The sequence below is a fragment of the Lachnospira sp. CLA-JM-H23 genome (assembly GCF_040096425.1).
In the GTDB taxonomy this organism is placed as follows: Bacteria; Bacillota; Clostridia; order Lachnospirales; family Lachnospiraceae; genus Lachnospira; species Lachnospira rogosae.
The window spans coordinates 115,344-163,146 of the sequence record NZ_JBBMET010000010.1 but is presented as its reverse complement, the minus strand read 5'-3'; the positions used below and the strand labels follow the sequence as shown (position 1 = coordinate 163,146).

Below are 47,803 nucleotides of genomic sequence, written 5' to 3'. Positions count from 1 at the left end.
TTGCAATCTGAATTCTTTGTTCGCTATTAGGATATATCCTGTATTTATATGCTTTTAACACCTACTGTCGCCACCTTCCTACCCTTGATTTTCTATATATTTTCGTGGCATCTCTCCTGAAACATTTCCTACACTGCATACAAAATATCCGTCCGTCCAAAAAGTATGTTCTTTATCTGTCTCCATATATCTGATAATGACTTTATGCTTTTGACATATCTCATAAGAAAACTGCTTTATATCATCTGATATTTGTTTTGACATCAGCAATTTCTTTCTATACTTGCATACGAAAATAATATGATACTGTAACAAATATTTGTGTCTGTTTTTTGATTTCCACGTTCCCATAACGCAAGTATAGCACACCCCTCCGCTTCCGGCTACCTTAACCCACCGTCTAAAGCCAGTGGGATTGCGGTAGCCCTATTTCAACTTCTTTAATCTTACAAACAACCTTATACCCTTCGGACACATCTCTTCAAGTTTCTCAAGGCTGTATCTTCTCAAATAAACAACCTAACAGCTTCAGTATTCCTGCAACCACAATACACTAAAAAAGAGGCTTAACGCCTCTTAAATTAAATATTCACTTAATTACAACCGCCAGCCTTGGTAATACATTTTTCACAGCAAGTTTAATACTATGACAACTCAAATGCTCCTGTATACAAGCTGTAATATGTTCCCTTACTTGCAATAAGTTCATCGTGTGAACCTCTCTCAATTATATTGCCGTGGTCTAATACCATTATAGCATCTGAATTGCGGACAGTTGAAAGTCTGTGTGCTATTACGAATACTGTTCTGCCCTTCATTAAGTTATCCATACCTCTCTGGACAAGTGCTTCTGTTCTTGTATCAATTGAAGATGTCGCCTCATCAAGAATCATTACTGGTGGGTTGGCAACTGCTGCCCTTGCAATTGATATAAGCTGTCTTTGTCCCTGTGAAAGACTTGCACCGTTCTGTGTAAGTACTGTCTGATAGCCGTCTGGAAGTCTTGTTATAAAGTCATCTGCATTGGCAAGCTTAGCGGCTTTAATACATTCCTCATCGGTCGCCAAAAGGTTACCATATCTTATATTATCCATAATAGTTCCTGTGAACAGGTTAACGTCCTGTAATACAATGCCAAGTGAATGCCTTAAATCGTCTTTCTTAATTCTATCAATGCTTATTCCGTCATAGAATATATTTCCTGAATTAATATCATAAAATCTGTTAATCAGGTTAGTTATAGTCGTCTTTCCTGCACCTGTTGCACCAACAAATGCTATCTTCTGTCCTGATTTAGCCCATAGATTAATATTATTAAGTATAATCTTATTCTCATTATATCCAAATATTACATCATCAAATACGACCTTTCCCCTAAGAAGTATATAACCTGTTGTATTATCAGCTTTCCTACACTTCCAGGCCCATCTGCCGTCTTTGTCAGTTGTTTCTGTAACTTCACCTGCTATAAATACCATTCTGGCATCTTTATTGTCGGCTTCTTTGTTATTAAGTTCTTTATCATCACACTTTACGCGTACTAAAGTAACATTGCCTTCATCTTCTTCCGGCTTTTCATCAATAAGTCCGAATATTCTTTCTGCTCCTGCCAACGCCATAGCTATCATACTAATCTGCTGTGCTATCTGCGATACTGGCATACAGAATGTCTTAGAAAGGTTAAGAAATGCTACTATCATTCCGACAGTAATCCCACCAATTCCTCTTAATGCAAGAAATCCTCCGATAAGAGCAATGAGAACATACTGTAAGTTACCTAACTGTGAGATTGCCGGCATAAGTATGTTACCGTATTTATTGGCATTAGTTGCATCACTGCAAAGCATTTCGTTATTCTTATCAAAATCGTACTTTGCCTCATCCTCGTGACAGAATACTTTAATAACCTTCTGTCCATTAATCATCTCTTCTATGAAACCTGTAACCTTACCTATTGTTATCTGCTGTCTTATAAAATACCTTGCACTTGCCCCACCTATCTTTTTGGATACAATCTGCATAATACAGGTTACTGCTAATACAAGTATTGTAAGCGGTATACTGTTGACAATCATAGACACAATAACAACTACTATTGTCACAACTGCTGAGATGAACTGTGGAAGAGCCTGCGATATGAACTGTCTTAATGTATCAGTATCATTAGTATAATGACTCATTACATCACCATGTGTATGAGTATCGAAATATCTTATTGGAAGTGTCTGCATATGTGTAAACATATCATCACGGATTGCTTTTAAAGTTCCCTGTGATATTTTAATCATCATTTTGTTGTATGCAAATGTTGATAATACACCAACAAGATACAGACATCCAAGCATAATTATTGTCTTTAATAATGGTGCAAATGATGGATTAACTTCTGATAACATAGGTGTTATATAGTTATCTATAAGTATCTGTAAGAATAATGAACTTACTACTACTGTACAGGAACTAATAAGTATACATACAACAACCATAAAAAATGTCAGTTTATGTCTGCCTACAATATATGACATAAGTCTTTTTAATGTCTTTCCATCTATTGATGGCTTCCCTGATTTATTACCAGTCATACTGATATCAGCCTTTTTCTCATTACCTGCCATTACTGCTCATCTCCTTTCGTCTGTGATTCATATATTTCTTTATATATAGCATTTTCTTTTAATAACTGCTCGTGTGTTCCACAGCCATCAATCTTTCCGCCCTCCATTACAATAATGCAGTCTGCATCCTGAACTGATGATATTCTCTGTGCTATTATTATCTTAGTTGTATCTGGTATTTCATCTTTAAATGCTTTTCTTATTAAAGCATCTGTCTTAGTATCAACGGCACTTGTAGAATCGTCAAGAATAAGGATTTTAGGCTTTTTAAGAAGTGCTCTTGCTATACATAATCTCTGCTTCTGTCCGCCTGATACGTTAGTACCACCCTGTTCGATATATGTATTATATTTCTTAGGGAATGTCTGGACAAATGGATCTGCCTGTGCAAGTTCACAGGCGTGTATTATCTCTTCATCTGTTGCCTCTTTATTACCCCAGCGTAAATTTTCTTTAATAGTTCCGGAGAATAATACATTTTTCTGAAGCACCATTGCAACTTCATTTCTTAATGTATAGATATCTATATCCCTTACATCAACACCGCCAATCTTAACGCTTCCCTCTGTTACATCGTAAAGTCTTGGTATAAGCTGCACTAATGAGCTCTTACCGCTTCCTGTTCCACCTATAATTCCTAGTGTTGAACCGCTTGGAATATTGAGGTTAATATTTTTAAGACATTCTTTTTCTTTATCATCTATATAACTAAAGCTTACATTATCAAACTGGATTGAGCCGTCATTTACCTTATCCTCTGGATTGTCACAGTTGTGAAGTGTACTTTCCTCGTCAAGAATTTCAACAATACGCTCAGCCGAAGCTCTCGCCATATTAATCATAACCATAACCATTGATAACATCATAAGGCAGTTAAGAATTGTCATAGCATAAGCTATAAGACTTGTAAGCTCACCAGTTGTAAGTGCTGTAGCTCCTGATGTAATTATCATTCTTGCACCGAACCAGCATAAGAAAAGCATACACGAATATATGCAGAACTGCATAAGCGGCATATTGTATGCAACAATACCTTCAGCCTTTAAGAACATTTTATATATTGCTTCTGATACCCTAGTGAACTTCTTTTCTTCAAAATCTTCACGGACAAAGGACTTAACTACTCTCATACCTGTAAGATTTTCTTCTACTACTTCATTAAGATTATCGTATATCTTAAATACTCTCTCAAAATATATATGCGATCTGCTTACTATTATATAAAGTCCAATACCAAGCACTGGAATTGCAATAAGAAATATTAATGAAAGCTTAGTACTTGTCATAAATGCCGCAATAAGTGCGAATATAAGCATAAATGGTGCTCTTACCGCAATTCTGATAATCATCATATAAGCATTCTGCACATTAGTTACATCTGTTGTAAGACGTGTCACAATACTTGATGATGAGAACTTGTCAATATTTGCAAATGAATACTCCTGAATTTTGTAATACATATCCTTTCTTAAATTCTTTGCAAAGCCTGCCGAAGCTGTGGCACATAGACCTCCTGAAAGGATACCAAATACAAGACCTGCCATTACGCAGAGTATAAGCAAAGTCCCATATTTAACAAGTGCACTTTCATTACCTGAACTTATTCCTGAATCAATCATCTTTGCCATCATAAATGGGATAAGTATTTCAAATATTACCTCAAATACGATACACACTGGTGTCATAATTGATACCATTTTATATTCCCTTATTGAACGGGAAAGCTTTTTAATAATGTCCATATCATTCCTCTTTTCTGTACACAATTGCTACTATACATATGTTACTGGCTGAATATCTTCCCCAATTAACATTGCTATTCTTAATTATTATCATCTGGTGTACACAGACAAATTAATCCTATCAGCGTGAACGATTTTAACACTATTATTAAAAAAATGGAATTTGTAAAAATACAACACCATTAGATTTTTTCTAATGCACTCTTGAAATATTAATATATTATGAACTATAATCAATTATGCAGATTATTTAATATAATTAAGGAGGTTTTTATGACTACACAGCAGTTAGAATGTTTTATAAGAGTTGCCGACAAGCTTAATTTTACAAAAGCTGCACAGGAAATGTTTCTTACAACCCCAACTGTCACACACCATATTAAAAGCCTTGAGGAAGAACTGGGTGCGGCACTTTTTATAAGGACACCAAAAATGGTACAGCTTACCGATGCCGGTGCTGAATTCTATGGAGATGCAAAGGATATCCTTAATAGAATTAATCTTTCAAGCAAGAAGATTGCCAATGTGGTATCCCAGTCATTGTCCTATATAAGAATTGGCTGTACAAGCAATGCCGAATTAAAAGCACTTAAACCAGCATTAAAAGAACTAGGAAAATGTATGCCCGATATATATCCTATGCTGTTTCTGCGTGACTACTCACGTCTTAAGACAATGTTTGAAAGCGGACATATAGATATAATGCTCGTTACTAAAGATATGATTGAAAATACCGATTGCATTTTCAAGCCTATAAAGAATATGAAAAGCTATGCCTTGATATCTGATGACTATAATAAGACTACTGAGGATAATAAAGACTTACATTCAATGTCAGCTATTTCCTTTGATGACTTAAAAGGACACTGCCTTTTACTGCTTAACCAGCGTTTAATTCCTTTCACACAAGGAAATCTTTTACAGGAAAAACTTGTGCTTCATTCACAGGATAATTATCACTTTATATGTGAGAACAGCCAGACAAGTGAGCTTCTTGCACAATGTGGATATGGCATTGCAATACTGCCTGAATTCTGCATTGATACCCCGCTTGATAGCTGCCGCATACTGCCCATTACAGACCAGCGTGAAATACAATACGGAATAGCCTATAACAAGACCCGCTCTACCAAAGACACCAAGAAAATCTGCAACATATTAATAAGTAATCTCAAACCGCAATAAAAAGATTTTACTATTACACAAAATATAATACCGCATATATTCTACAACTTTTATGTCCCATAACCGGATACGCATTAATCTGTAGAATATATGCGGTATTTATTAATTATATTCTTTAATATTATTATACACTATGCTTATGCAAAACTAAATATTGCTGTAAATACTCCTGCTGAAGCAATACCCATTATTATACCGGCAAGCAATACTCCTCCAAGAACAGCAATTACACTCTTCTTAAAGCCCATATCAAGGAAACTTGCTGCAAGTGTTCCTGTCCACGCACCTGTACCAGGTATTGGAATACCAACGAATAATAAAAGTGCTATAAAAAGACCATTCCCAGCCTTCTGCTTTAACTTTTCTCCACCTTTGTGACCCTTTTCAATACAAAATGTAAAGAACCTTCCGATATATTTCTTGTCTGCACCCCATTCAAGAACACGTCTTGCAAAAAGATATATAACCGGAACCGGAAGCATATTACCTATTACACATATTATATATGACTGTAATAATGGAAGCTGCATTCCCTGTGATATAGGAATTGCTCCTCTAAGTTCAACAATAGGTACCATAGATACAAGAAAACATATAAGATATTTTTTTAACATTTTTCACCTCATCAAATTAATTAAACATATATACTGCATCTTTATAATCGTATTCTAACCGCATATATTATATGATGATAACACACTTATATATGTATATGCAATACTATATAACATCAAATAATGATAACTGGTTACTCTCTGCCATCCCGTCAAGAAGTCCAAGCTCACCAAGCTTCTCTATAACCGTCTGTCCAATCCTGGCTCTCTGGCGCAAGTCGTCCTTTGATAAGAACTCACCATCCCTTGCGGCTATCTCTATTGATTCTCCAGCAGACTCACCAACCTTGGATATTACCTTAAATGATGGCATAATCTTTCCATCTATTATCTGAAATGACCTTGCCTTTGCCTTGTATATGTCAATAGGTACGAACTCAAAGCCCCTTGCATACATTTCCTGAACAATACGCATATCCTTAAGCTCATCATCTTCAACATTGGATATCGTGCCGTCTGCTTTCTTAGCTTTGTAGTCATTAATATAATACTCCAATCGTTCCCTTCCCATTGCCATTTTTTCATAATCAAAGGCATTGGCTCTTATACTGTAATATGCACAGTAGTAAGCCAGCGGATAAAACACCTTGCAGTAAGCTACTCGCCATGCCATCATAACGTAAGCTGCGGCATGTGCCTTCGGGAACATATACTGGATTTTATTACAAGACCATATATACCAGTCTGGAACACCGTGTTCCCTCATAATCTGCTCCCATTCAGGTGTAAGTCCCTTACCTTTTCTTACCTTCTCCATTATTGTAAATGCAAGCTCACTTTCAAGTCCTTTCTGGATAAGGTATATCATAATGTCATCTCGTGTACATATCGCCGTAGATATGGTTGCCTTGCCCTCTTTAAGAAGTGTCTGTGCGTTACCAAGCCATACATCAGTTCCGTGTGAAAGCCCTGCAATTCTTACAAGGTCAGAAAAATACTGTGGCTTAGTATCAATAAGCATCTGCATAGCAAAATCTGTACCAAACTCTGGTATTCCAAGTGCACCAAGCTTACAACCGCCAATATCCTCAGGTGTAATTCCAAGTGCCGAAGTATCCTTGAATAAAGACATTACTTCTCTTGAATCCAGTGGTATTTCCAAAGGGTCAATACCTGTTAAATCCTGCAGCATTCTAATCATAGTAGGGTCAAGATGTCCAAGAATATCAAGCTTTAATAAGTTGTGGTCGATACTATGGTAATCGAAATGTGTTGTTACAATTCCACTCTTTACATCATTAGCAGGGTGCTGTACCGGTGTAAATGAATGTATCTCATCACCAATAGGAAGAACTACAATTCCTCCTGGATGCTGTCCTGTTGTTCTTCTTATATCTATACAACCCTCAGCAATACGTTCTATTTCACAACGGCGTTTAACCTTGCCTCTTTCCTCAAGATATTTAAGAACATATCCATACGCTGTCTTTTCGGCAACAGTACCGATTGTACCAGCCTTGAATGTCTGTCCCTTTCCAAATATAACCTCTGTATAAGCGTGTGCCTTACTCTGGTATTCATTAGAAAAGTTAAGATCGATATCAGGCTCTTTGTTACCCTTAAATCCTAAAAAGGTTTCAAATGGTATATCAAAACCTAATTTATTTAACTTATGACCACAATTAGGACACACCTTATCTGGCATATCACAGCCTGCACCACCAGCGAACTTCTTAACTTCCTCTGAATCAAAGTCAACATAAAAGCACTCTGGACAAAGATAATGCGGACTAAGCGGATTAACCTCTGTAATACCAGCCATAGTTGCCGCTAAAGATGAACCAACAGAACCTCTTGAACCTACAAGGTATCCATCATCATTTGACTTCCATACAAGCTTCTGTGCAATAATATACATAACGGAGTAACCATTAGATATAATTGAATTAAGCTCACGCTCAAGTCTTTCTGTAACAATCTGTGGAAGTTCTGGTCCATATATTTCGTGTGCCCTGTTATGGCATATATTCCTTAACATCTGATCTGAATTCTCAATTACAGGAGGACGTTTATCAGGACGTACCGGACTAATCTTCTCGCACATATCCATTATCTTATTCGTGTTAGTTACAACTATCTCATATGCCTTATCATTTCCAAGATAATCGAACTCCTGAAGCATTTCCTCTGTAGTATGCAGATACAGTGGTGGCTGGTTATCCGCATCGTCAAAGCCTTTTCCTGCCATAATTATTCTACGGTATATTTCATCTTCTGGATTAAGAAAATGCACATCACACGTTGCAACTACAGGCTTGTCGAACTTTTCACCTAAAGATATGACTCTTCTGTTAAGATCTCTTAAGTCCTCCTCGTCTTTAACGTAATAATCTTCCTTCTCAATCATAAAACTGTTATTACCGATTGGCTGCACCTCAAGATAATCATAGAAATTAACTATTCTTGCAATCTCCGCATCTGATCGTCCATTTACCATAGCACGGAACAACTCTCCTGCCTCACACGCACTTCCTATTATAAGACCTTCCCTGTACTTATTAACAAGGCTCTTTGGTATCTTGGGAAATCTGTTAAAATACTGCAGATGTGAAGCCGACACAAGCCTGTACAGATTAATTCTTCCCATCTCATTAGAGGCAAGTATTATACAGTGGTACTGGTGAAGCTTCTTAATTGACTCATCATCAAGCGTTCCCTCTTCATTAAGCTTATCAAGTGTATATATATCCCTCTCATAAAGCATCTGCACAAGCTTTAAGAATATATGTGCTGTTGCCTCTGCATCATCAACCGCCCTGTGGTGGTTATCAAGCACAACATTAAGATGCTTGGTTAATGTATCAAGCTTATAATTATGTAATGCCGGTATAAGGAACTGTGACAAAAGCACTGTATCTATATAAGTAGGTGCAAATTCTATCCCCATTTTCTCAGCATTATTAATTATAAAACTCATATCAAATTCCGCATTGTGGGCTACCATAACACAACCCTTACAGAATTCTATAAAATCAGGCAGTATCTGCTCGATAGTTCCTGAATTCATAACCATCTGGTCATTAATACCTGTTAAATTCTCAATTCTAAAAGATATAGGTATCTGTGGATTAACAAATGTTGAAAATCTGTCTACAATCTCATTATTCTTAATCTTTACCGCACCTATCTCTATTACCCTGTCTACCAAGGCCGAAAATCCCGTTGTTTCCAGATCAAATACAACGAATTCCCCTTTAAAGTCCTGTCCAGCCGGATTAATTACTATCTTCCTGGTATCATCGACAAGATATGCCTCAACACCATATATAACCTTAAAATCTAACTTCTCACCTTTTTTCTTATACTTAAACTCCAGATCCTGCATAGTGTGATAAGCTTCCGTGAACGCCTGCACAACTCCGTGGTCAGTAATCGCAATTGCCTTGTGTCCCCAGCTTATCGCCTGCTTTATTATATCCTTGGCATAAGATACACCATCCATATCACTCATCTTGGTATGGCAGTGAAGCTCTACCCTCTTATGAAGTGATAAGTCATTTCTTACTGACCTGTTATCACTTCCTTTTCGTATTCCTGACACATTGGCTATAGTAATCTCCTGATCATACTTATCCATTGAAGCTATGCCTTTTATCTTAAGAAAATTACCCTTTTTAATGAATTCATAAAGATCTGGAAGCTGTTCATTTCTTGCAAACATTTTCACTACAATGCTGTCTGTAAAATCTGTAACAACGATAGATAATATAGTTCTTTCGTTTCTTATCTCTCTTGTTTCTATGCTTCTTATCATACCATTTATGACAACTTCACCTATTGGCGATTCTATCTGTTCTATGGCAGTAACTTCATCGTCAAAGTCCCTTCCATATAATATATCTGTATTAGCTGGCTTTCTATAACGTGTAAGATCTTTTCCAGAAGCTCCTCTTTCATTAAAAAATGCAGCGGCTTTAGCTTTCTGTTCGGCATACTTTTTGTTCTTCTCTGCCCCATTATCGCTCTTGGCTTCTTCGCCTGCTGCCATAAAGTTATCTTCAATCTGCTTAATTCTAAGATTAAGCTTATGTTCATTTTCTTTCTCATAACGCTTCTCAAGCTTGGCAACATACTTATATTCAACATCTATCTCAAAGCCAAAACGGTTAAGAAATATAAGCTGAAAATATTCCTTAAGGTCATCTGCATAGGTTCTTGCAAGAAATCCGTCCTCTAATGTAAGCACAAGCAGGTCATCCTTTTCAAACTCCCACGTTGAATTCTTTAAAAGATTATACTCAAGTGTCCAGTATTTCTCCAATTCAAATAATATGCTGTCATAATACACATCCATTATTGTCTGTGGCGTATACTGCTTTGACAGATTATATCTGTCTATAATTCTTACATCCATATTCTGTATACGGAATATCTGCTTTTTAAGGGCATCTTCTACCCTGTATATTATCTTCTTGCTTATAACCCTGTCATTCTTTATGTATACTCTCGCCAATGAGTTCGTTGATGTCTTGGATACTCTCGTAACCTCAACATTTTCCATATACATACCAATATCCTCTGGCAGTTTTAATGTCTTAAATACTTCAAAAAATCTACGCATCTTTAACCAACACCTTCTGCCAAAGGATAATAATAATCAGTCTTTCCAATTATCTAATTCGTCCTTCAGCACTGCTAACAGTTTATCTTCTTCAAACTTCTTAATTATTTCGCCATGCTTTATAAGAACACCACAGCCGTCACCACCTGCTATTCCTATATCAGCCTCCTTAGCTTCTCCAGGGCCATTTACAACACAGCCCATAACAGCTATCTTAATATCAAGGTCATAGTTTCTAACAAGCTCCTCAACCTTTGAGGCAAGACCGATAAGGTCAATTTTAGTTCTTCCACAGGTAGGACAAGATACAACCTCAATACCACCTTTTCTTAAACCAAGTGTCCTAAGAATAAGCTTAGCTGCCTCTATCTCCTTTACAGGGTCATCTGTAAGTGAAACTCTTATTGTATCACCTATGCCCTGTCCTAATATAAGCCCAAGACCTATTGATGACTTAATGCTTCCGCTGAATAACGTACCCGACTCGGTAATTCCAACGTGAAGCGGATAATTAGTCTTCCTTGCTATAAGTTCGTGTGCCTTAACACACATCATTACATCTGACGATTTAATGCTTATAACAAGATTATCATAACCAAGATCTTCTATAATCTTTACTTTATCAAGTGCACTCTCAACAAGTCCTTCGGCTGTAACACCGCCATATTTCTCTATAAGGTCTTTCTCAAGTGAACCACTGTTGACCCCTACTCTTATAGGGATATTCTTAGCCCTGGCAGCATCTACAACAGCCTTAATCTTATCTGTTCCACCGATATTGCCTGGATTAATTCTTATCTTGTCAGCACCATTATTAATTGCCTCTATTGCCATTCTGTAATCAAAATGTATATCTGCAACCAATGGAATATGAATATGCTTCTTAATCTCCTTGATTGCTTTAGCGGCATTAATATCTGGAACTGTACATCTTATAATATCACAGCCTGCTTTCTCTAAAGCCAGTATCTGGCTGACAGTTGCCTCAACATCATCAGTTCTTGTGTTAGTCATAGACTGAATCATTATAGGATTGCCGCCACCGATTAACTTATTGCCTATTTTTACAACCTTTGTATTATCTCTATACATATTAAGCCTCATTTCTTAATTAAAAAAGTCCTCTTATATCTTTAAACATAACATATATCATAAGAACAAATAAGAATATCATACCAACAAAATGCACCATACCCTCGTGTTCTTTCTTGACCGGCTTGCCTCTTAATACTTCAAGTATAAGAAATACAAGTCTTCCGCCATCAAGTGCCGGTATTGGAAGAAGGTTCATAACGCCAAGGTTGGCACTTATAAGTCCTGCAAGATTTAAAAGATTAAGGATTACATAAAATGTTCCATCTGCCTTGCTTTCTTCTACAATATTACTCATAGCACTTACTGTTCCGACAGGACCAGAAAGATCATTAATCCCCACCTGTCCTGTAAACATCATTCCAAGGCTCTTAACTACAGTATTAACACTATATCCAACTTCCTTAAATGCATAGCCGATTACTGATATAGGCGAAACCTTCTGTCTTGCCCCATAACTTGCAAAGCCTGTATAGTAATATTCATTCTCTACAGAATCCGGTGTCACATTTAACTGCATTGTACTACCATCTCTGTTTATTGTAATATCAACACTCTCGCCATTACACTGTCCTACAAGCTCAATAATCTTGGTACTTCCGTCAACTGCAACGCCATTAACCGCTGTTATTATATCACCCTTCTTAATCCCAGCCTTCTGTGCTGGTGTTCCGTCAGATACGCCTGCTATTGTCCCATTCTGCTCTAAAGTAACACCCATCTGGTACTTCTGCTGTTTAACATATTCAGGAGTAAGAGTTGTTGTATATTTCTGTCCATCTCTTTCATATGTTATATTCATAGTATCATCAGCGTGGTACACCCTATAGAAAGAATAATCCCTGTAAAATGTTATCTTCTGGTTATTAACCTTTATAATCTTGTCACCTTCCTGAAGCCCTGCACTTACCGCTGGTGAATTATCATATACAACATCAACCATACAAGGGTCATAGCCTATACTTCCAATAATTACAACCGAGCAGACAAATGCCAGTATAAAGTTAAATATTGGTCCAGCTGCTATAACTGCAATCCTTGCCCACACTGATTTATTAGCAAATGATTTGGACATATCATAGCCAGCTTCCAGTGCTTCCTGCTTTTTCTTCTCAGACATATAGCTTCCAGCCGATGTATTATCAGATGAATACCTTGAAGTATTGCCAAAGCCATTATCTTCTGCTGTTTTACCATTGCAAAAGTCATTATCCAACTCGCTTCCAGCTTTGCCAGTATTATTGCCTTCTGTTGCATCTTCCTGCTCATCATCATCTGCCTCTAAGAAATCCTCACCAAGCATTATACAGGCTCCACCAAAAGGAAGCAGCTTAAGACTATATTCTGTTTCACCTTTCTTAAAATGTATAAGCTTAGGTCCAAATCCAAGTGAGAATTCCACAACTGTAATTCCATTTGCCTTAGCTACAATAAAATGTCCAAACTCGTGTATAATTATGATTATGCTTAATACAAGTATCGCTAATATTATATTTATAACCACTCTGCTCCTCCATTCTTCAAACGGTTTTCTATCATTTCATAGACTGTCTGTTCTGTTTCTAATATTTCGTCTACAGACGGATTATCAATATAACGTACTTCATTCATTGCATACTCTATAATATCAGGTATATCAAGATACTTTATCTTTCTGTCAAGGAACTTTGCAACTGCAAGCTCATTTGCCGCATTAAATGCTGTTGGAATGTTACCGCCCTTATCAGAAGCTGTATAAGCAAGCTTAAGTCCTTTAAATGTATCCATATCAGGCTTTTCAAATGTAATATTGCCAAGTTCAAAGAAATCCACTCTCTTAGTATTAAGCTCTCTTCTATGAGGATAATAGAGGGCATACTGTATAGGAAGGCGCATATCAGGACTTCCAAGCTGTGCCATTATTCCTCCGTCAATGAATTCAACCATAGAATGTATTATGCTCTGTGGCTGTACAACCACAGTGACCTTAGATGATGGAACATTGAATAACCACTGTGCTTCCATTACCTCAAGGCCTTTATTAACCATAGTTGATGAGTCTATTGTTATCTTTCTTCCCATAGCCCAGTTAGGGTGGGTAAGTGCATCCTCAACTGTCACATTTACAAGGTCAGCTCTTTTCTTTCCTCTGAATGGACCGCCTGATGCTGTAAGAAGTATTCTTTCAACCTCCTTAGGATATTCTCCGTTAAGTGACTGAAATATCGCTGAATGTTCGCTGTCTACAGGATATATATTAACATTATTGTCCTTAGCAAGCTTCATTATAATATGTCCTGCTGTTACAAGTGTCTCCTTATTGGCAAGTGCAATATCCTTATGTGCTTCAATTGCTTTAATCGTTGGAACAATGCCCATCATTCCAACAACGGCCGTAAGAACAATATCAGCTTCTTTATGTGTTGCCGCTTCTATAAGTCCCTCATCACCATACACTATCTTTACATCAATATCTGAAAGCAGAAGCTTTAACTCGCCCGCAAGCTTTTCAGTTCCAATACATACCAAAGATGGTCTGAATTCCCTTACCTGTTCTGCTAATTCTTTCACTCTTGTTCCTGCTGCAAGTGCAACAACCTTTATATCTTTATTTCTTCTAATAACATCTAAAGTCTGAGTTCCTATTGAACCAGTCGAACCTAGAACTGATATTCCTCTCATTATCTACACCCTTTCCTAATCTATACTATAGTAACTTTAAAGTCCTATACTGTTAAGCAGTATTATCGCCCAGTATACAACCGGTGCTGTGAATATTACGCTGTCAAATCTATCCATAATTCCACCATGTCCCGGAATTAATGTACCATAATCTTTAACATTATAATTTCTCTTAATTGCAGATGCCGCCAAGTCACCAACTATTGACAATAACGCCCCTGCAAGGCTTGCTACTGCAAATGCCACAGACGAATTATCAATAACACCTGCCATTTTAGAACTTACTAAAGCTCCGTATACCGCACCGAGTATTGTTGCACCAATCACTCCGCCTATTGCACCTTCAACCGACTTCTTAGGTGATAACACAGGTGCCATTTTGTGCTTTCCTATGCACACTCCTGTGAAATAAGCAAATGTATCATTTCCCCACGAAGCAATAAATATAAGCCACACAATAAATATTCCATTATCTGACATTCTTGTTTCATATATATAAGCTATCATCACGGTTACATATATGATTCCAAAGAATGCCCACATAACATTTTCCGCCTTATACTTTGGAAACGTGAATACATACACGCTCATCATAACAAGAAATGTTACTACAAGAATTAGCGTAGTATATCTATGCTCTGCTATGTTAAGGCTTATAAAATATGCTATTGTTGCCGCATATGCACATATTCCCAATGGTGTCTTTTGAAGATTGGTGACCCTTAACAATTCAAAATTACCTATAAGTGCTACCATAAGACATACCGCATATAACAGCCAGCCACCAAAATACAATGATGGAACGGCAATTGCCACAAGGCATATTCCGCTTATTATCCTCTTTAACAAATTCTATTCCTCCTTAACTCCGCCATATCTTCTGTCTCTTTTATTATATTTCTCACAAGCCTTAATAAGTTCTTCCCTATTAAAATCCGGCCAGAATACATCTGTAAAGTAGAATTCTGTATATGCAAGCTGCCATGGAAGATAATTAGAAAGTCTTTGCTCGCCACTAGTTCTTATCAAAAGATCCGGGTCAGGAATATCCTTTGTGTCAAGATTAGCATTTATCATAGCCTCATCTATAGCCTCTGGTGCAATCTTTCCCTCTTTAACATCCTGTGCAATCTTCTGGACGGCTCTTACAATCTCATCTCTGCCACCATAATTGATTGCTATTGTGAAATTGAGTCCTGTATTATTCTTAGTCTTTTCTTCAAGATTATTAATACTCTCAACTATATCATCACTTAATTCTTCCCTGCGTCCTATAACACGGCACCTTACATTGTTCTTCATAGACTTCTTGACACAATCTTTAAGATACTTTCTTAAAATGCTCATAAGAGTGCCTACTTCTTCTTCTGAACGCTTCCAGTTCTCTGTTGAAAAAGCATATACTGTAAAATATTGTATGCCAAGGTCATCTGCAACATACAACATATCTTCTACAACTTTACTTCCCTGCATATGTCCATATGTTCTTGGCATATGCTTCTTTTTAGCCCAGCGTCCATTACCATCAAGTATGACAGCAACATGAGCAGGTATCTTAAGCCCTAATTCCTCATTATATTTATCCATACATTACCCCACAGTCAATATTTTATAGTTTCATATATCGGTATCCTTATTACTTTATATTTAGATACATTTATCATTTCATATATTATTATATTTTTATATGCCAGATAGCATCATTATATTAATGTATATATAATATTATCCATATAACTTATTAGGAGGCTGTTGCTATAAACCAACAGCCTCCCCATATATTATTCATTATACTGTAAGTATCTCAGAAGTCTTTTCTTCTATTGCCTTATCTATTAAAGCTATATATTTATCTGTAAGCTTCTGAACATCATCTTCAAGATTCTTAGCTTCATCATCTGAAAGCTCTCCTGCCTTGTTCTCTTTCTTAACAGTATCATTAGCATCTCTTCTTACATTTCTTATGGCAACCTTAGCATTGTCACCCTTCTTCTTAACGTCCTTAGCAAGTTCTTTACGTCTTTCCTCTGTAAGTTCAGGGAATATAAGTCTTATTACCTTACCATCATTATTAGGTGTAAGTCCAAGGTCTGATACAAGAATAGCCTTTTCAATATCTTTAATAAGGCTTGCTTCCCAAGGCTGAATCTGAATCATTCTTGCTTCTGGAACAGAGATATTAGCCACCTGCTGAAGTGAAGTAGGTGTTCCATAATAATCAACCTTAATTTTATCTAATATATGTGGGTTAGCTCTTCCTGCTCTTATTGTTGTGTAGTCCTCTTTTAATGAGTCTACTGATTTCTTCATTTTATCTTCGTATTCTTTAATGTCACTCATTATATTTCTCTCTTTCTTAATATCTTTTATTATATAACTGAATATTACAATAAATCGGCAAATTAATCAACAGTTACAATTGTTCCATTAAATTTACCTGAAAGTGCATTAACAATGCTGTCTTTCTCATTAAGTCCAAATACCATAAGCGGCATCTTATTCTCCATACACATAACAGAAGCCGTCATATCAATTACGCCAAGATGCTTATCAACAACATCTGTAATGGATATTTTATCATACTTCTTAGCTTTTGGATTGATCTTAGGGTCGCTGTCATATACGCCATCAATTGCCTTAGCTAAAAGTATAGCATCTGCATCTAATTCAATGGCTCTAAGCACTATACCTGTATCTGTTGAGAAATATGGATGTCCTGTTCCACCTGCAAAGAATACAACCATCCCCTTTTCAAAATACTTATTAGCTCTATCCTTAGAGAAAAGCTTTGTCATACTTCCACACTCAAATGGTGTAAGTATATTAGTCTTAAGTCCCTGTGATCTGAATATTTCTGATACATATATGCAGTTCATAATGGTTGCAAGCATACCAATCTGGTCAGCCTTTGTTCTGTCGATATTATCATTAGAACGTCCTCTCCAGTAGTTACCACCACCAATTACAACACCTACATTAATGCCTTTGTCTATAATCTGCTTTACCTGTCCTGCTATATCCATAATTAATTCATCATCATAGCCTGACTTCTTATCACCTGATAAAGCTTCTCCACTTAACTTAAGAATTACTCTTTTAATGTCGTTCATATTATTTCTCCATTCTTTATATATATTGTATTTTATCAGAGTACTAACTATTATCTTTACCGATTATTAACTGTTATTTCTTTATTATCTATAATATCTGTTAATTCGCTGGCCTGCTGCCGGCTGTACTGTTATCAGCTGACATATTATCTGCTGCTTTGCCATCGACCGCTCTGTCGTTAGCTGACTTACTATCTGCTTCTTTGCCATCGACTGCTCTGTCGTTAACTGACTTGCTATCTGCTGACTTGCTGTCTAACCCTGCTGTCTCTTTATTGACACTACTCTTAATCTCGTCTTTGTTATGCTTTCCAACTGCCTTTATATCAAATATTGAAGATGTATCAACATCGGCATAGCACTGCGAACATCTTCCATCTATTGTAGCTCCATTATTAATCTGAACTGACTTAGACTTAATATCACCAACTATTACAGCGGATGAGTCTATGACAACCGGGCCATTAATGTCCACATTACCTTTAACAGCACCAGCTATAACGGCAGATGTTGCTGTTATATTACCTATAACAACTGTACCCTGCCCTATCTTAGCTGAACCCTTAGACTGTATATCTCCTGAAATCTTTGCATTATTAGCAAACACTTCATTAGCCATAATCGCTCCTTCTATTGTACCGCTTACTGTAAGCTTTCCACAGCAGGCAACATTACCTTCAACAGTTCCAAATACATCTATAGAACCTACTGAGTCCAAATCACCGCTGACAACAAGACCTGCTGTTATAACCGCTGTCTCCTCTGCCATCTGCTCTAACTCCGATCTTGGTTCATCTTGTGCAACACTGTCACTGAACGTCTCTATAGCTTCGCTCTCATTATTAAGCTCTGCCTCAAGCTTATCTGTAATAGACTCTCTGCTCTCTGAGCCTGTAAGCTCACTTTTCATTCCAGCTGCTAACTTAGCCAGATCATTATCTTCTAATGTATTGACCATCATATCTTCTTTAACTTCTTTTCCAAGTCTGCTGAATACATCTTTAGAATTATCATCAGATTTACTGCCAAATAAGCCCATCTTAATCCTCCATTAGTCTGATATATATAAAATATTGTCCATTATAACCAGCACTGATTATAACCATAATTCAAGCCTGTCTTATAATGCAAACCAGCCAAAAAAATGTATTGCATTATAACAATCATTATCCGATTAATTATAACACAATACATTATATTCTTCAATATTAATTAATCTCTAAGTGTGAACTGTGAAATTAATTCATTCATAGCTTCTGCCTGTGCAGAAAGCTCTTCACTTGTAGCAGAACACTCTTCTGATGCTGCTGAGTTAGACTGTACAACTTCTGAAATCTGGTCGATTCCCTTTTCAGCCTCTCTCATAGCTGCAATCTGAACATTAGAGTTCTCGCTAAGCTGCTTAGATACATCAGCAATATCATTGATTCCCTGAACAACTGAATCCATTGATTCAGCAACCTTCATAGCTACTGTATTACCTTCTTCTATTTCATTTAAAGCGCCTTCAATAAGAGTTCTTGTATCAACGGCTGACTGGGCACTCTGGTCAGCAAGCATTCTAATCTGCTCAGCAACAACTGCAAAGCCCTTACCAGCCTCACCTGCTCTTGCTGCCTCAATAGCTGCATTAAGAGAAAGAAGATTAGTCTGGCTTGCAATACTTTCAATATCAGAAATGATATTCTCAATCTTCTTAGATGTATCACTAATACGCTGCATAGCTTCCATAAGTGAGTGCATCTCTACCTTGCTGGCATCAGCATTCTTCGCATGGTCTACAGCCTTGTCACTTGTCTTTTGTAAATTATCTGCTGTATCTGCAATCTGCTCAGTAAGAGTTGCTATTGTAGCCTGAAGCTCTTCAACAGCTCCAGCCTGTTCTGTAGCGCCTTCTGCTAATTCCTGTGCAGACTGTGCAAGGTTCTCTGAACCTACTGTTACCTGCTGTGATGATTCATCAACACTCTTAAGTGTAGCATCCATCTTTCTATTCATATTACGAATTGCATCTTTAAGATTAACAAATTTACCAACATATTTATCTTCGATATCTGTCTTAATCTTAAAGTTACCGGCTGCCATCTCATCCATAAGTCTGCTTAAGTCGCTGATGATAAGATTAAGGTCAGCAGCCATCTCCTTAGCTACATTATTCATATAAGCTATCTCATCATCAATCTCACTTTCTGGGAATTCGCTGTCAAGATCACCTGCTGCGAACTTCTTAAGTCTTTCAGCCAATGCTTGTACTGGCTTCTCAATATTATCAGCAATTCTTCTTCCAAGGTGTGTTGACATATATACACTAAATGCAATAATTGCAACAACTAAAACAATTAATATATACATAAGAACATTCAATGTATTCTGTACTTCATCACCCTTAGTAACATTGATATCCATTATATTCTTTAATGCAGCATATACATTATCGTACATAGGTGAAAGCTCTTCAATCTCTTTCTTCTGAGCTGCACCAGAAGCTCCATTATCTGTTGTAGCACCCTGCTTTAAAATGCTGTCAGCCTTGGTCCAGTAACCATTAAGTGCTGATTCAACCTGTGCATAAGCATCTTTACCGGCCTTAGTTACTATTGTCTTCTCAACATCTGCCATATAACCTTCAAATGCTGACTTCTTAGTCTCATACTTCTTCTGTTCATCAGCAATCTCATTCATATCTGTATAACCAATTACAGCTCTTAACGAACTTCTTGCCTCAGAGAATGTTACCATAGCCTTACCAATATCTCCCTGGGCAAATCCATAATTAGTAAGTGCATTATGATACTGGCTGCTTATTACAAATAATGAAATACCACATATAACAAGACCAATACTGCATACAAGAGAAATCATAGCAAAGCTCTTGTTCAACCTTTTTCTAATCGAATCTTTTACATTCATATTTTTCTCCTTTTTATGTAACTTTTTGTTTCATACAAGGCGTGCATAAAATACACATAATATTATACCCCACATATATTAATTGTCATATGCTGTTATATTATATTCTAAATATATAACACACTAATATATACTTCGCAGCATTACATATTTACTTTTTAATATGACATAATATGACTACTTCGTAGTCACTTAGAAGTTTCTTCGAAACTTCGGATGCGTGGAAAAGCAACGCAGTGCATATGATATAATAAATCCAATTTTCCAACAATTATTATCCAAAATTAACACGTCTCATATATAACTTAGATTTATTATATCAATCACTCTTTTATATTTCAATAGAAATTATTAATTTTTATTAAATACTATTCATTAAAAAAACCATATCCTGTATTAACAAGATATGGTTTAGTAAGTATAATTATTAATTACTTAAGCTGAGCTGCAACTTCCGCTGCGAAATCTTCATTCTTCTTCTCAAGACCTTCACCAACTTCAAAACGAACAAACTTCTTAATAGTAAATGGTGAACCAGCTGCCTTGCCTACTTCTGCAATATACTTAGATACTGACTGCTTTCCATCCTCAGCCTTAACATATACCTGATCCATAAGGCAGATTTCCTTAAGCTGCTTAGACACACGGCCTTCTACTAATCCATTAAAAATCTTATCAGCAGCAATATTAGCTCTGTCAGCTAATGCAAGCTCAGCTAACTGAGAAGCAGCTTCCTTTGAAAGGAAGTTGAATAAATACTGCATATTGCTCTTATGTTCTTCATATGTTGCAATATCTTCATCGCTCCATACTTTATCATTAACAGCCTTATCAATTAACTTATTTAAGATTGGCTTTGGAAGAGTAGCTGGGTCATTTAACGCACTCTCTTCGATGATTTCTCTTAACTTAGTAAGTTCTTCCGCTGACATATCATTTCTACTGATATACTGTGGGTTCATAGCTGCTATCTGCATAGCAATGTTAGTAAGTGCTTCTTTAACTGCATCTCCTGTAGCACCTTCTGCTGCAACAAGAACGCCAATTCTTCCACCACCGTGAACATATGAAGCAACACAGTCACCTGTAAGCTTTTCAAATCTTCTTAAAGAAAGCTTTTCACCGATTACGATAGTCTTTTCTTCAAGCTCAGACTTCATATCAAGAATTGCACATACATCTTCGCCATCTCCAGCCTTATCAACTGAAGCCTTAAGAGCCTTATCAGCTACGTTCTGAACAAATTCCTGGAATACAGCGTTCTTTGCAACGAAATCTGTCTCTGAGTTAACTTCTACTACTACTGCTGTGTTGCCTTCTGATGCAACTCTTGTGATACCTTCTGCTGCGATTCTGCCGGCTTTCTTTTCTACCTTAGCTGCTCCGCTCTTTCTAAGAACATCAACAGCTGCTTCCATATCTCCATCTGTCTCTGTAAGAGCCTTCTTACATTCCATCATACCTGCACCAGTAGACTCTCTAAGTTCTTTAACCATTGCTGCTGTAATTGCTGCCATTTTACTTTCCTCCAAATTATAATATTTTAAAATAATCTTAAAAAATGCTTCAACCTGAAACTACAGGCTGAAGCATACATAAACTTAAGTCAAACCTTAAATATTAAGCTTCCTCAGCTACTTCTTCTGCATCAGCGGCTACAGCTTCTTCACCCTGATTAGCTTCGATAACAGCGTCAGCCATCTTTGAAACGATTAAGTTAACAGCTCTGATAGCGTCATCGTTACCAGGAATAACATAATCTAATTCATCTGGATCACAGTTAGTATCAGCGATACCGATTAATGTGATACCAAGTGCGTGTGCTTCCTGAACGCAGATTCTTTCCTTCTTAGGATCTACGATAAAGATAGCATCTGGAATTCTCTTCATTTCCTTGATACCACCAAGGTTCTTCTGAAGCTTTTCTAATTCCTTCTTTAAGTTAATAACTTCCTTCTTAGGAAGAACATCAAATGTTCCATCTTCCTGCATTGTTTCGATTTCTTTAAGTCTTGCAATTCTTGACTGGATTGTCTTGAAGTTAGTGAGCATACCACCTAACCATCTTTCGTTAACGAAATACATACCACATCTTGTAGCTTCATTAGCGATTGCATCCTGTGCCTGCTTCTTTGTACCTACGAAAAGGATTGTACCACCATCAGCAACGATATCAGAAACTGCCTTATAAGCTTCATCAACCTTTCCTACTGACTTCTGTAAATCGATGATATGGATACCATTTCTTTCTGTGTAGATGTACTCAGCCATCTTAGGATTCCATCTTCTTGTCTGATGTCCGAAATGAACACCTGCTTCAAGTAACTGCTTCATTGAAATTACGCTCATTTTAATACCTCCATTGGTTAAATTATCTTTTGCAGGCTTCCTGGATTATGCAACACATCCCGTATAGCCACCGTCTGCGTACAACGGCACCCGCTATGCCATCCACCTGCATGCTTTTTCACACGAAATGTATTATATCAATACCATTAAATAATTGCAAGCATTTTTTATACAAAAACAAACAGCAAAGATAAATACAGGCTGACCAAATAATCTTAGTCAGCCTGTGTGTTATTATTATTATCTACATCGCTTCTTGTTATTATTCTTGCGATATTCTCATATGAATCACCCTTAATCAATTCAAAGTTGCCCTGCTGGACTATTCTTGAATATCCATAAGTTGCCATATACTGTGTAAAAGCATCTGCATCTTCTATAACACCCTTATTCTTAAGTATCTTTGATATATCAGCCGCAACCTTTATATTCTTAGGATTGATATTAACTATAACCTTATCTTCCTCCGATACATACCTTGTTGTAGCTGTAGTAGAACTATCCGTCGCTTTTACTACCGAATTCTTTGCTGTGTCAGCTGATGTTGTATCTTCGTTACCCTTATTCTCTGAATGTTCTGTGCTTTCAGCCTGTATTGTTTCATTATCTTTATCCAATTGTGTTGTATAGGCTATAACAGAACCAGTCGTCTCCTGTGGGACATTTGAACCATTAACATTATTATTAACCGCTGTAACTTTGTCAGCAATAAGCATAATAAGAACTGCGATAATAATTCCGCTTCCAAGACCGCTTAAATAATATCTTAACTTCATTGTATAATGCACCTGTTCCTTAATTCTAACATAATTTCACCTGATAACAATCAGTATTAATCACTTTATACACTAACCTCATTAACCAGTAATTACTTTTATTCGCCTGCTGCATTAACATATAACTTGATAACAAGACGAACCTCTCCAACTCCAAACTTTAAACGTTTAGCTATATCAATATCGTTATAGCCATTATTATATAAGGTCATAATCTTCTGATTCTTATCTAACTTATCATCAAGTGGAAATTCATCAACACTTATTCTCTGTGGTGCTTTCTGTGTTTCATCAAGCTTTATAAGTCTTTCCCTTACTGTTCCCATTCCTCTTGCCTGTGTGTTAGTTGCATTGACACTCTTAACTGTAGTCTTAATCTCTTTATCCTTCTCGTTAAGCATATCATACATAAACATTACTTCATTATGATTACGATTGATTTCTTTTAGAACATTGTCTGCATACTCATTCATTTCAAGAATCTTGGTATTGGATATTTTATCAAGGCTTGCCTCAGTCTTTTCTTCTATATCCTGCATTTTCTTCTCAATTATATCATCTATAGCCTTTGATACCTGTGACACTTGCTTTGCCGAATCATAATCTGATACATATGAAGCAGTATCAGCCTGTTCTTTATTATCAGTTATTCCTAGTATAATGCTTATTATAACGCATATTATACCTATAACTATTAAAACTATCGCTACAGTTCCCATTATCTCTCCATTAATCATACTTTGACGTCAAAGTCTATATCTTCCAAGTCTTTAATAAACACTTTACCGTCTTCTGATGTCTGATTTTTCCTTTCTTTATGTCCAGACTGATACTCGTTATCACTTTTATCCTTAGCATCAAACTTTTTCTGTCTGTTATTAGGGTCTTCTTTATGATTCACCTGTTCAGCTCTTGTGTGGATATCTTTCTGTAACTGAACCGCCGTCGTCTGCTGTTCTACCATAGGTCTGACATCTTCATTATGTCTGACTTGTGATACCGTATTCTGCTGTTGAATCATACCAAATTCCATCGGTCTTACTATCATATCAACACCTCTTTATCACAATTAACCACTTAATAATTAAAGTGGCAGACTCTTTATTTCAGCTCCTTCTTTTCTGAACTGGCAATAATCATATTTTTCTTTCAGGAACATACATATATCACCAAACATAAGCTTAGTACCAACATAAGCCCTGTTGCTTACCTTTATACAAGCATTCTTTTCTTCACCTATGCAGGATCTTATGTCTTCGTATTCTTTCTTTTCTTTAGCCAGCTGCTGATCCATAACCAAAAGGTTACGCATAGTCTTTGAGAGCATCTCCTGCTTCTCAGGACTAAGTGTTCCTTCTGCATCCTGTTTCTTTCTAAGTGCTGTCATAAGCTGTGAAAGCTGGATTTTCTCATCCCCCATCTTACTCAGACCCTTCTTAAGCTCATCCATCCGCTTCTTCATTGTAGGGTCAACACCAACTCCTACAACTGTAGCTGTACCCATTTCATTACCTATGGTCTTTGCCTGTATCATAACTGTTGATTTAACATCACCACCTATTATAAGACCATTCTTTCCATTGGCATTGATAACACCTTTAGCTACTACCTTGCTATGAAGAATAGAGTCTGCTTCAATATTACCGCCTGCCTCAACAAGCTGTACGCTTTCTATGAACTTGGATACAATTTTACCGCCTGCCTTTATAACAGCCTTGTTCATTCCCTGAACTCCTCTGTTTAAAGTGATATCTCCACCAGCTATTACTGTTGCACCTTCAACCACACCTGTAACTACTACATTGCCCGATGCCTTAACAGTAAAGCCTGCAAGTACATTTCCTTTAATATTGACATCACCATTGTAATCTATATCACCAGTTGAGTTATCTACATCAACAAGCTCAAGCACATTAGATACAAACACTTTATCAGACTCAAGTACTACATGTCCGCTTACCAGTGTAATTAATTCTTTGCCATCTTCCGATATTACAAGATTACGCCCAAATCTGAACACAACGTGCTTTACCTTATCTGGATTAACACTTCTGTTAAGTACATCTGTTCCAGCTTCACCAACATACTCTGGATGAAGAACTGCAACTGTATCTCCCTTGGTTACATGATTAACATTCTCTAATGTATGGAAATCTACTGTGCCATCCTCGTTCATCTTTGGTCTTGGCTTTAATTCTGTATTGAACTTATATTCAACATAACCTTCCCTGCCGCTTACCGGCTCAGTTCCTTTAGCCACTGTATAGGCTTTGCCGTAATGCCTGTCTTTTAAAAACGAGTCTATAACTTCTTCATCCACACCATAAGTAACACCGATATGCTGTAAATCCCTTATAATCTCATCTTTATCTAACATTCCACCATTCTCAAAAGGAGGATAGAAACAAGCTTCCACCCTCATACAATCACTGCTTATTCTGTAATCAGCAAATTCACTACATTCCAGCTGACTTTCTTCTGACACCTTAACAGTTGTCTCTGCCGCCGAACCTGCCTTAACAGCTTCCATAAGCTTTACACTATCACAGCTTATATTCTTATTATCAACATAAAACATTACATCATCAATGCTGGCTGCTCCATAACCAGACTTAGGTGGATATACTGTAATATATAATCCATCTTCCTTTGATGAAAATTGAAAATACCCTGACATACATTCTTTAATCATATATGACTCACTTTCTGCTTTTTGCCACTATATTTCTGCACTACAGCTTTTGTCTACGCTGGAAACATATAATCACCCATTATTTTCTTCATTTTACTGAGAGCCTTGGTATGAAGCTGCGATACCCTTGATTCTGAAACATCAAGCGTCATACTTATCTCTTTAAGAGTCATATCCTCATAATAGTATAACACAATAACACTTCTCTCCTTCTCTGTAAGAAGGTCTATTGCCTGTACAAGCTTCTTCTTAAGTTCTTCTTTCTCCACTACATCTTCTGGTTCTTCAAAATGTGAGTTACCCACGCTCTCCATCTTGACTTCACTTCCAGCTTCTGTATATTCATCCAATGATATAAGATTAGAAGACTTCATCTGACCTTGCCAATCGCTTAATTCATCCATTGAAATCCCTAATTCCAACGCAAGTTCATCATCTGTTGCTACTTTGCCGCTATCTGCCTCAATTTTAGCCATAGCAGCATCTATTTTCTTCTGTTTCTGCCTTAAGGACCTTGGAATCCAATCCATTTTACGAATCTGATCGAGAATCGCACCTCTTATCCTTAAACTGGCATATGTCTCAAACTTGACATTCTTACCACTATCGAACTTGTCTATCGCATCAATCAGACCAAATACACCATATCCTACAAGGTCGTCATATTCAACATTATAGCCAAGATACATATTCATTCTTCCTGCAACAAGCTTAACCAGCTGTGCATATTCAACTATGAGCTGTTCACGGATTTCGCTGTCGTGACTTGCAATATACTTTTCCCATAGCCTGTTTCTTCCCGCTTCATCCATACAAAGAATGCCCCCGTACTTAATAATAATGTATATTATCTGTTAGCTCTCTGATTACCATTCATAGCGTCAGATTCATCATTTTTGCCTTCCGTGGCCTCTTTTTCTTCGGCCTCAAGCCTCTCTTTTTCCTTCTCTAGTCTTTCAGCTTCTTCCTGTTCTTCTGCTTTGGTAATCTTTCTGTCTACTATAAAACATATAATTCTGCTCACAGCATAAAAACACACCATTACCCCTATAAGAATCCACAGGAATGAAACAAGACTATACCTGTTGATTATCATAACAACAGCAGTAATAAATCCAGCAAGCAATGTTACTATAGCAGAAACATTTCTAAATCTTTTCATAAGCTTATATAACCTTTCTTGGCTTACCAACTGATTTTATTACATATTCTCCCGTCTCTGAATAAAATTCAACTGTACGTCCATAATTCAATCCGCAATCTTCTGATAATAAACGTATATTTAATTCAGATAACTTCATCTTAACAGCCGCCACATTACGTTCACCCACTCTTAATGTGTCGTTGTTAGTATTCATCGCAAACATCTGAGCACCTCCAGCTATCTTGGCAACAAGCCTTACTTTGCTTGCTCCTAACTTTAGCATCTGGGCTACAAGCTCATCTATTCCACTGTCTGCATATTTTGCTTTATTAGAATTATTTCTAAACTGTGTACTGTCTGGCAGCATACAGTGCAGAAGTCCACTAATCTTAGTAACTGGATCATATATAGCAACTCCTACACAAGAGCCAAGTCCCAGAGTTGTTAAAACATCTGGTGACTTACCTACTTTTAAATCTGCCATACCCACTTTTATCATCTCATCTAAATTCATAATGTTACTCTCATCCCAAGAATATTATCAGCTAATAACTCCTAATGAACGAAGAATCTTATCGTATGATTCAAGCTCTGGAATAAGAAGAAAATATCCTTTAACAAAATCTAATTCGCCAAACTGTGTCTGAATTAATAATAACTTATCACCATACTTACCAAATTCTGATGCCGGAACACTTAAAAGTGCTCCAATCATATCTATAGTCATCTGCGGAACAGTCGCTATAATATTAAGCTTTGTAAGTGATGATATAGCAGTAAGATATGAACCTGATGCTATATTACCAATTTCATTCAATGCCGACATTTCCATATCAGTAAAATCTGCACTCTCATCAACAACATCATCATTCTGTAACATAAGGCTGTTAACAAGGTGATGTGCCGACTTAGTATCAAATATGAATAACATCATACCATCGATATCGCCCTCTAATCCCAAAAGAATTCCAACAACAGTCTGATCTTCACTTCCTATAATTGTTGATATATCCTTGAACTGTATTAAAGCAACATTAGGTACAGACATATCCATCTTTACGTTAAGCATTGTAGACAATGCTGTTGTAGCATTGCCTGCACCTATGTTACCGATTTCCTTTAATACATCTAACTGCATATCATTGAGCTGTTCTAAATCTACGTCTGACATATTAAACCTCAATTCCTAACATTTATATTTTATTTATTCTCTACAATAAGGCTGACTATGTCTAACAATGAAATAAGCTCTCCGCCATGCTTTCCGATTGCACTTATATAATTATTAGTAACTTCATCACCTGCTGAACGGTTAACACTTTCTGTGTCATCACTATTAAGTGTAACAACTTCTCTAACCTCGTCAACAATAATACCAATTGTAGCACCTTCAACCTTGACAATTATATATCTTGTCTTATCTGTGTATACATCATCCTCTAAGCCAAGCTTTAATCTTACACTCATTACCGGGATAATCTCACCTCTTAAATTGATTACTCCCTTATAATAATGCTGAGTCTTAGGTACTCTTGTAATATCCTGCTTTCTTACAATGTTATCAATATATTTGATATTGATACCATACTGCTCATTACCAATCTTAACTACTATATACTGTACAGTTGTTGAAACTTCTTCTTTCTTTTCTTCTATTGCATTAACATTCTCCATAACTAATGCCACCTCCTATACTAATGTGTTCGCATCGATAATTAAAGCTACTGAACCATCACCAAGAATAGTTGCTCCACTTATCATTCTATTAATATTAATATACTTGCCAAGTGACTTAATTACGATTTCCATCTGACCAATAAGACTATCAACAACAAGACCTGCGAGCTTGTCACCCTTTCTTACAATTACAACTGTAATTGTATCTGACTCTTCCTGTTCACCCGGAACATCAAGAATATCTCTTAATCTTATAAGAGGTATTACGCTTCCTCTTAAGTTGATTACCTCTTTAGCATGTATATACTTGATATCAGTTACTGGAACATCTTCAATTGTTTCAATAGCACCAAGTGATATAGCATATTTCTCATCTCCAAGCTTAACCATAAGAGCTTGAATAATAGCAAGTGTAAGTGGAAGTCTGATACTGAATGTACTTCCTTCGCCATACTTTGTCTTAACTTCTACATCTCCACCAAGTGCTTCAATCTTAGACTTAACAACATCAAGACCAACACCTCGACCTGATACATCTGTAATCTTCTCTGATGTTGAAAAGCTTGGTCTGAATAAGAGGTCAATTGCTTCTTTCTCTGTCATAGCATCAGCCTGTTCCTGAGTAACTGTACCCTTCTCGACAGCCTTTGCCTTAACTCTCTCTATATCTATACCATTACCATCATCAGATACTTCGATAACAACATTATTACCTTCCTGGAATGCATTAAGGTAAATAGAACCAACTTCCGGCTTACCTCTTTCTGCTCTTACCTCAGCACTTTCAAGTCCATGGTCAGCAGAATTTCTTAAAAGGTGCATAATAGGATCACCAATTTCATCAAGGACAGTTCTATCAAGCTCTGTCTCTTCACCAGTGATATAAAGCTCCATTTTCTTATTGAGCTTCTTATTAAGATCTCTGATCATACGAGGGAACTTACTGATTACACCTTCAATAGGCATCATTCGTACCTTCATAACTGATTCGTGAAGGTTAGTTGTTACTCTTTCAAGGTATTCAATCTGTTCTGTAAACTTCTGATTATTAGTTGTTGCTGCTTCGTCTGAAGAAATACTTGCTGATACAAGACCATTCTTAGCAATAATAAGCTCGCTGACAAGGTTCATAAGGACATCAAGCTTATCTATATCAACTCGTACTGTATGACTTACAGCCTTGTTATTAGCTGTTGCCGCCTTCTTAGCTGGCGATGCAGCCGCTGTCTTCTTAGCTTCTTCCTTCTTGGCTGGCTCTGTAACAGCTGGCTGTTTCTTAACTTCTTCCTTCTTCTCTTCTTCTGCTGGTGCATCATTAACTTCTTGAAATGGAACTGTTATTGCCTTTCCTTCTGCTGTCTTAATCTCTGATACACTCTTAATAATAGATATTACTTCATCAAGGCTTTCGTGAGATACAACAACTATTGTGAAATCTTTCTCAAACTTCTCATCTTCTATATCCTGTGTTGATGGCTCTGATTTGATAACATCGCAATGTCCTTCAAGATTCTTAAATACAAGAAATGCCCTTGCTGCCTTAAGTATACAATTCTCATCAACTGTTACTACTATCTCATATACTCCAAGACCCTTCTTTAATGCTTCATTAACTGCATTCATCTCAAAGTCTGCAAAAACAAGCTCAGATGTTGTTCCCTGTGCTGCTTCTTCTGCTGGCTGGCTGGCTGAAGCTTCTTTCTTCTCCTCTACTTCATTACCGCCAATGAATGAATTAAGTGCTTTTATTATAGGTTCATTATCATCGGTTCCTTCATCCTGTGTATTCTGGATATTGGAAACATAACTCTCAAGTGCATCAAGGCACTTGAACAATACATCACACATATCTGATGTAACTTTAATATTACCATTACGTACTTCTGAGAATACATTTTCCATATCGTGTGTAAGATTCTGCATTCTCTTATATCCCATAGTACCAGCCATACCCTTTAAAGAATGTGCTGCTCTGAATATTTCATTAATAGTATCACTATTCTCTGGTTCTTTCTCAAGAATTAATAACTGATCACTAAGAGACTGTAAATGTTCATTTGATTCATCAATAAAAATCTCTAAATACTGGCTAACATCCATTTTAAGACACCCCCACGTTTTTTGTAATTGCTTCAGCTACACGGTTTAATGGAACTACTTCATTGACCAGTCCCGTGCCAGCTATTGCCTTTGGCATTCCATATACTACACTGGTCTCTTCATCCTGAGCTATAACATATATGTTCTTATGATTCTTGTTAAGAGCCTTAATACCATTGGTACCATCTGCTCCCATACCCGTAAGGACTACACATGTAATCTCATCATAATTACTTGATGTAAGTGATTCATACATCACATTAGCACACGGTCTTAAGCCTTCTATTGGTGGTTCTGTGCTTAACTTTATAACTGAGTCAGTTCCTTTCTTCTCAATTCGTATGTGCTTACCACCTGGTGCTATATATACCCAGCCTTTCTTTATTACATCACCATCTGCGGCTTCCTTAACATTAATATCACTCATCTCGTTAAGTCTTGCTGCAAGTGACGCTGTAAAACCTGCCGGCATATGCTGAACAAGAACTACCCCTGCATCAAGCTTTGCCGGAAGCATAGGTATAACCTGCTGCAATGATTTAGGGCCTCCTGTTGAACAAGCAAGTGCGACAATCTTCTTCTTTCCAGTCTTAACACTTGTAAACATACTTCCATCAACCTTCTTGGCTGGTGTATGTACAACTGTTCTTACTGGTGCTGGAGTAATACCTGTACTTCTTGTTCTTTCTGTACGGGCTATGACCGATGTTAAAGTTCTGCCGCTCTTTAAGTCTTTCTTTACCGGAGCTATTGTCTTTGACATTGATGTACGTCTTATAGATGCCTTGGAATTAGTTGCAACATTGAGCATCTCGAATATTCTATTCTTGAATTCAACGCTCTTAGTTTCAAGATAATTCTCAGGCTTAGTGACAAAATCAAATGCTCCATATTCAAGAGCCTGAATAGTCTCTTTAGCACCTTCCCTGGCAACAGTACTTACTACAATTACAGTCTGTTCAATATGATCCTTCTGTAATCTTTGCAGGAGTTCCAATCCATTTAGCTTTGGCATATTGATATCAAGAATGACTGCACTGTATTCGTAAGGATTAGAAACAATCATATCTAATCCCTCAAGTCCATCCTTGGCAATAGCCGCAACTTCGTATTCATCGCTTTCGTTGATTATATCAGATATTACCCTTCTCATAAGTGCAGAGTCATCTATAACCAATATTTTTTTAGCCATTACTACTCAACTCCTTTTTTAAGATATTTCTTTGCTGTCCAAATATATATTTAATAATCTCCTCTCTGTCGAGTCTGTCAATATCGACAAATTGAAGTCTATTAGCAAATAATGTTCCATCATTATCATTAGCTCTTGATTCTACAACCTTGCCAATAATGCTTTTATGGGATATTGAACCATCAATATCTAAGTCAAAATCTAACATCATATAATCATCCTTCTGATATTTCTTCTTTGACTGAAGTCTTATTCCACCACCGCTTATATCAACAATCTTGCAGTTATCTATATCTTCCTGTTCTTTGCATGCAGTCTTTTCTTCTGACTTTGTATTTGTGTCAGCTTCTTCATCTGCTTTTACATTGAACGTTATAACCTTTTTCACACTCACCGGAAGAACACAGCTGAGTCTGAAATATTCTCTTCTCTGGAACTTAAGAAGTTCTGAATCTAACTGTATCGTAACTGTATGGATATTGTTATCCCTGCCTCTGTCAATTGCAGTGCAGTCAGCTCTGAATATCTTAGTTCCTACATAGAAATATGCATCAAATCTTTTCCCTGCCTCAAGTGGCACAATACGACCTTCATATATTGGCATAGCACACACAATACTGTCATCATTAAAATCTAATATCTGGCTTGCATATACTATTCTTTCTTCATTATTTCTTAGTGACTTCTTTGGCACTAATTCCATTCTGCTTCCTATCACAAGTGGTTTGAACATTACTGACACCTCCATACACATAGATTATCACTTTACAAGGTAATTACATCTTGCGTGAAAATACATTTTTAAAATAACTTCTAATTCCCTTTTTATGCATTGGAGCATCCCCTTCATTTCCTAACAATTCCTCAGCTATATACCTAAAATGCCTGGCTGCAAAAGAATTAGGGTATACTATTGTAACAGGCTTCTGCTTCATAACTGCCTTCCTTACAGTTGAATCCTGCGGAACACTTCCAAGATATTCCATATTAATCCCTAGGAACTGTGTTACAACTGCATTAAGCTTGTCATAAAGATTCTTTCCTTCACTCTCTGAATCAACTCTGTTAGCTACCATTCTTATTGTACACTCTTCGCTCTTGTAATTCTCATTCATACTGAGTGCTTTAAGAAGTGCATATGAATCGGTTACAGATGTCGGTTCAGGTGTAGTAACTATGATTGTCTCAGGACTTGATAACAGGAATTCCATAACACTAGGTGATATTCCAGCTCCTGTATCTATTATTATTATATCTGCCAGTGCCTCAAGGTCTGACAGCTTATTAACCAGTCTTTTAATCTGTTCCTGGTCAAGATTAACAAGATTAGCTATCCCAGAACCTCCAGAAATAAATCCAACTCCCTCTGGTCCTTCTGTTATAATATCTTTAATCTCCTTGCCCTTAAACATAAGGTCGCTTAAGTTATATTCTGGTATAACACCGAACATAACTTCAACATTAGCCAGACCAAAATCTGCATCAAGTATTATTACTTTCTTGCCCATTCTTGTAAATTCAAGTGCAAGATTGACCGAAAGATTAGACTTGCCAACACCTCCCTTTCCGCTTGTTACAGCGATAACTCTGGCATTGGTAATGCTGTTCTGATTTTGTTGTCTAATTATATTACGCAGATTTTCTGCCTGATCCATCATCATTCGCCGCCTCCTAAAAGCTGTTTGGCAATCCACTGCTCATTGATTACTTCAATGTCATTAGGAACATTCTGTCCTGATGTCGTATAAGCAAGTGGTCTGTCTGTCAACATTCTCAGATTAAGGATGTTGCCAAGTGAACAAGTTTCATCTAATTTAGTAAAAATAATTGACCAGTCTACATCATCATATTTGTCCGCTATACTCTTAAGATCTTTATATTTAGTTGTTACACTTAATGTAAGATAGCTTTCAAAATCAAACTCATCTTTTCTTTGGACAACCTGCTCTATAAATGACTTTAATTCATCCATCTGGTCGTCTGCTTTATGCGAACGTCCTGCTGTATCAATAAGTATTAAGTCATAATCCTTATAATCTGTAAGGCTCTTATCCATATCCTCAACAGAATACACAACACTTACAGGGCAATCTATAATAGAAGCATATGTATTAAGCTGCTCTACAGCCGCTATTCTATATGTATCTGCTGTAATAAATGCAACTTTTGCCTCATGCTCTAACTTAAAGCTTGAAGCTATCTTGGCAATTGTAGTAGTCTTTCCTACTCCTGTAGGTCCTATGAAGAATACGACCTTCGCCTTATCTGATAATGTAATAGCCCTAGGCTTTCCAAGCTTTAATATAATCTTCTGGTATACAGCAGAAAGAATACTGTCTATGTTAGACTCTTTCTTTAATGAGTTCTCAATCTCACCAATAATTTCATCTGCATATCTGCTGTCAACTTCATTATCAATAAGCTTCTTATAGATTAACTGTAATGATTTGTAGTTAGCATTTTCTCTCTGCTTAACCTGCTGTCTTTCAGTATTATCAGATGATGCAGTCTTAATATCTGTATCATCATTATACATGCTTCTTACGCTGCCTGCCACCCCTGAATAAGGATTAGACACAGTTCCCTGCACATCAGCCGGCTTATTCAAACTCTGGTTCTGTAAAAGATCATGCAGCGAATCAAGCTTCTGCTCTATCGCAGAAGCCGTCGAAGATGACGACAGATTAACTGAATCATCAGCCACAAGATTAATTGATGGAAGGCTTCCTGTTGAAACCATACTTCTGTTAATCATCTGTTCTTTATTCATTGTATTATCAAATGATGGTCTTGACTTGTTAATTCCATCAACAAAATCTTTTTCCTCAAGAGCTGCCGTAACTTCTACAGCATCTTTCTTAAAAAGCTTTGCAAAGCCTCTCTGCTTAATTGTCTTAACATTAAGCACAACTGCTGTGCTTCCTAATTCTTCCTGAGCTTTTATTATTGCCTCTCTTTCTGTAGGCGCTTGAAATTTCTTAACTATCATTATGCTGTCACCATCCCAACTGACTGTAATTCAACATTTGATTCCACTTCATTATATGAAATCACAATTATATCTTTATAGTAATCAGATGCTAACTTCTTAAAATACAATCTGACTATAGGCGAAGTTATAACAATCGGATTCTTTCCCATATCTTCAAGCTTCTTTAATTCTTCACCTAAAGAATCCATAATAGCTTTAGTACGGGCAGGGTCAAGTGACAGATAAGCTCCCTGTTCTGTATTCTTAACAGCCGCCATAATCTCCTGTTCAACCTTAGGGTCAAGAGTAATAACATTAGTAACCTCGTTAGGTGGAAAATACTTGCCAGAAATAGCACGCTTAAGGCTCTGTCTTACATATTCAGTTAATATATCTGTATCTCTTGTGACTGCCGCGTGATCAGCAAGTGTTTCAAATATAGTTACAAGATCCCTGATTGATATGCCTTCTGATAAAAGGTTCTGTAACACTTTCTGTATCTCACCAATACCGATAAGCTTAGGTACAAGCTCATCAATAAGTGCCTGGTTATTATCTTTAATATTGTTAATAAGATTCTGAACATCCTGTCTTGTAAGAAGTTCTGCAATATGCTGTCTTATTACTTCAGTAAGATGTGTAGCCATTATTGATGGTGGGTCAACAACTGTATATCCCATAGATTCTGCTCTTTCTCTCTGGCTTTCAGTAATCCATATAGCTGGAAGATGGAAAGATGGTTCAAATGTTGGAATACCTGTTATCTCTTCTTCTACATAACCCGGGTTCATCGCCATATAATGGTCAAAAAGTATCTCGCCCTCACTTACCTGTATGCCTTTAATCTTAATTACATACTGGTTAGGATTAAGCTGTATATTATCTCTTAATCTGATAATTGGTACTACCGCACCAAGTTCAAGAGCTATCTGTCGTCTAATCATTACAACTCGGTCAAGAAGATCGCCCCCCTGATTAACATCGGCTAAAGGTATAATACCATAACCAAACTCTAATTCGATTGGGTCTACATTAAGCAAAGAAACAACATTTTCCGGTTTTCTGATTTCCTGAGCCTCATTTTCTTCTGCCTCTGCCATCTCCTCGATAGTTGCCTCGCCTGTCTTATCCTTTAACTTTCTTCCATAGATAATAAGAGCTACACCAAGTGGCACGAATATGTAAAATGGAAGTGGTGTTCCTACACCTAATAATATAAGTGCTGCACCTACCATAATAAGGACCCTGTCCATTGAGAACAATTGTCCAACCATCTCGTCACCAAGTTCACCCTCGCTTGATGCCTTAGTAACTAATATACCTGTTGACAAAGATATAAGAAGTGAAGGTATCTGTGAGCAAAGACCATCACCAATTGTAAGGATTGAATATGTAGAAAGTGCATCATTAATGGACATTCCATTATAGAGCATACCCATTGCAATACCACCAACAAGGTTGATTGCTGTGATAATAAGACCTGCTGTTGCATCTCCCTTAACGTACTTGGTAGCACCATCCATAGAACCAAAGAAGCTGTTCTCCTGCTGTAACTTCTTTCTTCTCTCTGCCGCTTCCTTATCAGTAATAGCACCTGTATTAAGATCTGAATCAATAGCCATCTGCTTACCAGCCATAGCATCAAGAGTAAATCTTGCTGTTACTTCTGATACTCTCTCAGAACCTTTATTGATAACTATAAACTGTACAATAATCAATACTATGAATATGATGGTACCAATTACAAGATTACCACCACCTACGAATTGTCCAAACACAGAAACCACGTGACCTGCATAACCATCTCTTAATATCATCTTAGTTGATGATACGTTAAGAGAAATTCTAAAAATTGTTGTAAATAAGAGCATTGTTGGGAATGATGCCATATCCAATACTTCTTTAGCAAACAATGAGTTAAATAATATAACTAAAGCCACCATTATATTAAATGCAAGCAAAATATCAAGTAACCATGAAGGAATTGAAATAATAAAGAATAATACTGCTGAAAGAATATATATTCCAATGAATAAGTCATTTCTCTTTAGCTTCACTTTATTTCTCCTTCCCATATCTTTTCATATCTTAATATCACAATATTGTAATATTAATAATAACACATATTTATATTATAATCTATTATTTGTTTTCATAACTGCGGCAAGAATTTCTGCAACTGCCTGATATAATTCTGGTGGTATCTCCATACCAACATCTATATTATGATATAGAATTCTCGCTAGTGGTTTATTCTCCACAATAGCAATATTATATTCCTTAGCTTTATCCTTTATCTGAAATGCAAGATAATCAGCACCCTTGGCAATTACTACTGGTGCCCTGCCCTCATTAGGTTCGTATTTAAGGGCGACTGCAAAATGTGTTGGGTTAGTAATAACTACATCCGCCTCTGGAAGCTGCTGCATCATTCTTCTTCTTGATACTTCCTGCATACGCTTTCTGATCTGTCCCTTAACCTGAGGATCACCCTCGGAATTCTTATATTCATCTTTAACTTCCTGCTTAGTCATCATATTATCATTCTTAAACTTGTGTCTCTGATACACAAGGTCAGCAAATCCGACTATCAGAAATATCGCACTTATCTTAATGCCAAGACCTATAATTATATCTCCTACTGTTGAAAGTGCTGTATTAAGACTAATATCATAGAATGTAAGAAGAACATTCATTTTATCTTTTATCGTTGAATATACAACAGCAATTATAATTGTAATCATCACTATTGATTTTAGCAGCTCTAATAACTGTCTTACAGAGAACATTCTCTTAAAGCCACTCAACGGACTAATCTTGCTTAATTTGGGCTGCATAGGCTTTGCTGTTATCATCCACTTCTGCTGTAACACATTACCAAGTATCGCTATTATCACAGCTACAAGAAGTATTGGAATTGCAAGCGTAATAACCTCTGTTGCAAGCTGTCTTAATGTTGCTACTGCCCAGCCGGTGGATAAGCCATCACCGCTGTCATTGCCTATTACTACAATTGCCCCATATATATTCTTAAATACATCTATAAATCCAGTGCCAAGTCTTCCCACATAAATCTTTAGGATAATAAACAATGACATCAAAGAAATGGCTGTTATTATCTCTTTACTTTTAGCTACCTGTCCTTCTTTTCTTACATCATTAAGCTTCTTACTTGTAGCCGGCTCTGTCTTTTCCCCTCCGGGACCATCTTTAGCAAAAAACTGAAGGTTCAGCCTTAATATAAGTTCATTCTCCATATCAGCTCATACCCCTTACCAATGCTGTAAATATGCTTTGAATTTCTTCCAGTATGAAATTAGAAACAGCTGGAAGCATACCTATTGTAAAAAGAATTACAAATATTCCAACAAATATCTTAAGCTGCATACCAACAACGAACATATTCATCTGTGGTGCTATCCTTGCAAGTATGGCAAGAATACAGTTAAGAAGAAGAGTTGTGGCAAACACGGGCAGTGCTATTCTGAAACCTATAACAAAATAATCTGTCATAAACTGTATAACAGTCGAATATATCGCACCGCTGAATTTGACTCCACCTATAGGTATAACATTATATGTCTCAACGATAGCTTCTATAAGAAATCTGTGCATACCTGATATTATAAGCAAAAGCATTAACATATAGTAATAGAAGTTGCCCATAATACCCACCTGCATTCTTGTTGTAGGGTCATATAACTGTGCCATAGATATACCTATATCCATATCAATTATCTTACCTGAGAACTGTATAATCTGAACACAAAAAAAACTCGCCGCACCAAGTATTACTCCTACTATTACTTCTTGCAGTGCAATTATACAATAATCAATCATATTATCATATTCTACCGACATATCTGGATGAATAGCATAAACAATCACACTAAGTGCAATTGCAAAACCAACTTTAAACTTTCGTGGAACATTGGCAGTATTAAAAAAAGGTGCGGCATAAACAAATGAAGCTAATCGAATTAATATTAAAACAAATAGCTCAAATTGTCCAAGCGCAACCTCATAATTAATCATTATATCTTAATCCTTTAATTAAATATACTGTGAGAAATTCCACAAATTCCCCATAAATCCTGTAATCTGATTTAACATCCATGCCCCCAAAAGCATTAATGTTAAAAGAATTGCAATAAGCTTCGGCACAAATGTCAAAGTCTGCTCCTGAATAGATGTAAGTGTCTGAAAAAGACTTATAACCAAACCAACAATCATTGAAACAAGAAGTACAGGAACAGCTGTTTTTACTATAATCCATACTGTCTGCCTTGCAATATTAATAACTGTACCAGTATCCATATATCAGTCCCACCTTTATTATTTGAATGTCATCATTAAATTACCAATAATCAAGTTCCATCCATCTGCCATAACAAACAGAAGTATCTTAAACGGTGTAGATATTGTTGTTGGTGGGAGCATCATCATACCCATTGACATAAGCGTTGAAGATACTACCATATCAATAACAATAAATGGAAGATATATAAGGAAACCAATAATAAATGCAATTCTCAATTCACTTATTATAAATGATGGAATTAAAACCCTTAATGTTATATCATCTTCTGATTTGACTGAACCTTCTTCATATCCTGCAATTTTAAGGAATGTATCCAGATCCTTGGTAGAAGTCTGCTTTAACATAAATGTTCTTAGCGGCTTAATACCTTCATCAAATGCCTCCTCTGCCGTCATCTCATTATTAGATAGCGGCGTTATGGCATTATCATATATCTCTGTAAATGTTGGTGCCATAACAAACACCGTCAAAAACAATGATAATCCTATAATTATCTGATTAGGTGGAACAGTCTGTGTACCTATAGCTGCTCTTGTAAAATGCAACACTATAACAATTCTGGTAAACGAAGTAAGCATAATAAGTATTGATGGTGCTAACGATATTACTGTCAATACAATCAACATCTGTAAAACGCTTGCCATATCACTGCCATCACCTGCCGATATGCCTATGCTTATAAGATTGTCATCACCTTCCGCAGCAAGAACCTTAGCTGTAACGCCACACATCACACCAAATACTGCACTGACTGCTGCAAATCCTCTTATGCATGACTTTTTATGCTTTCTCAACCAATGTAACATACAATAAACCCGCCTAACCTTCTGGCTTGTCCTTTTTAAATTTCTCCAAAACAGCCTTAAAACTCTCCTTATTAATTGTACCTGTATCACTAGAAGAATTATATATAAGCTCATCTTCATTCAATTCACAAAGAAAACTCACATTATCTTTAGTAACAGCTATTGCAAAACACTTCCCGCCAACCTTAATAACCTGAATATACTTTGTATTAGATATACGCATAGTCTCTAATATCTGTATATTACTTCCGGAAAGCTTATTCTTCTGGTAATTACCAACAAAACGGGTTGCAAAATATGTAGCTGCCAATACAAATATAAATACAATAAGAAGAGTAAAAAGCTGTGCAAATGCTTCAAGCCTGCTGCTCATAAGTGCAACTGTCATTATCCAACAACTTTCTGAACAGCCTCTAATACTCTATCTGCCTGGAATGGCTTTACGATAAAATCCTTAGCTCCTGACTGAATTGATTCAATTACCATTGCCTGCTGACCCATAGCTGAACACATAATTACAGCTGCGTTAGGATCTGTTTCTTTAATCTTCTTAAGTGCTTCAATTCCGTCCATCTCAGGCATTGTAATATCCATAAGTACGAGGTCTGGCTTTAATTCTGCATATTTCTCAACAGCCTTAGCACCATTCTCAGCCTCTCCTGCGATATTGTAACCATTCTTTGTGAGTATATCCTTAATCATCATTCTCATAAATGCTGCATCATCACAAATTAAAATATTCTTAGCCATATGAATCTCCTATCTTAACTAAAATATAAATTATTCACTAAATAAAAATCCGTAAGTATTATACATCATCAAGTCCAATTTTGATATATCTTTTTATTAAAAAACAATAAATTATTACTTGATAATTTCTGTAATTCTTACACCGAAGTTCTCTTCGATTACAACAACTTCACCTTTGGCAACATATTTGCCATTAACTAATACATCAACTGCTTCTCCTGCAATCTTGTTAAGTTCAACGATTGTTCCCGGTGCGAAATCAAGAATGTCTTTAATTGACTTTGATACTCTTCCAAGTTCAACTGTTACTTCAAGAGGCACATCCATAATCAAATCGATGTTCTCCTGCTGAACAAGTGGATTAACATCAGCCTGAAACGGCTGAAATGATGCCGGTGAAACATTAACATCCTTCACAGGTGCCTGCTGCATTGGCATTCCGTATCCATAAGGCATACCTTGCATTGGCATTCCATATCCGTAAGGCATACCCTGCATTGGCATTCCCTGCTGCATCATACCCTGCTGTGACATATCTGGCATTGGCTGCTGTGGTGCTGTAGCTGCCTGTGGTGCTGTAGCTGCCTGTGGCTGCGGTGCTGCCGTCTGTTCAGCGGGTGTTGGTTCTGTGCTTGCTGAACTGTTATCTGACTGTGCTTCCTGATCAATTGAGAACATTGTTAAAAGTTCCTTAGCAAAATCAATAGGATATAACTGCATAATCTCACTATCAATTAAATCCCCTATCTGCATCTTAAATGCAACAATTACAAAATTGTCATTTAAAAACTGTGGAAGTGTTTCATCCATCTCATTATATGTTTCAACAATATTAGCAATTGGAGGACTTATATCTATCTTCCTGTTAAACATTGATGAAAGAGAGGTAGCTGCTGAACCCATCATCTGGTTCATAGCCTCACCTATTGCACTAAGATGCAGATCTGTAAGTTCTTCTCCATCATCTACATTTCCTGTGCCTCCCATCATAAGGTCAGTAATTATCTTAACATCTCTCTCCTTAAGAATAAGTACATTATTGCCATCTATACCTTCCTTATATCTAATCTGAAGCATTACACAAGGTCTGTCATACTTTCTAGAAAGCTTATCCCAATCTGCTACCTCAACCCTAGGAGTCGTTATATTAACCTTCTGGTTAAGCAGTGAACTAAGTGTTGTCGCTGCTGTACCCATACTTATATTAGATATCTCGCCAACTGCATCTTTCTCAGTATCAGAAAGGGCCTCTGGTTTATCGGTGTTCGGAGTATTATCACTTGCAGACTCATTACTTTCCTGTGGTGTCTCCGATGTTTCATTGTCAGCACTATCATCAGCAGACATTCCATTCAATAATGCATTGATTTCATCCTGTGATAACATACCATCCATCTTTTACTCACTCTCCTCTCTAATTACGTCCGTTATTCTAACTGCGTATTTATCTTCAAAGTAACCAGGTAATGCTTTAAACTTCTTGATGTTGCCAACATAAACATCGAGTTCCTGATCAACTTTTTTATCAATTTTAATAATGTCCCCCACCTGAAGGTTAATGAAATCAGATACATTAATCTTGGATTCACCAAGCAATGTCTTAACAGGTACTTTAGTCCTGCTGATTGTCGATTCAATAACATCTCCATAAAGCTTAGGATCTTTTTCCTGCATATTAGCAAACCAGAACTTCGTATTAAGCTTGTCCATAACTGGCTCTAATAATGTAAATGGAAGACATACATTAACAAGACCTTCAACATCACCTATCTTGAGATTAATAGTTATAATTGCTATTGTTTCAGTTGGTGATATTATCTGTGCAAACTGAGAATTTGTCTCTATTCTTTCCAATCGCGGAGTTACTTTAATAACATTTTCCCAAGGCTCTCTTAAAAGATTAACGCATATTGAGAATATTCTTTCTATTATCGAAAGCTCAATCTCCGAGAATTCTCTTTCTTTATCAAGAGCTGCTCCTGCTCCACCTAACAATCTGTCTACAAATGCAAATCCCAGATTAGAAGCAATCTCCATAACCATATTACCTGATAGCGGAGCCATACTTACTACTCCAAGCAGAACTGGATTTGACAAGGCATTTGAGAATTCTGAATAGATTACTACTTCCGAATTGACTACGTCAACACTGACTGCTTTTCTTAAATAGGCTGGAAGATTGGTTGCCAGAAGTCTTCCAAAATGCTCGAATATAATCTCCAATGTTCTTAAATGTTCCTTTGAGAACTTAGATGGTCTTGCAAAGTCATAGTTCTTCACCTGTTTCTCTTCGCCATTCTTCATCTCATCAACATCAAGTTCACCACTGCTTAACGCCTTTAGAAGATCATCTATCTCGCTTTGCGATAAGACCTCTCCCATGTCTTCCTCACCTCCTTGTATTCATAATTAATCTTTAACATTAAACACATTCCCCTATATTACTGGACTACTACTGATACAATAACAGATGTTATACACTCAGTCTGGAATGTATCTTGAAGTGTTGCTAAAAGATTAGATTCCACTGTTGTCTTGCTTGCTGCTATTGTACTATATGTATATTTCATAGCCTCTGTCTGGACTGCGTTTACAATTACTTTCATACCATTGTTAATAGTTGTGCTCTTAGATGCATAATCCTTAGCCTTAGTGTTAAGTCCAAGAGTTACATTAACAATTGCATAATGTGTCTTACCACCATCTGTGTAAGATATCATAATATCATTAGAACCATTATTGCTTACATCTACATAAGCTACATCTTCTATGCTTGTGCCAGCTGATGTTGACTTACTGCTGTTATCAACACCTGCAACATCCAGGTCAATAATCTCCGAAACCTTAGTCACAAGCTTATTAGTCTTGTTGTTAGTTGATACAAGTGAAAATGTAAGTATAACAGTAAGCACAAGATTCACAAGAACTAGTGCAAGTGTTATAACATTTAACATACTTTTCTTCATAAACTTTCCTCCTGATATGTATCTAATATATGCTGATTATGTCTATAGCAAAATACTTTAATGAAAATCTACTGTATATCACTGTTAAGATTATTATATATCTTTATCTCAACCCTACGGTTCTGGGCACGTCCCTCTGCCGTTGTATTATCAGCTATCGGAACATTCTCTCCACGACCTGAAGATGTCATAGTCTTGGCATCAAAGCCTTTATTATTAACAAGATAATTATATACGCTATGTGCTCTATGCACAGAAAGCATCATATTATCTGGGAACTTGGCAGTATTAATCGGATTACTATCTGTATGTCCCTCTATTGTTATATAATTGTCATTATACTGGTATATTGCTCCAGCCACTGAATCTAACAGACTCACCGCTTCAGATGTCAGATCAGCTTCACCTGAATTAAACAATATACCACCATTCATATTAAGCATTACATATTTATTAGTAGCTGTTATCTCAACCTGATTATCAACATTAGCAGCTTTAAGAGCCGATTCTATTTCATCTGCCATACTTTCAGACTCTTTAAGTCCTTCTTTATCCATCTGTTCCTTAGCTGTCTTTACCTCTTCGGTAAATTCACCGTCTGTATTAAGACCCATATTATTATAATATGAACTAAGATCATTAAGCTGTGTTGCTCCACTTCCCACAAGAATACCCTCATCAGATAATGCTGAACCTCCTGATGGAAATATACTAAAGCTCGCTGACAGGGAAGCCGCAACCTTTTCAAACTTTTCTGCATCTACTGATGACATCGAAAACAGTAAAACGAAGAAACATAATAACAAATTCATCAAATCACTGAAAGTCGACATCCACGCTGGAGATCCGGCTGGCTGGTCCTGAGGTTTCCTCTTAGCCATTAAGCTTCACCTCCTCCTTCTTCGGTAGACAATGCATTTCTTGATGCTGGTGCAAGGAATGACTTAAGCTTTTCTTCAATTACTCGTGGGTTCTCACCTGCCTGAATAGAAAGCAGACCCTCAATAACTATTTCTTTGAGCTGATATTCTATAGAATTCTGCTCTTTTAATTTATTAGCAATTGGTGTACAGAACCAGTTAGCTATCAACGAACCATAAAGTGTTGTAAGAAGGGCTGTTGCCATCGATGGTCCAATTGCTGATGAATCCTGCAAATCCTTTAACATATTAACAAGACCTATAAGAGTACCAATCATACCCCAGGCAGGACCAAGTGCTGCCCATGTCTCAAAGAACCCAGCCACACTTCTGTGTCGTTCATCCATATTCATAAGTTCTGTTTCAAGTATTCCTCTTACAAGCTCTGGTTCTGTACCATCAACAATAAGCAGAATACCTTTCTTCATAAATTCATCATCAAGATTCTGTGCCACCTCTTCAAGTGCAAGAAGACCTTCCTTTCTTGCTACATTTGACAATTCTATAATCTTGGCTATTGTTGAACCATTGTCATACTTCGGATCTTTAAACGCAAGACCCACACCTTTAAAATTATTAAGGAAATCTTTAAGAGTATTCGACGCAATAAGACCTGCTAAAGAACCTCCAAGTGTAATAATAATTGAAGGAACATCGACGAAATTCTGCAAAGCTGATACACCATTGCCCCACAGAATACCGAATACAACCATTACCGCACCTAAGACAATACCTATAATTGAAGCTAAATCCATCAAAGACACCATCCATTCTTTCATATTGGGGCACACTTATATTATATATATACAACACCCCCATAATTAAACTATATATATTAAAACACCAATGACAAATTATTGCAATATAATACTGCCATTTTTCTACATATTTTCTTAATTAATCTGACAAATAATAACGAAATATTTCTTTATATCTTTTGTCTGCATAACTTATAGAATAAAATTCTGAAACATTCTATCCTTTCAATAAAATAATGGAACGCGGCAGAATACTCTTCTGTAGCGTTCCATAAATATGAATCGCTTTGTTATGATAACCTTAATTATCTCTTAAGATTAATAAGCTCCTCAAGCAAAGTATCTGATACTGTAATAATCCTTGAGTTAGCCTGATAGCCTCTCTGAGTTGTTATCATTGTAGTGAATTCCTGTGCAAGATCCACATTAGACATCTCTAATACTCCCGACTGGATCTTACCCTTTGTAGCTGATATATCTTTTCCTATTCCATCGAACTCACCTGAGTTAAGTGTTGCAGCGTATAAGTTCTCTCCAACCTTCTCAAGACCACCAGGGTTAGTGAATTCTGTTACAGCTATCTGTCCAATAGTCTTAACATCACCATTGCTATAGCTTGCATTAATTCTACCCATTGTATCAATACCGTAAGATGTCATTGTACCAACAGCCTTACCACCACCAATATAATTGCCAGTTGTTGCATCCTTGATACCATATGTCTGTTTGATTGATGACTTATCTGCTATCATCTTAATTCCTGACATATCAACAGTTAATATATGAGTTCCTTCAGCACCAATATTATCAAGCTGTGGATCATTAGCTGTTGGACTCTCAACTGTAAATTCAATATTAGCATTAGCTTCATTAGAAAGACCTGTAACTGAATTAAACACAAGTGTGTTACTTGTTGTAAGTGTAAGGTCTGTCTTTTCGCCATCCTTTGTTATTGAAGATGCTGTTATTGAGTATGTAACATCATTACCTGTCTGTCCTTCCTTATGAAGAACTACTGTTGCCTGATATAAACTACCAAGGCTGTCATAGAAGTTAAGCGTTGTTGTTACATCATCAGACTCTGTTGAATTAATATTACCAGCAAGTGTAAGTCCTGTTGTTCTTTCTGGTAATGTATATTTAACAGCATCACTTTCAAGATAAAGAGGTGATACCTTATCCTTTAATATCTCACCAGTCTCGCTGTCAACCTGCCATCCAAGTACGCTTGCACCAGACTGTGTAACCAATGCACCTGACTCATCCTTTGTAAAGTTACCAGCTCTTGTAAAATATGTATTACCACCGCTGCTTACAATAAAGAATGCGTTACAGCCTGTAATAGCGAGATCAGTTGCATTATCTGTTCTCTCTGTTGCACCTTCTGTTGTCATTGCTGTTGATATAGAACCCACTGAAGAGCCAAGACCAATCTGCATAGCATTAGTACCACCTTTACCTGTATCGGCATTAGGTCCTGTAGCTGTCTGTGTTGTCTGGTAAAACACTTCACTAAATGTCATCGACTGTGATTTGTAAGCTACTGTATTAACATTTGCAATGTTATTACCTATAACATCCATTCTTGTCTGATGTGATTTTAAGCCTGACACACCAGAGAACAATGCTCTCATCATAATATTATTCCTCCATACTGCGTAACCGCGTTATTTAATATTCTTATTAAACATTGAGGCGTATCATCTCATCTGTCAGTCAGAGATGAATAACATCCTTACCGGTCCTGTTACATAACTACTGCGCCATCAATATTAGTATAAATGTTGTCATCACTTGAATTCTGGTCAATAGCTGTTATTACTGTCTTCTTATCAGTATTGACTATGAACGCAAGATTATCAACAAGAACCAAAGACTCTTTGATTCCTTT

General features: G+C 36.7%; 46 protein-coding genes (1 of these 46 running past the window's edge). 1 reads left to right on the top strand and 45 read right to left on the bottom strand.

Going from position 1 to position 47,803, the window contains the following annotated elements:
- The 4 genes from WMO42_RS12880 to WMO42_RS12865 all read right to left on the bottom strand — a co-directional run.
- A partial coding sequence (locus WMO42_RS12880) for a helix-turn-helix domain-containing protein (protein WP_349192473.1) occupies nt 1-61 on the bottom strand: 61 nt, incomplete at its 3' end.
- Nucleotides 62-78: 17 nt separating this feature from the next.
- Complete coding sequence (locus WMO42_RS12875; RefSeq protein ID WP_349192461.1) at nt 79-351, bottom strand: transposase; 273 nt, start codon at nt 349-351, stop codon at nt 79-81.
- 293 nt (nt 352-644) lie between these two features.
- On the bottom strand, nt 645-2,582 hold the full coding sequence (locus WMO42_RS12870) for an ABC transporter ATP-binding protein (protein ID WP_349192470.1): 1,938 nt from the start codon (nt 2,580-2,582) through the stop codon (nt 645-647).
- Nucleotides 2,583-2,614: 32 nt separating this feature from the next.
- Entirely contained in the window at nt 2,615-4,357 is a 1,743-nt protein-coding gene (locus WMO42_RS12865) for an ABC transporter ATP-binding protein (protein ID WP_349192459.1), read from the bottom strand.
- A 273-nt stretch (nt 4,358-4,630) separates the two neighbouring features.
- Between WMO42_RS12865 and WMO42_RS12860 the strand changes: the two genes are divergently transcribed.
- Nucleotides 4,631-5,542, top strand: coding sequence for a LysR family transcriptional regulator (locus tag WMO42_RS12860; RefSeq protein ID WP_349192458.1), 912 nt, complete (start codon nt 4,631-4,633; stop codon nt 5,540-5,542).
- Between the two features lie 137 nt (nt 5,543-5,679).
- Here the strand turns inward: WMO42_RS12860 and WMO42_RS12855 are convergent, their stop codons facing one another.
- The 41 genes from WMO42_RS12855 to WMO42_RS12655 form a co-directional block, all read right to left on the bottom strand.
- Nucleotides 5,680-6,156: a small multi-drug export protein gene (locus tag WMO42_RS12855; protein WP_349192456.1), complete on the bottom strand. Its 477-nt coding sequence runs from the start codon at nt 6,154-6,156 to the stop codon at nt 5,680-5,682.
- Between the two features lie 106 nt (nt 6,157-6,262).
- Nucleotides 6,263-10,717 (bottom strand): PolC-type DNA polymerase III, encoded by a 4,455-nt coding sequence (locus tag WMO42_RS12850; RefSeq protein ID WP_349192454.1) that lies wholly within the window; start codon nt 10,715-10,717, stop codon nt 6,263-6,265.
- Nucleotides 10,718-10,753: 36 nt separating this feature from the next.
- A complete protein-coding gene (ispG, locus tag WMO42_RS12845; RefSeq protein ID WP_022502666.1) occupies nt 10,754-11,809 on the bottom strand; it encodes a flavodoxin-dependent (E)-4-hydroxy-3-methylbut-2-enyl-diphosphate synthase in 1,056 nt (351 codons plus the stop codon).
- A gap of 19 nt (nt 11,810-11,828) precedes the next feature.
- Nucleotides 11,829-13,307 (bottom strand): RIP metalloprotease RseP, encoded by a 1,479-nt coding sequence (gene rseP / locus WMO42_RS12840; protein ID WP_242858667.1) that lies wholly within the window; start codon nt 13,305-13,307, stop codon nt 11,829-11,831.
- On the bottom strand, nt 13,304-14,470 hold the full coding sequence (locus tag WMO42_RS12835; protein WP_349192452.1) for a 1-deoxy-D-xylulose-5-phosphate reductoisomerase: 1,167 nt from the start codon (nt 14,468-14,470) through the stop codon (nt 13,304-13,306). The genes rseP and WMO42_RS12835 overlap by 4 nt, the downstream gene beginning before the upstream one ends.
- A gap of 36 nt (nt 14,471-14,506) precedes the next feature.
- Entirely contained in the window at nt 14,507-15,319 is an 813-nt protein-coding gene (locus tag WMO42_RS12830; protein ID WP_022502669.1) for a phosphatidate cytidylyltransferase, read from the bottom strand.
- Between the two features lie 3 nt (nt 15,320-15,322).
- A complete protein-coding gene (locus WMO42_RS12825) occupies nt 15,323-16,057 on the bottom strand; it encodes an isoprenyl transferase (protein WP_022502670.1) in 735 nt (244 codons plus the stop codon).
- Nucleotides 16,058-16,258: 201 nt separating this feature from the next.
- Nucleotides 16,259-16,810, bottom strand: coding sequence for a ribosome recycling factor (gene frr, locus WMO42_RS12820; RefSeq protein ID WP_022502671.1), 552 nt, complete (start codon nt 16,808-16,810; stop codon nt 16,259-16,261).
- A gap of 62 nt (nt 16,811-16,872) precedes the next feature.
- A complete protein-coding gene (gene pyrH, locus WMO42_RS12815; RefSeq protein WP_022502672.1) occupies nt 16,873-17,580 on the bottom strand; it encodes a UMP kinase in 708 nt (235 codons plus the stop codon).
- A 100-nt stretch (nt 17,581-17,680) separates the two neighbouring features.
- The gene (locus tag WMO42_RS12810) at nt 17,681-18,619 is read right to left on the bottom strand and encodes a polymer-forming cytoskeletal protein (RefSeq protein WP_022502673.1); all 939 of its coding nucleotides are present in this window, start codon (nt 18,617-18,619) and stop codon (nt 17,681-17,683) included.
- Between the two features lie 173 nt (nt 18,620-18,792).
- Nucleotides 18,793-20,490 (bottom strand): methyl-accepting chemotaxis protein, encoded by a 1,698-nt coding sequence (locus WMO42_RS12805; protein ID WP_349192449.1) that lies wholly within the window; start codon nt 20,488-20,490, stop codon nt 18,793-18,795.
- A 431-nt stretch (nt 20,491-20,921) separates the two neighbouring features.
- Nucleotides 20,922-22,007 carry a translation elongation factor Ts gene (gene tsf, locus WMO42_RS12800; protein ID WP_022502675.1) on the bottom strand — a complete coding sequence of 362 codons (1,086 nt, stop codon included), beginning with the start codon at nt 22,005-22,007 and terminating at the stop codon, nt 20,922-20,924.
- 103 nt (nt 22,008-22,110) lie between these two features.
- Nucleotides 22,111-22,839 (bottom strand): 30S ribosomal protein S2, encoded by a 729-nt coding sequence (gene rpsB / locus WMO42_RS12795; protein ID WP_055174425.1) that lies wholly within the window; start codon nt 22,837-22,839, stop codon nt 22,111-22,113.
- A 215-nt stretch (nt 22,840-23,054) separates the two neighbouring features.
- Nucleotides 23,055-23,615: a hypothetical protein gene (locus tag WMO42_RS12790; protein ID WP_349192447.1), complete on the bottom strand. Its 561-nt coding sequence runs from the start codon at nt 23,613-23,615 to the stop codon at nt 23,055-23,057.
- A 98-nt stretch (nt 23,616-23,713) separates the two neighbouring features.
- Nucleotides 23,714-24,334, bottom strand: a complete 621-nt coding sequence (locus WMO42_RS12785; RefSeq protein ID WP_055174421.1) for a DUF6115 domain-containing protein — start codon at nt 24,332-24,334, stop codon at nt 23,714-23,716.
- Between the two features lie 14 nt (nt 24,335-24,348).
- A complete protein-coding gene (locus WMO42_RS12780) occupies nt 24,349-24,663 on the bottom strand; it encodes a hypothetical protein (RefSeq protein WP_022502679.1) in 315 nt (104 codons plus the stop codon).
- Between the two features lie 36 nt (nt 24,664-24,699).
- Complete coding sequence (locus WMO42_RS12775) at nt 24,700-26,307, bottom strand: FapA family protein (protein WP_349192443.1); 1,608 nt, start codon at nt 26,305-26,307, stop codon at nt 24,700-24,702.
- A gap of 53 nt (nt 26,308-26,360) precedes the next feature.
- Nucleotides 26,361-27,119 (bottom strand): FliA/WhiG family RNA polymerase sigma factor, encoded by a 759-nt coding sequence (locus WMO42_RS12770; RefSeq protein ID WP_022502681.1) that lies wholly within the window; start codon nt 27,117-27,119, stop codon nt 26,361-26,363.
- A gap of 35 nt (nt 27,120-27,154) precedes the next feature.
- Nucleotides 27,155-27,469 (bottom strand): hypothetical protein, encoded by a 315-nt coding sequence (locus WMO42_RS12765; RefSeq protein WP_022502682.1) that lies wholly within the window; start codon nt 27,467-27,469, stop codon nt 27,155-27,157.
- 4 nt (nt 27,470-27,473) lie between these two features.
- The gene (locus WMO42_RS12760) at nt 27,474-27,965 is read right to left on the bottom strand and encodes a chemotaxis protein CheD (RefSeq protein ID WP_022502683.1); all 492 of its coding nucleotides are present in this window, start codon (nt 27,963-27,965) and stop codon (nt 27,474-27,476) included.
- Between the two features lie 27 nt (nt 27,966-27,992).
- The gene (locus WMO42_RS12755; protein WP_022502684.1) at nt 27,993-28,622 is read right to left on the bottom strand and encodes a chemotaxis protein CheC; all 630 of its coding nucleotides are present in this window, start codon (nt 28,620-28,622) and stop codon (nt 27,993-27,995) included.
- A gap of 29 nt (nt 28,623-28,651) precedes the next feature.
- Nucleotides 28,652-29,125 carry a chemotaxis protein CheW gene (locus tag WMO42_RS12750; RefSeq protein ID WP_022502685.1) on the bottom strand — a complete coding sequence of 158 codons (474 nt, stop codon included), beginning with the start codon at nt 29,123-29,125 and terminating at the stop codon, nt 28,652-28,654.
- 15 nt (nt 29,126-29,140) lie between these two features.
- Complete coding sequence (locus WMO42_RS12745) at nt 29,141-31,228, bottom strand: chemotaxis protein CheA (protein ID WP_055174414.1); 2,088 nt, start codon at nt 31,226-31,228, stop codon at nt 29,141-29,143.
- A gap of 1 nt (nt 31,229) precedes the next feature.
- Complete coding sequence (gene cheB / locus WMO42_RS12740; protein WP_349192440.1) at nt 31,230-32,420, bottom strand: chemotaxis-specific protein-glutamate methyltransferase CheB; 1,191 nt, start codon at nt 32,418-32,420, stop codon at nt 31,230-31,232.
- Entirely contained in the window at nt 32,413-33,153 is a 741-nt protein-coding gene (locus WMO42_RS12735; RefSeq protein WP_349192439.1) for a flagellar brake domain-containing protein, read from the bottom strand. The genes cheB and WMO42_RS12735 overlap by 8 nt, the downstream gene beginning before the upstream one ends.
- A 43-nt stretch (nt 33,154-33,196) precedes the next feature.
- A complete protein-coding gene (locus WMO42_RS12730; RefSeq protein WP_318255763.1) occupies nt 33,197-34,081 on the bottom strand; it encodes a MinD/ParA family protein in 885 nt (294 codons plus the stop codon).
- On the bottom strand, nt 34,078-35,409 hold the full coding sequence (gene flhF / locus WMO42_RS12725; protein WP_349192438.1) for a flagellar biosynthesis protein FlhF: 1,332 nt from the start codon (nt 35,407-35,409) through the stop codon (nt 34,078-34,080). Before flhF ends, WMO42_RS12730 begins: the two co-directional genes overlap by 4 nt.
- Complete coding sequence (flhA, locus tag WMO42_RS12720) at nt 35,409-37,466, bottom strand: flagellar biosynthesis protein FlhA (protein ID WP_055174410.1); 2,058 nt, start codon at nt 37,464-37,466, stop codon at nt 35,409-35,411. The genes flhF and flhA overlap by 1 nt, the downstream gene beginning before the upstream one ends.
- Nucleotides 37,467-37,523: 57 nt before the next feature.
- Nucleotides 37,524-38,648, bottom strand: coding sequence for a flagellar biosynthesis protein FlhB (gene flhB / locus WMO42_RS12715; protein WP_055174408.1), 1,125 nt, complete (start codon nt 38,646-38,648; stop codon nt 37,524-37,526).
- A 1-nt stretch (nt 38,649) separates the two neighbouring features.
- Nucleotides 38,650-39,426 (bottom strand): flagellar biosynthetic protein FliR, encoded by a 777-nt coding sequence (gene fliR, locus WMO42_RS12710; protein ID WP_055174406.1) that lies wholly within the window; start codon nt 39,424-39,426, stop codon nt 38,650-38,652.
- 18 nt (nt 39,427-39,444) lie between these two features.
- Nucleotides 39,445-39,708, bottom strand: a complete 264-nt coding sequence (gene fliQ, locus WMO42_RS12705; RefSeq protein ID WP_022502694.1) for a flagellar biosynthesis protein FliQ — start codon at nt 39,706-39,708, stop codon at nt 39,445-39,447.
- Nucleotides 39,709-39,726: 18 nt separating this feature from the next.
- Nucleotides 39,727-40,518, bottom strand: coding sequence for a flagellar type III secretion system pore protein FliP (gene fliP, locus WMO42_RS12700; RefSeq protein ID WP_022502695.1), 792 nt, complete (start codon nt 40,516-40,518; stop codon nt 39,727-39,729).
- Nucleotides 40,519-40,531: 13 nt separating this feature from the next.
- Nucleotides 40,532-40,906 (bottom strand): flagellar biosynthetic protein FliO, encoded by a 375-nt coding sequence (locus WMO42_RS12695; protein WP_022502696.1) that lies wholly within the window; start codon nt 40,904-40,906, stop codon nt 40,532-40,534.
- A complete protein-coding gene (locus WMO42_RS12690; protein WP_022502697.1) occupies nt 40,906-41,268 on the bottom strand; it encodes a response regulator in 363 nt (120 codons plus the stop codon). The genes WMO42_RS12695 and WMO42_RS12690 overlap by 1 nt, the downstream gene beginning before the upstream one ends.
- A 114-nt stretch (nt 41,269-41,382) precedes the next feature.
- The gene (gene fliY, locus WMO42_RS12685) at nt 41,383-42,663 is read right to left on the bottom strand and encodes a flagellar motor switch phosphatase FliY (protein WP_349192436.1); all 1,281 of its coding nucleotides are present in this window, start codon (nt 42,661-42,663) and stop codon (nt 41,383-41,385) included.
- A 3-nt stretch (nt 42,664-42,666) separates the two neighbouring features.
- Nucleotides 42,667-43,650: a flagellar motor switch protein FliM gene (gene fliM / locus WMO42_RS12680; protein WP_022502700.1), complete on the bottom strand. Its 984-nt coding sequence runs from the start codon at nt 43,648-43,650 to the stop codon at nt 42,667-42,669.
- Nucleotides 43,651-43,709: 59 nt separating this feature from the next.
- Nucleotides 43,710-44,234, bottom strand: coding sequence for a hypothetical protein (locus tag WMO42_RS12675; protein ID WP_022502701.1), 525 nt, complete (start codon nt 44,232-44,234; stop codon nt 43,710-43,712).
- A gap of 68 nt (nt 44,235-44,302) precedes the next feature.
- Nucleotides 44,303-45,115 carry a flagellar motor protein MotB gene (locus WMO42_RS12670; RefSeq protein WP_349192434.1) on the bottom strand — a complete coding sequence of 271 codons (813 nt, stop codon included), beginning with the start codon at nt 45,113-45,115 and terminating at the stop codon, nt 44,303-44,305.
- Entirely contained in the window at nt 45,115-45,909 is a 795-nt protein-coding gene (locus WMO42_RS12665) for a motility protein A (RefSeq protein ID WP_022502703.1), read from the bottom strand. Before WMO42_RS12665 ends, WMO42_RS12670 begins: the two co-directional genes overlap by 1 nt.
- A gap of 308 nt (nt 45,910-46,217) precedes the next feature.
- Nucleotides 46,218-47,549: a flagellar hook protein FlgE gene (locus WMO42_RS12660; RefSeq protein ID WP_022502704.1), complete on the bottom strand. Its 1,332-nt coding sequence runs from the start codon at nt 47,547-47,549 to the stop codon at nt 46,218-46,220.
- Between the two features lie 110 nt (nt 47,550-47,659).
- Nucleotides 47,660-47,803 carry the final stretch of a TIGR02530 family flagellar biosynthesis protein gene (locus WMO42_RS12655; protein WP_055174398.1) on the bottom strand. The gene runs 285 nt beyond the window's last position, so only the last 144 of its 429 coding nucleotides appear in the window; its start codon lies beyond the right edge, outside the window; it ends in the stop codon at nt 47,660-47,662.

Bases quoted from the DNA above. Each gene is read 5' to 3' on its own strand.
- WMO42_RS12875 (WP_349192461.1), bottom strand. From the start codon at position 351: ATGGGAACGTGGAAATCAAAAAACAGACACAAATATTTGTTACAGTAT.
- WMO42_RS12870 (WP_349192470.1), bottom strand. From the start codon at position 2,582: ATGACTGGTAATAAATCAGGGAAGCCATCAATAGATGGAAAGACATTA.
- WMO42_RS12865 (WP_349192459.1), bottom strand. From the start codon at position 4,357: ATGGACATTATTAAAAAGCTTTCCCGTTCAATAAGGGAATATAAAATG.
- WMO42_RS12860 (WP_349192458.1), top strand. From the start codon at position 4,631: ATGACTACACAGCAGTTAGAATGTTTTATAAGAGTTGCCGACAAGCTT.
- WMO42_RS12855 (WP_349192456.1), bottom strand. From the start codon at position 6,156: ATGTTAAAAAAATATCTTATATGTTTTCTTGTATCTATGGTACCTATT.
- WMO42_RS12850 (WP_349192454.1), bottom strand. From the start codon at position 10,717: ATGCGTAGATTTTTTGAAGTATTTAAGACATTAAAACTGCCAGAGGAT.
- ispG (WP_022502666.1), bottom strand. From the start codon at position 11,809: ATGTATAGAGATAATACAAAGGTTGTAAAAATAGGCAATAAGTTAATC.
- WMO42_RS12835 (WP_349192452.1), bottom strand. From the start codon at position 14,470: ATGAGAGGAATATCAGTTCTAGGTTCGACTGGTTCAATAGGAACTCAG.
- WMO42_RS12825 (WP_022502670.1), bottom strand. From the start codon at position 16,057: ATGGATAAATATAATGAGGAATTAGGGCTTAAGATACCTGCTCATGTT.
- frr (WP_022502671.1), bottom strand. From the start codon at position 16,810: ATGAGTGACATTAAAGAATACGAAGATAAAATGAAGAAATCAGTAGAC.
- pyrH (WP_022502672.1), bottom strand. From the start codon at position 17,580: ATGAACGACATTAAAAGAGTAATTCTTAAGTTAAGTGGAGAAGCTTTA.
- WMO42_RS12810 (WP_022502673.1), bottom strand. From the start codon at position 18,619: ATGGGCTTATTTGGCAGTAAATCTGATGATAATTCTAAAGATGTATTC.
- WMO42_RS12805 (WP_349192449.1), bottom strand. From the start codon at position 20,490: ATGAATGTAAAAGATTCGATTAGAAAAAGGTTGAACAAGAGCTTTGCT.
- tsf (WP_022502675.1), bottom strand. From the start codon at position 22,007: ATGGCAGCAATTACAGCAGCAATGGTTAAAGAACTTAGAGAGTCTACT.
- rpsB (WP_055174425.1), bottom strand. From the start codon at position 22,839: ATGAGCGTAATTTCAATGAAGCAGTTACTTGAAGCAGGTGTTCATTTC.
- WMO42_RS12790 (WP_349192447.1), bottom strand. From the start codon at position 23,615: ATGAAGTTAAGATATTATTTAAGCGGTCTTGGAAGCGGAATTATTATC.
- WMO42_RS12785 (WP_055174421.1), bottom strand. From the start codon at position 24,334: ATGGGAACTGTAGCGATAGTTTTAATAGTTATAGGTATAATATGCGTT.
- WMO42_RS12780 (WP_022502679.1), bottom strand. From the start codon at position 24,663: ATGATAGTAAGACCGATGGAATTTGGTATGATTCAACAGCAGAATACG.
- WMO42_RS12775 (WP_349192443.1), bottom strand. From the start codon at position 26,307: ATGATTAAAGAATGTATGTCAGGGTATTTTCAATTTTCATCAAAGGAA.
- WMO42_RS12770 (WP_022502681.1), bottom strand. From the start codon at position 27,119: ATGGATGAAGCGGGAAGAAACAGGCTATGGGAAAAGTATATTGCAAGT.
- WMO42_RS12765 (WP_022502682.1), bottom strand. From the start codon at position 27,469: ATGAAAAGATTTAGAAATGTTTCTGCTATAGTAACATTGCTTGCTGGA.
- WMO42_RS12760 (WP_022502683.1), bottom strand. From the start codon at position 27,965: ATGAATTTAGATGAGATGATAAAAGTGGGTATGGCAGATTTAAAAGTA.
- WMO42_RS12755 (WP_022502684.1), bottom strand. From the start codon at position 28,622: ATGTCAGACGTAGATTTAGAACAGCTCAATGATATGCAGTTAGATGTA.
- WMO42_RS12750 (WP_022502685.1), bottom strand. From the start codon at position 29,125: ATGGAGAATGTTAATGCAATAGAAGAAAAGAAAGAAGAAGTTTCAACA.
- WMO42_RS12745 (WP_055174414.1), bottom strand. From the start codon at position 31,228: ATGGATGTTAGCCAGTATTTAGAGATTTTTATTGATGAATCAAATGAA.
- cheB (WP_349192440.1), bottom strand. From the start codon at position 32,420: ATGGCTAAAAAAATATTGGTTATAGATGACTCTGCACTTATGAGAAGG.
- WMO42_RS12735 (WP_349192439.1), bottom strand. From the start codon at position 33,153: ATGTTCAAACCACTTGTGATAGGAAGCAGAATGGAATTAGTGCCAAAG.
- WMO42_RS12730 (WP_318255763.1), bottom strand. From the start codon at position 34,081: ATGATGATGGATCAGGCAGAAAATCTGCGTAATATAATTAGACAACAA.
- flhF (WP_349192438.1), bottom strand. From the start codon at position 35,409: ATGATAGTTAAGAAATTTCAAGCGCCTACAGAAAGAGAGGCAATAATA.
- flhA (WP_055174410.1), bottom strand. From the start codon at position 37,466: ATGGGAAGGAGAAATAAAGTGAAGCTAAAGAGAAATGACTTATTCATT.
- flhB (WP_055174408.1), bottom strand. From the start codon at position 38,648: ATGGAGAATGAACTTATATTAAGGCTGAACCTTCAGTTTTTTGCTAAA.
- fliR (WP_055174406.1), bottom strand. From the start codon at position 39,426: ATGATTAATTATGAGGTTGCGCTTGGACAATTTGAGCTATTTGTTTTA.
- fliQ (WP_022502694.1), bottom strand. From the start codon at position 39,708: ATGGATACTGGTACAGTTATTAATATTGCAAGGCAGACAGTATGGATT.
- fliP (WP_022502695.1), bottom strand. From the start codon at position 40,518: ATGTTACATTGGTTGAGAAAGCATAAAAAGTCATGCATAAGAGGATTT.
- WMO42_RS12695 (WP_022502696.1), bottom strand. From the start codon at position 40,906: ATGACAGTTGCACTTATGAGCAGCAGGCTTGAAGCATTTGCACAGCTT.
- WMO42_RS12690 (WP_022502697.1), bottom strand. From the start codon at position 41,268: ATGGCTAAGAATATTTTAATTTGTGATGATGCAGCATTTATGAGAATG.
- fliY (WP_349192436.1), bottom strand. From the start codon at position 42,663: ATGGATGGTATGTTATCACAGGATGAAATCAATGCATTATTGAATGGA.
- fliM (WP_022502700.1), bottom strand. From the start codon at position 43,650: ATGGGAGAGGTCTTATCGCAAAGCGAGATAGATGATCTTCTAAAGGCG.
- WMO42_RS12675 (WP_022502701.1), bottom strand. From the start codon at position 44,234: ATGAAGAAAAGTATGTTAAATGTTATAACACTTGCACTAGTTCTTGTG.
- WMO42_RS12670 (WP_349192434.1), bottom strand. From the start codon at position 45,115: ATGGCTAAGAGGAAACCTCAGGACCAGCCAGCCGGATCTCCAGCGTGG.
- WMO42_RS12665 (WP_022502703.1), bottom strand. From the start codon at position 45,909: ATGGATTTAGCTTCAATTATAGGTATTGTCTTAGGTGCGGTAATGGTT.
- WMO42_RS12660 (WP_022502704.1), bottom strand. From the start codon at position 47,549: ATGATGAGAGCATTGTTCTCTGGTGTGTCAGGCTTAAAATCACATCAG.